Here is a 54,704-nt window from a genome sequence, read left to right on the forward strand (position 1 = left end):
CGCGTTCCTTGCCGCGGCAGTCGACGACGCGAGGCCGACCAGACGTGCGGATGCGAGCCGCCCGGCCCGAAGCGGAGACCCGGTCGACCTGACCGTCCCAGAGATCCGCCGCCTGATCGGCGCACTGTTCAGCCCGCCGATCACAGCCCTGAACGCACTCCCGCACTGGTCGAACTGGCGCAGAAGCCACCAAGCTTCGGCACGTCGCAGCCACTACCGGCAGCGGCTCTCCGCCCCCTCCAGCGCGTAGATCGCGAAGTCACACTGGAGTACTAGTTGACTCTGTCCTCAGAACTCGGGCTCGCACCGATGCCCGGCATTCTCACCCTGTACGTCTTCACCTCGCCCGGCCGGATCGGAGCGGGCGAAAACCGCTTCACGTCAAGGCGGCCCTGAGAACAGCGGGCGCCTCGACCAGGGAGGGGCCGTACCAGGTCAGATGCCGGCCGCTGACGAGGGCGGCCGGTGTGTCGGGGAAGAACGCGGGGCCGTCCTCGGCGGTGAAGCGGTACGGTTCGTCGGGCAGGACGACGAGGTCGGCGCCGGCCGCCAGCAAACAGGGCAAGGGGATCTTCGGGTAGCGCTCGGAGTGGTCGGCGTAGAGGTTGCGGACGCCGAGCCTGCGCAGCAGGTCACCGGCGAAGGTGTCGCGTCCCAGGATCATCCAGGGTTTACGCCAGATGGGGATGACCGCCCGCCGTACGGGGACGACCGGCGGAACGGCCCGCCACGCGCCTTCGGCGGCGGCGAGCCAGTCCGGCTCCGGCAGGCCGCAGGCCAGCGTGAGCATCCGGCGCAGCGAGGCGAAGGCGTCGTCCAGCGTGCGGATCCGCGTCACCCAGATCGGCACTCCGGCCGAGCGCAGCGCCGCCAGGTCGGCCGGGCGGTTCTCCTCCTCGTTGGCCAGTACCAGATCCGGCTCAAGAGCGGCGATCGCGGCCAGGTCGGGGTTCTTGGTGCCGCCGATCCGTGGCACAGCCAGATCCGCCGGGTGGGTGCACCAGTCGGTCGCGCCGGCCAGTAAACGTGGCGCGGTTGCGGCGAGCGACTCCGTCAGCGACGGCACCAGCGACACCACGCGGCGTACGGCACCGCGCGGTGCGACGACCGGAGTACCGAGATCGTCGAGCGTCATCGGGGTCCTTCCTTCGCGGAATGGGACTGAAGGGGGAGGCGTCGAACGGTTTCGGACCCCCCGTCGCCCGGAACCCAGTTTCGGACCTCCGCTGCCCGGAACCCAGGAGAGGGCCGGCGACGACTTCGACCAGCTCGTTGTCAAGGTCGACGACCCTCAGGCGACCGCCGCCTCGATTCAGGCCGCGCTGCGATGACCACCACACAGCGCCTGCGCCGGGCCGCCCTGTGGACACCACCCGCCTTGGTCACTGTCGCGGTCGCCAAGCTCCCCGGGAGTGGGCCGCGACCGTCCTCGGGGCGGCCTCGGGTCCCTGCGAGAAGATCGTCCGGCTGCTGCGCATCGGCCTCACCCTGCTGCTGGCCTGGCAGCCCTGGCTGGTCCTGGCCGCCGTCCCGCTCCACTCGGCGGTCAACCTGCTGGCCGTACGGCTGATGCGCATCTCCCTGCCGCTGACGGAGGCCCTGGTGGCCGTCGTGGGAGTCGCAGCCTTCGCGCTCGGCCTGGCCTGCCAGTGAACAGGGCGGTGTCCCGGGAACGATGACGCCCGGGTCTCGCCGTTGAGACCCGGGCGTCACTGTTCTTCACGGGCTGTTCAGAGGTGCCGTTTGAACAGCCGAGCCCTTTCAGGCCGGGCCGCTGCCGGTCAGCCCATGTGCGGGTAGCGGTGGTCGGTCGGCGGCACGACTATCAAGCAGCCATATAGGTATGAGCTGCGAGAACGCAGCCGGGCTCAGCGGGCTTGTAAGTCGTTTGGCCGTGCGGGGACAGTTTGCGACCGGTCCAGGACTGCTTGGTGTCATACTCTCAACGCCGTCAGGGAGGAATATCTCCCCTGTATGGTTCGGCTTCTCATCGAGTCCGCGATTATCGCGGAGCCATACAGCTGTTCGGATGGCGCGCCCGGCCAGGGCCAGGGCGTCGCACAGCCTGGGAGGGGGCACAGAGCGCATTTGCGTCTTCAGAACTCGTCCTACGCCGGCACGTGCCCCTGCCCGCCGGGACAACCATCAGGGGGACAGATGGCCAAAACTCCTGCTTGAGCTTGATCGGCGAAGGCGAGAAGGTCGCCAAGGGGCAATCGGAAGTGATCATCGACGACGACACCCAGGCGAAGATCATGGCGATCTTCGGCGATCCAGAGCGGAACAAGGGCGGCGGGGGCGGCAGCGCGGCCCGCAAGTACCTGCTGTCGGGTGGACTATTGGTGTGCGGCATGCCCGGCTGCGGTAAGCCGCTACAGTCCCAGCCGTCCAACTCTGGGGCGCGCGGTTTTCGACACCGCCACCGGCCCGTCCGGGTTACCTGCCACCCGCCATCCCGGCACGCCTCAACTCAATCGCGCGCCAGGTCGTAACCAAGATCGTGGGGGTACCCCGGTTCAGGGTGCTGTTTTGTCCAGTCGCATCGCATTGATCACAGGCATCAACCGTGCCGGACCGAGAATTGACTGCGTTTCTCTCAATCCCGGCGCCAACTCAAAGCGGGTAACGCAATTCTCGGCACTGGCAGGCGTCGTCGGCGGGAATCTCCCGAGAGGCGCCGGGGTGGGCATCCCCTCGTGCTACCAGCGGATGCAGCCGAGGTGTAACCGGGAGATCTCGTCACTGCGTGGCCGGGAAGACAGCCAGCTTGCCCCATACTGCGTCGGCGAAGACACGGGGGTCGGTGCCGATCAGCGCGGCGACGCTGTGCGTCGAACCATGCAATTCACACAATGTGAAGTCATGCAAAGCTTAAGACTTGAAGAAGTCTTCAATTATTGGCATCATATTTTTCCTAGGTCCTCATGGAGCGGAGGACGTGCGTGGAAGACTTCACGGGCGGTGTTCGGCGCAGGGCGCGCGAGGCGGTGCGTGCCGCCCGCGACTCGGGTGACTCATATGCGGCGCAGGTCCACGCGGCCGATCTGGAAGAGATGCTGCGCCTGGCCGACGAGCACGGCATAGCGGTGGATCCCGAGGGAGAGGACTGAGCGATGCCGGTTCCGCTGTATCAGGCGAAGGCGGAGTTCTTCCGAACGTTGGGCCACCCGGTGCGGATCCAGGTGCTGGAGTTACTGCAGGCCGGGCCATGTTCGGTGCGTGACATGCTCGCCGCCATTGAGGTGGAATCGTCGAACATGTCGCAGCAGCTGGCGGTGCTGCGCAGGGCGGGTATCGTGACCGCCACTCGCGAGGGCGCCACGGTGGTCTATGCACTGAGCAGTGGGGATGTGGCCGAGCTGCTGCGGGCGGCGCGCCGAATCCTGACCGACATGATCACAGGCCAGGAGGAGCTGCTGGCCGAGCTGCGCGGAGCGGACGCCGAGGAGCCACGTTCGGGGTGAGGCCTGCCGGAGCTGCGGAGGGCGGATGCGAGGCTGGGAGTCGCTGTGACGAGTTTGTGGCGAAAGATCAGGCAGACGGGCCGGGTCGCCGAGGCTGTTCCGGAGCACGTCGCCGGAGAGGTGCCGGTCGAGGAGTTGCGCGGCTCGGTGCAGATCCGGCATGTGGATGCGGGCTCGTGCAACGGGTGCGAGGTGGAGATCGCCTCGGCGTTCGGTCCCGTCTATGACGCGGAGAGGTACGGCGCGCGGCTGGTGGCCTCTCCCCGGCACGCGGACGCGCTGGTGGTTACGGGGCCGGTGACGCGCAACATGGAGGTGGCGCTGCGCCGTACCTATGAGGCGGTTCCCGAGCCGCGCCTGGTGATCGCGCTGGGCGACTGCGCCCGCAATTGCGGGGCTTTCGCGGGGGCGTACGGTGTGGCAGGCGCCGTTGGCGACGTGGTCCCTGTGGACGTGGAGGTGCCGGGCTGCCCGCCCGAGCCGGAGGCGATCATCTCGGCGCTGCGCGGGCTGACCGGCCGATGAACCTCGCCGGCTCCCTGTTCGTCCTTGCGCTGAGCCTTTGCACGGTGGCGGCGGTGGTCGCTCTGACGGTACCCGCAGGCGCTCGGTCCCTGGTCGCGAATGTGGGCACGGCTGGCGCGGGCGCGGCGGCCATCGGCTCAGGCGCGGCGGTGCTGGCGGGCGGGCGCTGGTCAGCGTGGCTGCCGGACGTGCTGCCGCTGGCAGGGGTACGGCTGGCGCTGGACCCCCTGGGCGGCCTGTTCGTCGCGGTCACCGGAGGCGTGGCGGTGTGCGCGGCGATCTATGGGATCGGTTATGGGCGGGGACATGGCTTGGGCGGCAGAGTTGTGCAGTCCGCGCTGCCCCTGTTCGTCGCCGCGCTGCTGCTGGTGCCCGCGGCGGCGAGTGTCAGCACCTTCCTGGTGGCGTGGGAGCTGATGGCGCTTACGTCGCTGGTGCTGGTGCTGGCCGAGCACCGCGAGCGGGCCAAGGTCGGCGAGGCCGGGCTGTGGTACACGGTCATGACCCACCTCGGCTTCGCGGTCATCCTGGCCGGGCTGGCGCTCTTCGCGGCGGGTGCGGGCAGCGAGGCCTTCGAGCAGTTGCGGACAGCGGACCTGTCCGGCGCGACGCAGAACGTGGTGTTTCTGGCGACGCTGATGGGGTTTGCTTCCAAGGCGGGCATCGTCCCCCTGCACGTGTGGCTGCCCAGGGCGCATCCCGAGGCACCCAGCCATGTGTCCGCGTTGATGAGCTCGGCGATGGTGAACCTGGGTGTGTACGGCGTCGCCCGGGTCGGCCTGGACCTGCTGGGCGGTGGGCCGGAGTGGTGGTGGCTGGTCGTGCTCGGCGCGGGCGCGCTGTCGGCCGTTTACGGCATCCTGCAGGCTGTGGTCACCTCGGATCTCAAACGCCTGCTCGGCTACTCCACCACCGAGAACATGGGCTTGGTGCTGATCGGAGTCGGTGCGGCTGGGTTCTTCACGGCCTCGGGCGCGCCCGTGCTCGCGGGGCTGGCGTTGACGGCGGCCCTGCTGCACGTGCTCAACCACGCGGGGTTCAAGACGCTGCTGTTCCTGGCGGCCGGGGCGGTGCTGCGCTCGACCGGGACCAGGGATCTTGACGCGCTGGGCGGGCTGCGTGGCCGCATGCCGTATACCACCGTGCTGTTCGCGATCGGCGCGCTGTGCGCGTCGGCGCTCCCGCCGGGCAACGCGTTCGTCAGCGAGTGGCTGCTGCTGCAGAGCCTGATTCACGTGCTGCCCGCCTCGGGTGTGGCGGGGGCGGTGACGATGCCGCTAGCGGTGGCGGTGATCGCGCTGTCGGCTGGGCTGGCTGTCGCCGCGTTCGTCAAGGCGTTCGGCGTGGGCTTCCTGGCCCGGCCGCGCAGCGTGGAGGCGGAGTCGGCGACCGAGAGTCCTGCCTCGATGCTGGGCGGGATGGGCGTCGCCGCCGCCGGATGCGTCCTGCTGGCCCTCGCGCCCGCGGTCGTGTTGCCGGGGCTCGGGGCTGTGGTGGCCGACGTGCTCCACGGCACGGACGCGGTGTCCGGTCAGGTGACGCTGCGCCTGACCGGGGTTATGGGGATGATTTCGCCGCTGCTGATCGCGTGTTCGCTGGTGGTCGCCGTGCTCGCCGTGCTCGCCGCGGTCCGGCTGGTCGCCCATGGCCAGGCCAGGCGGGCGGCCAGGCTGTGGGACTGCGGAGCGGGGCCTATGTCAGCGCGGATGGAGTACACCGCCACGTCTTTCGCCGAACCGCTGCAGCGGGTCTTCGATGACGTGCTGGCGCCTGAGAGCGATGTCGATGTCACCCCGGTGAAGGAGTCGGCCTACCTGGTGGAGCGGGTGGAGTTCCACGCACGGGTGCCCGACCGGGTCGAACGCAGGTTGTACGACCCTGTGCTGGCCGCGGTCGCCGAGATTGGCCGTCAGGCCAGGCGGCTGGCCAACGGCAGCGTGCACCGCTATCTCGCCTACGGCTTCTACGCCCTCACAGGCGTCCTGATCGTGCTGGCGGTGATCCGATGACTGCCGTGATCCAGCTGGTCCTCGTGGTGGTAGGGGCGCCGCTGCTGGTAGGGGTGATGCGGCAGGTCCGGGCCCGCCTGGAGGGCCGGGCGGGAGCAGGGGTGCTGCAGCCGTGGCGAGACCTGCGCAAGCTGGTGCGCAAGCAGCCGATCACCCCACACGGAACGGGTTGGGTGTTCCGCGCCGCGCCGCTGGTGCTCGCCGCGACGGCGCTGGTGGTGGCGGCGGCTGTGCCGCTGGTGAGCACAACCTCCCCGTTGGAGGGCGTGGCGGATCTGTTCGCGGTGGTCGCGCTGCTGGCGCTGGGGTCGGTGGCCCTGGCTCTTGGCGGGCTGGACACCGGGACCGCGTTCGGCGGGATGGGCGCCAGCCGCGAGGTGACCGTGCTGGCGCTGGTCGAGCCGACCATCCTGGTGTCGGTCTTCGCGCTGTCGGTGCGGGCCGGTTCCACGAACCTGGGGGCGATCGTCACCTTCACCACGGAAGATCCACTGGCGGTGATCTCCCCGGTCAGCCTGCTGGCCGCGGCCGCGCTGGCGATCGTGACGATCGCCGAGACCGGTCGCATCCCAGTGGACAATCCCGCCACGCATCTGGAGCTGACGATGATCCATGAGGCGATGGTGTTGGAGTACGCGGGTCCGGATCTCGCGCTGATCGAGTGGGCTTCGGCCGCTCGGCTGTCGGTCCTGCTGGGCCTGCTGGCCAGCCTGTTCGCGCCGTGGGGCATCGCCACTGCGGGCGCGGGACTTGCGCCCCTGCTGCTGGGGGTGGTGGTGCTGCTGGTGAAGGTGGGACTGCTGGGTGTCTTGCTGGCAGCTGGTGAGGTGTTCATGGCCAAGCTGCGGCTGTTCCGCGTGCCGGAGCTGCTGGCCGGGTCCTTCCTGATGGCGCTACTGGCCGTGGCCGCTTCCTTCTTCCTGGCGTGAGGTGACATGAACGAGTCGCTGTACGTGCCGCTGCTGGACCTGGCCTGCGGGGCGTTTCTGCTGGCGGGTGTGCTGGTGTTGTGGCGGCGTGACCTGTCGGCCATCGTGTGGCTGTTCGCCGTCCAAGGGCTCTCCCTCGCCGCGGTGATTGTGCTGCTTGGCTTGCATCAGGGTCATGTCGAGCTGGTTGTGGTAGGAGTGGGCATCGGGGCGCTGCGTGCCGGACTGCTGCCCTACCTGATGCGCAGGGCGCTGGTCGCGAGCGGCGAGAGCCGCGAGACCCAGCCGCTGGTCAACGTGGCCACCTCGCTGCTGGTCGCGGCGGTGCTGGCGATGCTCGCCTACGCGATCGCCCAGCCTCTGGTACGGCTGGCGCCCACGCCCGCCACGCAGGCCGTGCCCGTCGCCTTGACCGTGCTGCTGGTCGGCTTCTTCGTCCTGGTCACCAGGCGGCGGGCGCTGTCGCAGGTGGTGGGGTTCCTGCTGATGGACAATGCGATCACCGCCACCGCGTTTCTCACCACCAGCGGCGTGCCGCTCGTGGTCGAGCTCGGCGTCTCGCTGGACGTACTGCTTGCCGTACTCGTGCTGCAGGTTCTGACCACGCGGATGCGGGCGGCGTTCGGCGGCACCGATCTGGATGAGTTGCGGGAGCTGCACGACTGATGGTGATCCTTCCTGTTCTGCTGCCCGTCCTGGCCGCCTGTGGCTATGCCGTACTCGGCTGGGGCAAGGTCACCGCGTGGCTGGGCGCGATAGCCGCCGCCGGCGTGCTCGGCGCCTCGACGGCGCTGGCCGTCACCACCCTCGACGGTCCTCGGATGGCGATATGGGGCCTGCTGCGGGCCGACGCGCTGAGCGCGTTCATGTTGATCGTGATCGGCGCGGTGGCGCTGCTGGCCATGCTCGCCAGCCCCGCCTACCTGACCGCCGGACACGCCGGGCCACGAGCGACCCGCCGCTATGGCGTACTCACCCAAGGCTTCGTGGCCGCGATGGCGCTGGCCGTGCTCGCTTCCAACATCGGCGTCATGTGGGTGGCCATCGAGGCCACCACCATCCTGACCGCCTTCCTCGTGGGGTTCCGCAAAACCAAACAGGCCACCGAAGCTGCCTGGAAATACGTCGTCATCTGCTCGGTCGGCATCGCGCTGGCCTTGCTCGGCATCGTGCTCGTGCACTACGCGGCCCTGCACGCGGGCGTGCCGTCGGCCGCGGGGCTGGACTGGGCAGCGCTCTCCCGGCACGCCGCTTCCCTCGACCCCGAAGTGATGCGGATCGCGGCCGTCCTGCTCGTGCTGGGGTTCGGCACCAAGGCGGGGCTGGCTCCCATGCACGCCTGGCTGCCCGACGCGCACAGCCAGGCTCCCGCCCCGGTGTCGGCGCTGATGTCCGGCGTGCTGCTGTCAGTGGCCTTCTACGCGATCCTCCGGGTGAAGCTGATCGCCGACGCGGCGCTGGGATCCACCTCGATGCGGGTCCTGCTGGTGGTCGCCGCACTGGCCTCACTCGCTGTCGCCGCCGCCTTGCTACTGGCCCAGCGTGACTACAAGCGGCTGCTGGCCTACTCCAGCATCGAGCACATGGGGCTGGTCGCCCTGGGGGCGGCGATCGGCAGTCGGCTCGCGCTGGCCGCCGTACTGCTGCACATCCTCGGCCACGGGCTGGGCAAGTCCGTGCTCTTCCTGTCCTCCGGGCACCTCCACCAGGCCACCGGCAGCAGCCGGATCGACGCCGTCCGCGGCCTGGCCTCGCGCGCGCCGCTGCTGGCCGGGATCTTCGCGCTCGGACTGCTCGCCCTGCTCGGCATACCGCCCTTCAGCCTGTTCGCCAGCGAGATCGGCATCGTCCGCGCCGCTTTCACCGCGGACCTGGGCTGGGCGATCGCACTGGCCCTCGTTCTCATGCTGGTCATCGTCGCCGCCGTCGGCCGGCACGGCCGGCGCATGCTGCTCGGTCCGCCCTCGGGCGCACAAGTTGCCCTGCCACGCACGAGTGGGGTCGTTCTGGTCATCGGGCTTGCGGCCTGCGCGGTCCTCGGGGTCGCTGTGGGCCCGCTCAACTCTCTGCTGCAGGCCGCCGCTGTCATCGCCGGAGCCATCCCATGACCCATCGCACCATCTCCAACGTCAGCCCCAGCGAGCTGCCGGAGCAGGCAGCAGCGCTCCTCGCCGATGGCTACCGTCTCGCCCTGGTTTCGGCCCAGGATGAAGCCAAAGGATTCGGCGTCGCCTACCTGTTCACCGCCGCAAGCCCCGATCGTCGCACTGAACTGCGCCTGCGCCTGCCGCCCGAAGAACCAGCGGTCCCCAGTCTGGCGAGCCTGTCCTTTCCCGCGGGCCGGTTCGAACGTGAAATGCGTGATCTGTATGGGATCACGCCATTCGATCATCCTTTGCCGCGGCGGCTGGTCCGCCATCACCACTGGCCGCGTGGCTGGTATCCGATGCGGGCCAACGCGGGCCCGCCGCCTTCCTTCGGCGACCCCGAAGGCCCCTACCCGTTCGTCACCGTCGAAGGAGCAGGCGTCTACGAGATCCCCGTCGGCCCCGTACACGCCGGGCTCATCGAACCCGGTCACTTCCGCTTCTCGGTGGTCGGCGAGACCATCATCAAGCTCAAAGCCCGCCTCTGGTTCGTGCACAAGGGCATCGAGAAACTCTTCGAAGGCCGCCACCCCGCCGACGGGCTGCAGCTGGCCGAACGCGTCAGCGGCGACACCACCGTCGGACACGCCCTGGCCTACTGCCTGGCCATCGAGGAGGCCACAGGCACCCCTGTCGCGCCAGATGTCCAGCGCGGCCGGGCCATGCTGCTGGAACTCGAGCGCCTCTACAACCACATCACCGACCTGGGTGCGCTGTGCAATGATGTCGCCCACGGCATCCTCCACTCCCATGCCGGGCGCGTCCGCGAGCAACTCCTGCGCATCAACACCCAGGTCACCGGCCACCGGCTGCTCCGTGGCGGCGTCATACCCGGCGGCGTGGCACTCAGAGGCCTGCCCGATCCTGACGTCCTGGCCGACATCGGTGCCGATGTCGCGGAAATCGTCGAGCTCGCCCTCGGCCACACTGTCGTCGCCGACCGATTCACCGGCAGTGCGATCCTCACCGGGCAGGCCGCCCGCGACCTCGGCACGCTTGGCTACGTCGCCCGCGCCAGCGGACTGGACCTCGATGCCCGCCGCGACCACCCCTTCACCGATCTCGGCCCGTTCCCCGTCGCCACGCGGACCAGCGGGGATGTGCTAGCCCGCTTCCAGATCCGCGCCGAGGAGATCGCCACCTCCATCGCCCTGATCGCCCGCCTTGTCAACGATCTCTCCCCGGGCGATGTGAACCGCCCCGTATCCGGAGGGGTGTCCTCCGGGGTCGGCATCATCGAAGGCTGGCGCGGCACCATCGCCCATCGTGTCCAGCTCGCGGACGATGGGACCCTGGCCAGGGTCAAGATCGTCGACCCGTCGTTCTTCAATTGGCCCGCGCTGCCGGTCGCCCTCGACGGAGCGATCGTGCCCGACTTCCCGCTGGTCAACAAGAGCTTCAACCTCTCCTACGCGGGCAATGACCTGTGAACGGGTGGGCCATTCACGGGTCGGGCGTCACCCTCGCGGCTAATGCGGCGGCGAGGGTTGCGGGCGTTGCCGCATCGATGGCGGGCGGCTGTTTTACGCCTGCCGCAACGGGCTGGTCTTGCCCATGAGCTGCTCAGTCCGGACAGCGCGTAGGCGCGCTTCTTCTCACCCACTTGTGTGGTCACTACGGTCCGGAGTTACGCTGGATTTCTCCCAGAACCTTGGGAGGGGGCATCGTCATGACGCAGCAGTATCTAGCCGGTGAGTTGTCGCTCCTTCTCGGCCAGTTGCAGATCGTCACCACGAATAAAGAGTCGGAGCGCGACGTGGCCCGCCTGCGCTTTGAGGCCGAAACCGTGCCGATCGCTTCACTGCCGTCGGTGGTGGTCCGGGCGTTGACGTTGACCGACACGCTGTGCTGGGAGTCGTTGTCACGCGCCGACGTCGTCACGTTTTCCCGCCAGGCCAAGATCTGTGCCGACCTGTTCGACTTCGGCGTCTGCGCAGGCCTGCTCGAAGATGCCTGGCCCGCGTGGCACCCTTGATCGCGGCCGATCGTCGCGAAAAGTCGAGGGCGCGGGCTTCGCCGTACGCCCGCCATCCCAAACCGCGAGCCCGCATTCGTCATTCAGCGGAGGTCGAGCGATGACAGCAGAGCACGAGGCGAAGCCCTCCGAGGCGCAGATCGCCGTTCACTGGCGGGAAGAGGGCTACTACTACCCGTCCGCGAGGTTCATCGGCCAGGCCAACGCCTCCGATCCTGCCATCTTCGAGCGGTTCGGCGAGGATCACTTCCCTGAATGCTTCAAGGAGTACGCCGACCTGCTCGACTGGGACGCCTACTGGCACACCACGCTGGACACCAGTAACCCGCCGTTTTGGAAGTGGTTCGTCGGTGGCCGCCTGAACGCCTGCCATAACTGCGTCGACCGGCACCTGGCGACCAGCCCCAACAAGGCGGCCCTGATCTGGGTGCCGGAGCCGGAGACCGAGCAGAGCCAGGCGATCACCTACCGGGATCTGCACCGGCGGGTCAACGAGTTCGCCGCGTTGCTACGCGACTTCTGCGGCCTGAAGACCGGTGATCGGGTCACCTTCCACCTGCCGATGGTCCCTGAGCTGCCGGTGGCGATGCTGGCCTGCGCCCGGCTCGGCGTCATCCACTCGGAGGTGTTCGGCGGGTTCAGCGGCGCGGCGTGCGGCGACCGGATTGCCGACTCGCAAAGCCGTGTTCTGGTGACCATGGATGGCTACTACCGCAATGGTGAACTGGTCGACCACAAGACCAGGGGCGACGAGGCGGTGGCCACCGCCGCCAAGCTCGGTGCCGAGGTCGACAAGGTGCTCGTCTGGCGGCGTCATCCCGGCCAGTACGCCTCGCAGAGCGCGATGGTCGACGGGCGTGACTTCTTCGTCGACGAGGTGCTGAAAGACTACCGAGGGCGGCTGGTAGAGCCGGTCTCTATGCCCGCCGAGGCGCCGCTGTTCTTGATGTACACCAGCGGCACCACCGCCCGCCCGAAAGGCTGCCAGCACAGCACCGGCGGCTACCTCTCCTACGTCACCGGCACTTCGAAGTACTACCAGGACATCCACCCCGACGACACCTATTGGTGCATGGCCGACATCGGCTGGATCACCGGTCACTCCTACATTGTCTACGGACCGCTCTCCTTGGGCACCACCAGCGTGATCTACGAGGGCGTCCCCACCTACCCGGATCCGGGACGACCATGGCGGATCGCCGAACGGCTCGGAGTGAACATCTTCCACACCGCGCCGACCGCGATCCGCATGCTGCGCAAGCTCGGGCCGGACGAACCCCATAAGTACGGTTACCGCTTCAAGCACATGACCACCGTCGGCGAGCCGATCGAACCGGAGGTGTGGCGCTGGTACTACGACGTTGTGGGCAAGGGCGAAGCGGTCATCGTCGACACCTGGTGGCAGACCGAGAACGGCGGCTTCCTGGGCAGCACCCTGCCCGCCCTGCAACCGATGAAGCCCGGCAGCTGCGGCCCCGGCGTCCTGGGCATCTACCCGGTCATCTACGACGAGGACCGCAACGTCGTGCCGGCAGGCAGCGGGAAGGCCGGCAACATCTGCATCCGCAACCCCTGGCCCGGCATCTTCCAGACCATCTGGGGACAACCGGAACGGTTCGTGGAGCTGTACTACAGCAAGTACTGTGCCAACCCCGACAGCACCGACTGGCGCGACTGGCCCTACCTGGCCGGCGACGGAGCCATGCTCGCCGCCGACGGTTACTTCCGCATCCTCGGCCGCGTCGACGACGTCATCAACGTGGCAGGGCACCGGCTGGGCACCAAGGAGCTCGAATCGGCCAGCATCACCGTCGACGAAGTCGCCGAAGCCGCGGCCGTTCCGGTCATGGACGAGCTACGCGGCCGGGCTGTGGAGATATACATCTCGCTCAAACCCGGCGTGACTGCGGGCAAGGACATCGAAGACAAAGTCGTAGCCGCGATCGAGACCCAGATCGGGAAGATCGCCCGGCCGAAGAATGTGTGGATCGTCGCCGACATGCCCAAGACCCGCTCCGGGAAGATCATGCGCAGGGTTATCGCCTCGATCTCCAACTTCGCCGACGTCGGCGATGTCACCACCCTGTCCAACCCGGAGATCGTCGACGACATCCGTCACCGGGTGCAGGCCGAGAAGCTGGCCCGTGGTGAGGCGCCCCGCGAGCTCACCCCTCAAGAGGAGACGGAGATCAAGGCGTTCGGCGCCGCCGAGTGAAGCTCATCGGTGGAGTACCCACATGGCCTCCTCGAATGTCTCAATGACGACAGTGCGGGAGCTCTCGATGCAGGAGATGATCCCCTCACGGGGGCCGCCATTCGTTGCCACCAGAACGCCTCTTCCTTTGATATGCCTCGAGAGAGGAGGGCGCGAATCAGGTAGGCCTCGTGCCTGGAACCACTAACTACGGACAGAGCGTCGTGAGGGCGTCGGCATGGTTGCTAGGATTCGCAATTATTTAGAAATGCTGCGTTCGGCGTCGCTGCCATGACCGTGGTTGGGTAGCGATCGAGGCGGGCCGACAACGTCCCGCTGGGACTGTCCACGATGGGGGAGGCTGCTGCGGTGCGCCAGCCGCTCTACCAACTGAAAGCCGAGTTCTTCAAGACGCTTGGGCATCCGGCTCGGATCCGGGTGCTGGAGCTGCTCAGCGAGCGCGAGTACTCGGTCGCCGAACTGCTTTCCCAGGTGGACATCGAGCCTGCCCACATGTCCCAGCAGCTGGCGGTGCTACGACGGTCCAACCTGGTGTCCTCCCGTAAGGAAGGCGCCACCGTGTACTACGCCGTCACCAACCCGCAGATCGCCGAGCTCCTGGCAGTGGCCCGGGCGATCCTCACCGGTGTCTTGTCGGGACAGGCCGAACTACTGGAGGACCTGCGCGCCTATACCCCGAAGGGGGCGTGAAGGCGCTCACAAGACGGCGGGCGGTTCGTGGCCTCGGTAGCCCACGGCTGCCCGTCCACCACAAGGAAGTCCACGTGCGCCGGCCGCTGGCCATGGCCGTAGCGCAACGGGTGCGCCGGCCGCACGACATCGCCGCCAACGCCGCGACCCACGTGGCAACGATTCATGCCGTCAATGCGAGCGTGGTGGTCTTTCCTGGGCTGTCACTGACCGGATACGAGCTGATCTGCCGGGACTCCGGTGTCCCGGAACACGCCACGGCGATCGCTCTTCTCGGCATGGACGTCTACGTGGCCAGCGCGCTGTTCTCCTTCGCCGCCAGCCGTCGAGGGGGCAAGCGAATGTGCGCCATCGCCTGGGATGAGGGCCGGGCCTTCGCTTTGGCCGTTCTCGCGTGACCGTAAGCTGCTGATCTACACCTTCTGATATATTATTAATTGCCAAGTTTCGCAAATGGGAAGGTGTACGGCTGGCATGAGTGAGCGGGCGCGGGTTTTGTTGTGTCTAGGGTGCCGCCGTCATCATCGTCCGACGGCGGTACGCCGTGGCAAGTGCCCGGCTTGCGGAGACAACCGGCTGATGGGCTACGTCCACACTGGCTTCGTGGTCACGGGGCGGCACAAGCGCCCAGCCGATGAGACGGCATTCGCGTGACGTTCCAATGGTTCCGGGAGATGCATGCCGGTGCTGAGATCCTCCGGTTCACTGGACATGTGGGCCTCGACGCGCCTGATCTGATCGCAGCGACGAACGGCGTGGACGCGCCCTATCGCGATCTTCCGCTTGTGCTCGACCTGACTGATCTGCAGGGCTGGGGTCGAGGCCGCTCTGCAATTGTCGCCGCCGTCCAGCGCCTGGCGGTCCATCGAGAGGTGACGATACGCGCCCCACACGACAGGCTGACCCTGTGGGCTCTGGAGGAAGCCGGTCTTGGTGCCCTGATAGACGCGAAGCCAGTCACGTCTCCCCGGCGGGATGAAACGTAGGAAGCTCCTGCGGGCACCGGTTACCCGCATCCTCGAAGAGGCTACTGACCAGTTCGCGGCCCCTCTCCTCCTCATCCAGGCCGACGATGATGCGTGATCCGGCGGGCAAGACCTGGTCCACGCTGTCCTCCTCGTTGAGGCTCACCTCCATGGTGCGCCGTCGGATCGGCTACGGGGAGGTACTTGGACGGCGAGATTCACACCGCGACCGTGGTCGGCGCGGAGCTCGCCGTCTGGTCGGGTGAGTCACCGGCCAGCAGATGGCGCGCGCGCGCGATAGCAGCGGGCGTATCGGAGAAGGTCAGACCGCCGCGGCGCAGGTGTTCGGCCACGCCGAGGGCAGCCAACACCTGGAAGTGGTCCTGCTTGATACCGGACAGCAAGACGGTGATGCCACGCTGCTCCAGACGGGTGATCGCATCGCCCAGCACTTGTGCACCGGTGGCGTCGATGGTCGTGACACGCGACATCCGCAGGATCACCACCCGCACGTCAGCGACCTTCGACAGTTCAAGCAGGAAGCGGTGCGCCGCGGCGAAGAACATCGGACCGTCGAACCGATAGGCGACGATGTGTTCGGCCAGTAGTTGCTGCTCCTCTTGACTGTGATCGCCAGTCTCCAGCGGCACCTGCTCCACCTTGACGGTGCGGGCCACAGCACGCAGGGCCAGCACGATGGCCACACCGATGCCCACGGCCACCGCGGTGACCAGATCCAGGGCCACCGTCACCACAAAGGTGAGCGCCATCACGAGGGCGTCGCCGCGGGTGGAGCGGGCAATGGCGCGCAACGACCCGACCTCGACCATCCGCACCGTGGTGGCCAGCAGCACTCCGGCCAGCGCGGCCAGCGGGATCCGCCCGACCAGCCCAGAGGCGGCGAACACGATGATCGCCAGCACGATGGCGTGGGTCAGAGCAGCCAACCGGGAGCGCGCCCCAGAACGCACATTGACCGCAGTGCGGGCGATGGCCGCGGTCGCGGGGACGCCGCCGAACAAGGGAGCGGCCAGATTGGCGATGCCCTGCCCGAACAGCTCGCGGTCCGGGTCGTGCTTCTCTCCGACGCTCATCGCGTCGGCGACCGAAGCGCACAACAGGCTCTCCAGCGCGGCCAGCGCGGCCACCGCCAGCGCAGAAGGCAGTAGCCCAGCCAGCGCGCCGAGATCGACGAAGCCCAGCGAGGGCGCAGGGAGCGCAGCGGGAAGCGCCCCGATCCGCGCCACATCCAGGCCGGCCATCTCTGCGACGACCGTTGCCATCACCACACCGATCAGCGAGAACGGCACTCCAGGACGCCAGCGCGCACCCACCAGCATCAGGGCGGCCACCACCAACGCCATGATCAGAGGGGCAGGCGCAGGAGCAGTCACGTAGCGAACCACTGCGTCGGCTGCCACCTGCCAGACGTGCTCGCCCTCCACTACCGCGATGCCCAGCGCTGCCGGAACCTGCTGCAGCGCGATCACCACCGCGATGCCCGAGGTGAAGCCCTCGATCACCGACGTGGGCATGAACTGAGCGAAGCGGCCGACCCGCACAACGGCCAGCGCGATCAGCGCCAAACCGGCCAGCAACCCCACCATCAGAACGCCACGCGCGCCGTACTGATGAACGATCGGCACCAGCACCACGGTCATCGCACCGGTCGGACCAGAGACCTGCAGATTGCTACCACCGAAGATGGCCGCCAGGGCGCCCGCCACGATCGCGGTGACCAAACCGGCCTGGGCACCCAGACCCGAACTGACCCCGAAGGCCAGCGCGAGCGGTAGGGCCACTATGGCAACCGTCAGCCCGGCGAGCAGATCACGACGCGGATCACGCCGCACCGGGGTCCAGTCCAAGGTGCTGGGAAGGAGACCGAAGAGCCGTGCACGGATACCCGCCGTACTCATCGCACGGTCTCCGCACGCAACTCGGCCAGCAGTTCGCCCTGCCCGACCAGCATCGCACTCAGAATCCGCCGCGAGGCGGACAGGAGGTCGGCCACATCCGGGGTGGACAGCGTGTACACGACAGTCACCCCTTCACGGGTGGCGACGACGAGTCCGGCCCTGCGTAATACAGCCAGTTGCTGGGACAGGCTGGAGGCCTCGATGTCGATCGCGGCGAGCAGGTCCCGCACGTGCATCGGGCCATCCTGGAGCAGCTCCAGCACCCGGATGCGGACAGGGTGGCCGAGCGTGCGGAAGAACTCGGCCTTGGCCTGATACAGCGGCACCGGCACGATCACGCCGTTCCTTCGATGGGGCGCTGGATGTCGATGCCGTGCTGCTCGGCGATGCGCAGCAAATTCTCCAGCCGCCTGGTCAGCACCTCCACGCCGTGGTCGTCCATCGCCGCACGCTCCCGGCGCAACTCGACAACAACCTCATCGACACGCGCTCGAAGCTCCTCCGCGAACTTACTCAACTCAGGACTCCCCGACATCAGACGTACTCTCAGCCATCCAACTGGTGAACTATCTCATAATGTAGCAAATTGCATAATTCTTCAAATTATGATGATGTGAGGAGTGTTTGGTAGCCTGCCGGCCGATGTCCAGGTCGGGCTGTCACCAGTGACTGGTCAAGCGGTCCACGGCACCCCCGACATCATGAGCGGCATGTGACAGTTGGCCATGCACCGTCAGGTTGCGCAATCAGCATGCGGTGGCGACGAGGGCCCGTATGGCCCTGGTGAGGGAGTGCAGATATGGGGCGGGGTCGGTCTAAGGCCAAGCAGACCAAGGTGGCTCGCGAACTGAAGTACACCAGCCACAATCTCGATCTCGATCGTCTCCGAGCCGAACTCAGCTCCGAGGACAGCGCTGTGCACGACGACGCAGACGTCAGCCCCGCGACCGGACACGGCGAGATGTAAATAACTGTGGGTGCCGATTAATCATCCGGCCAGGTCAAGCCGCATGCCGTACTCCTTGAGGGCACCACCGAGTCGATCATGCCGCCGGACGTCGAGTGGCGTAATCCGGGCGGGGTCGATGCTCGGATCGGGAAGCGGTCGAAGCGGGGCGGCCTGCCGAGTCGATGCCGCGGCTGTGACCGGTAGCAGGCGGAACAAGTGACGCCCGGGTCTCGAATTCGAGACCCGGGCGTCGTTGCTTTTTCGCGGGCTATTCAGAAGTGTCGTTCGAATAGCCGAGCTTTCCGAGATCGGGCTGCTGCCAACCCGCCTGCGGGAGGTCAGCCCATGTGCGGGTAGCGGTGGTCGGTCGGCGGGACGAACGTCTCCTTGATCGTGCGGGCGTTCACCCAGCGGATCAGGTTGAAGATCGAACCGGCCTTGTCGTTGGTGCCCGACGAGCGGGCGCCGCCGAAGGGCTGCTGGCCGACGACCGCGCCGGTGGGCTTGTCGTTGATGTAGAAGTTGCCCGCCGCGAAGCGCAGCCGCTCGGAGGCCGACGCGATCGCGTAGCGGTCCTGGGCCATGATCGAGCCGGTCAGGGCGTACTGGGAGACGCTCTCCATCTGGTCCAGCACCGCGTCGAAGTTCGCGTCGTCGTAGACATGCACGCCGAGGATCGGGCCGAAGTACTCCTTGGCGAAGATCTCGTCGGTCGGGTCGGCGGACTCCAGGATGGTCGGCTTCACGAAGAACCCGGCGGAGTCGTCGTAGGAGCCGGTCAGCACGTTGATCGAGTCGAGCTCGCGGGCCCGGTCGATCGCCGCCTTGTGCTTGGCGAACGCCCGCCCGTCGATGACCGCGCCCATGAAGGTGGACAGGTCGGCGGCCACGTCGCCGATGGTCAGCGACTCGGCGGTGCCGATGAGCTCGTCACGGATCTGCGACCAGATCGAGCGCGGGACGTAGGCGCGGGACGCCGCGGAACACTTCTGCCCCTGGTACTCGAACGCGCCCCGGACCAGCGCGGTGGTCAGCGCCGCGGGGTCGGCCGAGGGGTGGGCCAGCACGAAGTCCTTGCCACCGGTCTCGCCGACCAGGCGCGGGTAGCTCCGGTAGGAGCCGATGTTCGCGCCCACCGTGGACCACAGGTGCTGGAAGGTCGCGGTGGAGCCGGTGAAGTGGATGCCGGCCAGCTCCGGGTGGGTCATGGCGACCTCGGAGACGGCGGCGCCGTTGCCGGTCACCATGTTGATGACGCCCGGAGGGAGCCCGGCCGCCTCCAGCAGGCGCATGGTGAAGTGCGCGGCGAACTGCTGGGTGGGGGAGGGCTTCCAGACGACGACGTTGCCCATCAGGGCCGCCGACGAGGGCAGGTTTCCGGCGATGGCGGTGAAGTTGAACGGCGTGATCGCCAGGACGAAGCCCTCCAGCGGGCGGTACTCCATCCGGTTCCACACGCCCGGCGACGACACCGGCTGGTCGCTGTAGAGCTGGCGCGCGTAGGCCACGTTGAAGCGCAGGAAGTCGATCAGCTCGCAGGCCGAGTCGATCTCGGCCTGCTGCGCCGACTTGGACTGGCCCAGGATCGTGGCGCCGTTCAGCGTCTGCCGCCACGGGCCCGCCAGCAGGTCGGCCGCCTTGAGGAAGATCGCGGCCCGCTCGTCGAACGACAGGGCGCGCCACGCGGGCGCGGCCTTCAGCGCGGCGTCGATCGCGGCACGCACGTCGTCGGCGGTGGCGTCAGCCGTACGGCCGAGCACGGAGGCGTGGTTGTGCGGCTGGACCACGTCGATGGAGGCGCCGCCGGCCATGCGCTGCTCGCCGCCGATCGTCATGGTCAGGTCGAGCTGGGCTCCGGCGAGCTCCTTGACGCGCTTCTCGAGCGTGGTGCGCTCGGCGCTGCCGGGCGCGTAGCCGAATACCGGCTCGTTGACCGGGGTGGGGACGTTGGAGATGGCATCCATCACTTGCCTCCAAGGGCACGAAGAAAGAAGGCGATGTTGGCCGGGCGCTCGGCGAGGCGCCGCATGAAGTAGCCGTACCAGTCGTCGCCGTAGGGGATGTAGACACGCATGGTGTGACCGGCGCCGACCAGGGCCTGCTGCTTGTCGGTGCGGATCCCGTAGAGCATCTGGTACTCGTAGTCGCCCCGGGAGCGGCCGAAGCGGTCGGCGAGGGTCTCGGTGATGGAGATCAGCCGGTCGTCATGCGTCGCCACCATGGGGTAACCCTTACCCGCCATGAGGATCCGCAGGCAACGGACGTAGGCCTTGTCGACCTCGCTCTTGTTCTGGTGGGCCACCGAGGCGGGTTCGGCGTAGGCGCCCTTGACCAGGCGGACCCGCGAGCCCTCGTGTGACAGGTCGCGGCAGTCGGCCTCGGTGCGGAACAGGTAGGCCTGGAGGGCGACGCCGGTGGACGGGAAGTCGTGGCGCAGTGCCCCCAGGATGCCCAGCGTGGAGTCGACCGTGGTGTGGTCCTCCATGTCGAGGGTCACGTTCGCCCCGGCCGCGCGGGCGGCCTCGCAGATCTTCTGGGCGTTCTCCAGGGCGATCTTGTCGCCGTCCGCGCCGAGCGCCTGGCCGACCGCGGAGAGTTTCACCGACACCTCGGCGTGCTCGCCGAGCTCCAGCCCGCGCAGCGCGTCGAGCAGGACGACATAGGCCTGGGCCGTCTGGGCGGCGGCCACGCCGTCCCTGGTCTCCTCGCCCAGATGGTCGATGGTGACGGCGAGGCCGGTGGCGGTCAGCCGCCGGACGGCGTCGACCGCCTCCTGGGTGGTCTCGCCCGCGACGAAGCGGTCGACGACCTTGCGCGTCAGCGGGACGCCAGAGACCGCGCGCCGGACCAGCGGCACCCGGGATCCGGCGAGAAGTAGGGAACCGAGCATGCTTTCAGACTAAAACTCCAGCTCACGCAACCCTCATATGCATCTGCCACGACCGTCGGGATCGGCGTTCATACAGATGTACAACAATGGTGGGGTGTTGCAGGAGACAGTCGACGAGATCGCCGCCGTGCTCGGCGCCTCCGCCACGCTGGAGGACCGCTCGTTCCAGCTCCTGGCCTACGCCGCGCAGAGCGGCGACATCGACGTGGTGCGCCAGGAGTCCATCCTCCGCCGCCGCGCGACGCAGGAGGTGCGGGCCTACTTCGAGGGGTACGGCATCGCCGGAGCGCGCGGCCCGGTCCGCATCCCCGCGGACGCCGAGCTGGGCGTCCTCGCCCGGGTGTGCGTGCCGCTGCGGCACCATGAGGTGACCTACGGCTACCTGTGGCTGCTGGACGACGGCACGCTCAGCGACGACGCGCTCGCCTCGGTGTCCGGGCTGGTCGCCAGGGCCGCGGCGACGCTCGCCCAGGAGGCCCGCCGCCGCCAGGACCTGGGCAGGAACCTGCGGGAGCTGTTCTCCTCCGACGCCGAGGAGCGCTCCTGGGCGCTGTCCCGGCTGGATGTGCGCGGCCCGGTGACGGCCATCGCCGTGCGGAGCTCGCTGGACCGGGTGGCCGCGCTCTGGACGCTCCCGCGCGGCGTGCTCGCCGACTCGGGGCTGATCGCCCAGGGCGAGTCACTGGTCGCGCTGCTCGCCCCCGCGGGCCAGGCCTGGGAGCTGGCCTGCCGGATCCAGGCCATGTACGGCACGGCCGCCGGAGTCGGCAACGCCCGGGCCGACGCCGCGCAGGCCTGGGGAAGCTGGCGGGAGGCCGTACACGCGCTCAGGGTGGCCGACCGCGTGCCCGCGCTCGCCCCTGTGGCGGCCTGGTCCGACCTCGGCGTCTATCGGATGCTCGCCCGCCTGTCCTCGGCCGACCTGCGGGAGCTGGCGGGGGAGACGGCCGCGCTGGCCAGGGAGCCGGAGCTGGCGAGGACCGTGGAGAACTATCTCGACCGCGCCGGTCACGTCCAGCAGGTCGCGGCCGCGCTCGGCGTGCACCGCCAGACGCTCTACTACCGGCTGGGCAAGGCGGAGCGGCTCACCGGCCGCGACCTCGCCGACGGTGAGGACCGGCTGGTGATCCACCTCGGCCTCAAGGCGGCCCGCCTGCTCTGAGCGCCTGTGTGCGAGCATTCCGGCTTGAACGACGCCGCTGCGGTACGGCAGGCACTGGCCGGGCTCGTCCTCTCCGGCGCGGCGGGTCGTGAAACGACACCCCCCGAGAGGTGAGGGGTGGTGTGTTCAGGCCGGCAGGGGCGCGAACGCCGCCAGGAGAAGATCGGTCAGGCACTGCACCGCTCGCTGGTCGCCGTCGAGGCGCAGGTCGCCCGACCGGACGGTGTCTTCCAGGGTGCGCCGGCCGGTGCACAGGGCCCGAAGGGTGCCGATGCCGGTGGTGAGCGTCGCGTCGGGCCGTCCGATGGTCCCGAGGCCGATCCGGAGGGAGCCGTCGGCGACCTCCGCGACGTAGGTGTCGGCGTCGATGCGGAGCTCGTAGGCGCCGCGTAGCTCGTCGGCCCGTGCCGGGTCGAAACCCGCCTTGACGCTGAGCAGCAGCGAGTCGAGGCCGAACTCGCCGCCGGAGGGAAGCGGAGCCCTGCTGCCCCAGCGCCCGAGCTGGAGCAGCATGGGCTCCAGCTCGCGGCCCCATTCGGTCAGCTCGTAGAGGCGGACACGCGCCGGTGCCCCCAGATCCCGCCGGTGGACGACGCCGTGCTCGATCAGGTCGCGCAGTCGCTGGCTCAGGACGTTCGGGCTCACGCCGGGCAGGCCGCCGAGCAGGTCGTTGAAGCGCTTGGGGCCGAGCAGGAGGTCACGCACCACCAGCAGAGCCCATCGTTCGCCGATGACGTCGAGGCCGCGGGCCACGCCGCACGGATCTCCGTAGCTACGCCTGTCGCTCATGGCGCCAGGCTACCTCACTGATCTTTTTTTAGGAGTGTCGCTTGTTTTTTAGGAGTTAAGTTCCTAGATTGCACTCATGGGTTCCTTGAACGACGAAGCGGCGAGCCTGCCGCAGGGCGACCTGAGGTTGCTGGACACTTCCACGGTCCGGCGCCTGCTCGCCACGTCCGTGGCGCACCTGGCCTATAACGGGCGCGACGGAACACCGCGGGTGATACCGGTCAACTTCCACTGGACCGGTGACGAGCTGGTCATAGGCGCGTTCGCCGGCACCTACAAGGTCCGGGACCTGCGTGCCCGTCCCGACGTCGCGATCTGCGTCGACACCACCGGCGGTCCCCCGCAGGTGCTCATGCTTCGCGGGGAGGTCTCGCTGGCCGAGGTCGAGGGGGTCCTCCCGGAATACGCGATCACGCAGCGTTTGATGATGGGCGACGAAGCGGCCGCCGCATACCTCCAGGCAATCGACAAGCCCGGCCTGCGGATGGTCCGGATCGGCCTGCGCCCGGCCTGGGTCGGATTCCTCGACTTCCGGGAACGGTTCCCGGCGCGGACGCCGGAACCCGTCCTGGCCGCCTTCGGCGCCACCCGGTAGTTCAGCCGATTTCTTGAAAGCGATGGTGAACAGATGAACGCTCAGACCGACCCGCTGACGGCTCTTCCCCCGGTGGTCTCACCCGAGGAGTGGCAGGCCGCCCGGGACGGGCTTCTGGCGAAGGAGAAGGAGCTGACCCGCGCGCTGGACGCGCTGGCCGCCGAACGCCGCCGGTTGCCGATGGTCCGCTTTGACAAGGAGTACGTCTTCGAGGGCCCGGACGGCAGGGCGGGCCTGCTGGACCTGTTCGAGTACCGCCGCCAGCTTGTCGTCTACCACTTCATGTGGACGGGCGGCCACCACTGCAAGGGCTGTTCGAGTTTCGCCGACAACATCGGCCACCTCGCTCATCTGCGCGCACGCGACACCTCGCTGGCCCTGGTCTCCGACGGCTCGCTTGCCGAGATCGAGGCGTTCAAGCGGCGCATGGGCTGGACCGTGCCCTGGTACTCCTCGCGGCCCGGCGGCTCCAACGATGTCAACGACTTCAACGCGGACTGCGGAACGGGCGGCGGATTCGGCCTGAGCGTCTTCCTGCGCGATCGTGACAGCGTCTTTCGCACCTACTACACGAGCGGGCGCGGCGTCGACAGGCTCCGGATCGATTTCAACCTGCTCGACCTGACTCCCCTCGGCAGGCAGGAAACCTGGGAGGACTCTCCCGACGGGTGGCCGCAGACCGCACCGTATGAGTGGTGGCGCCTCCACGACGAATACGAGCACGGCGACCAAGGCGAGTAAGCGGCACGCTACCAGGACCCCGCGGCGCACTCAGGACCCTGCGGTGCGCTGCCCGGACCGGCCGCGGTCCGCCCGGACGGGGTGCACCGGCGGAACGGCGGGTGTCATCGGGCACGGAAAGGGCACGGAAAGGGCACGGAAAGGGCGCGGAAAGGCCGGACCCCGGGCGAGGGTCCGGCCCGTGAGCGGTCAGTGCTGCATGGCGAGCGCGTTCTCGTAGACCTGGAGGAGCTCATGGCTGATCCGCTCCCAGGAGTAGCGGGACCGGGCGCGGTCGGCGGCGGCGAAACCGAGCGCGGTTCGCCGGGTGGGGTCGCCGAGCAGCTCACGGGCGAGGCGGGAGGTTTGCGCGGGGCGGTCCGCCGGCACCAGCAGGCCGGTCACCCCGTCCACGACGGAGTCCAGGTGGGCACCCACGGCCGAGGCGATGACGGGCACGCCACACGCCATGGCCTCCAGCACGACGACGCCGGTCGGGGCCTCATGCGGCAGCGACACGACCAGGTCGGCGCTGCGCATCAGCTTGGCCACCGAGGCGTGCGGAACCTCCCCGAGCAGGGTGATCCGGTCCGCCACGCCGATCTCCTTGGCCAGCAGCATGATGCGGTGCGCGTCGGCGTCGTGCTCCAGCTGCCCGGAGGCGGGGCCGCCGGCGATGAACAGCTCGGCGTCGGGAATGCCCTCCAGCGCGCGGATCGCGGTGTACACCCCCTTGTCCGGAGTCAGTGCTCCGACATGCAGCAGCCGGGGCCGGGTGCCGCGGGCCGTGGCCGGGCCTTGGCGCCGGAAGCGCTCGACGTCGACACCACAGGGAACGATGGAGATGTTACGGCGCGGCACGCCCAGCCGGATCAACGTCGACTCCTCGTCTCCGCACCCGGCGATCACCGCGCTGGCCCGGCGGCCGATCGCGCGCTGCAACCGAACCCTCTTGGCGTCGAGGATGTGCTCGCTGCCGAAGCTCTGGGTGAACGGCACGCCGAGACCCCTGGCGCCGGCGATCACAGCCAAGCCGTCGGTCCAGGAGTGGGCGTGGATGACGTCCGGGCGTTCCTGCCCCCAGCGGCGCATGAGCTGGTCGCCGAGGTCGGACAGGTAGGGCAGCACGCTGTCCTCGGGAAGGTTCTGGGCGGGACCGGCGGGCAGGTTCTCCAGCGTGACACCCGGGGAGACGCGGATCCGCGCCTTGCCGGCGTCGGAGTTCCGGCGCGTGTAGATCGTGACCTTGTGCTCCCGTCCCAGCTCCCGGGCGATGGCCAGAAGCTGGGCCCGGTGGGCGGCGATGTCGGAGTCGCTCTGGGAAGCGGAAGGAGCGTCGGAGGAGACGAATGCAATGTTCACGGCACACCTCTGGGAGGAGATAGGCATGAGAAGCCCGGGGTTCCTTCAGGGGTGCCTGCGTCTTAGGCACGCGTCTGTATGAATACGACCATACCCAATCCCCGTTCCGAGGCAAACCTCCGGATTCGCCGCCCCGCTCTCGGTTTCTTCACGCGGGCAGCCCGGTACGGGGCGCCGGGACGCACCGGCCAGATCCCATGTCCGCCCGGTCGCCGTGGAGGCCCGGGCCGGTCGTACGGCCGCCGGCCGAGATCCATCTGCGCGCCGCCGGGTCACGCGAGGCGCAGGGCGAGTATCACGATCTCATCCCACACACGCCCGCCGGAGAACACGTGCCGGTCCTCCTCCACGCTCTTGACCACCGCGGCCGACGGCTGCCCCACGCAGCGCGCCAGCACGTCGGCCAGGCGGCTCTCGCCGTAGGCCTCGCCCTGCTCGTTACGCGACGCCACCAGCCCGTCGGAATAGAAGACCAGCGTCTGGCCCGTGGTCAGCGTGAGCTCCTCGGAGAACATCTCGGCCTCGGGGGCGATGCCGAGCGGCACGCCGCCACCCGCGGTGAACCGTACCGCCCCATCTGGCTGCAGGAGCGCCGCGGGATGGTGCCCCGCGCTGGCCAGCCCGACCCTGCGCCCCCGGATGAACCCCGCCACGGCCATCACGAACATGCCGCTGTTCTGGGCGGTCAGCGCCTGGTTCAGCTTGCGCAGGGCCTCGCCGGGGTCGGACTCCCAGACGCTCAGCACGCGCAGCCCGTTGCGGACCATGGCACTGACCGACGCCGCCTCCTCGCCCTTGCCCGCGGCCCCGCCGAGGGCGAAGCCCCACCCGTTCTGCGTGGGGAAGACGTCGTAGAACTCGGCGCCGACCGAACTGGAGCCCGCGTGATAGATCGCCGCCGCGTCGAATCCCGGGATGTCCGGCAGGCTCCGGGGCACCACGCTGGTACGCAGCGCGTCGGCGGCCTGGGAGCGCGTCTGGAAGCTGCGCCGGGCGCGCAGGGCGAGCCCCAGGTGGACGCCGATCTCCTCCATCAGGCCCAGATCGGCCAGAGAGAACGGCTCGCGGTCGCGAAGCCGCACGAGGGTGAGAGCGCCCAGCGCGCCCGCGTCGCCCTGAATCGGCACGATCAGCACCGAGGCGGCGCCCATGACCCGCAGCAGCGGAGGTCCGCCGGGGAGCGAGCCGAGCAGCGTCTCCTCCTCCAGCATCTCGTGGACCACACCCGAGCCGCCGGTCAGCACATGGGCGACGGCCGGCGCGGTCAGCGGGTTCAGCCCTTCGACCAGGCGGACCAGCTCGGTCACCGGCTTGTCGCTCGGGCCGAGCACACAGGCCCGGGCGGGCACGCCGTCGCGAACCACATCGGCGATCACCCAGTCGGCCCACTCGGCGGCCAGCAGCCGCGCGGCCCGGGTGACGGTCACCGGCTGGCGCAGGCTCTCCTCATCGAGCAGCAGGCGGGTCATCCGGGACAGCAGCTCCTGGCGGCGCGCGGCGGTGAGCAGGAGAGAGTCGTCCGACCGGTTCACCGGCCCCGGGGGCGCCCCGGCGACCTGCGCCTCCAGAGGAAGGATCACGACCGCGGTCATCTCCTGCGGCTCACCCGGCATGGTCAGCCGCGTGATGGCCACCTGCACCGTGTGCGCGCGGCCCTGATGGGCCAGCCGGGTCTGGAGCGTCGCGGTCTGGCCTCCCTGCTGCACCGCCGTCAGGTGCGAGCGGAACGCCGCCCGCCGTGAGATGTCGACGAACAGGGGGAAGGAGCGGCCGATCAGGTAACCGGCCGGGCTGCCCAGCATCTGGGAGGTCTCCGCGCTGATGCGCCGGACCACTCCCGAGGCGTCCAGCACGACCACGGGGACCGGGAAGGCGCGGAACACCTGCCGCAGCAGTTTGAGCTCCCGCTGCGACCCGTTCTCCCGCTCACCGGACCGCTTGGGCGCCTTGCGCAGCTCGCCCAGGGAGGCCTCCAGCAGCTCGCGAGCGGTGTCGAGCTCCGCGAGCGCCGCGTCGAGTGTGGACCGGGGGTCGGCGGGGTAGGCGGACCTCGCCTCGCGCAAAGAGAAGATCCTGGCCGTGAGCGCGTTCAGCGCCTGCTCCAGGGCCGCAAGGCCAGTGGCGTCGGTCAATGCTCGTCCTCGTCAGTGGCCGGAATAAGGCTGCTCCCGTTGTCGACGGTACGCCACCCGGTGAATCGAATCGATGCACGGTCGGATATTGGTTAAGTTAGCGAAATCGGGAAGGGGTCTCGCGACATGGAGATGGTCACTCCTGTTCTCGCCCGAGATCTCGCGGCGCTCGGCAGGGTCAGCGAGGAGACATCGAGTGAGAGCGTGCTGCGCGGGCTCACCGCCACGCTCGCCGGTGACATCCCCGGTTGCGCGGGCGGTTCCGCCGAGCTCTGGCGCGAGGAGCGGATGGTCGCCTCAGCCTCGCACAGCGAGCTGATCCTGCTCGTCGACAGCGAGGGCGACATGGGGGAGGGGCCCTGCACCGAGGCCCGCGCCACCGGCCGCCACGTGATCGTCCAGGACGTGCTGCGCGACTCCCGCTGGCCGGCCTACGACGGCATGGCGGTCCGCTGCGGGGTCCGCTCGGTCCTGGCCATACCGATCGACGTCGAGCGCGCCGTCCTGGTCCTCGGCCTGTACGGCGTGCGGCCCGGCGCCTTCGCCGCCCGGAACGTCCCCCCGCTGGCCGACATGCTGGCGGAGCAGGTGACCGTGGCGCTGGCCAACATGTGGGACTACGACGAGGTCAGGACCGACGCCGCCCAGATGCACGAGGCGCTGGCCGGTCGAGCGGTCATCGACCAGGCGAAGGGCATCATCATGCAGTCGAGCGGATGCTCGGCCGAGGCTGCCTTCGACGAGCTGTGCCGGATCTCCCAGCACCACCAGGTGAAGGTGGCCGACCTGGCCCGGTTGCTGGTCGACGAGCACCAGCGCAACCGGCACGGCGGGACCGGCTGAGAGGCGGCACTCGTCAGCCTCTCAGCCGGCCGTACCACGGCCGCCGTCAGCCCCTCGGCAGGCCCGTATCACGGCCGTCGCCAGGGCCTCGGCCGGCCGTACCAGGACGGAGACCCGGGAGCGCGACCTAGCCGAACGCGGCGAGCGCGTCGTCGATCGTGTCGTAGAGGGGCAGCCGCTGAGCCAGACCGGTGATCCACATCACCTTGGTCTTGGCGTACTCCACCCCGATGAGAGCGAACTTGCCGCCGGCGTTGGTGCTGAGCTGCCAGTGGTGGACGATGAGCCCGAGCGCGCGGGAGTCCATGAAGGTCACCCCGCCCAGATCCAGTGCCATGTCGGGGCCGTGCTCGTCCGCCTCGGCGGCCAGATAGTCAGCGAACTGGTCTCTGGTCGTCGCGTCCAGCAGGCCCGTCACCCGGATCACGTTGATCCCGTCGACCAGCATCGACGTCAGAGTCAGGGCTGCTGCTCTCTCGCCGTTCTCCGACACCGTCACTCAGGCCCTCCTCGATATTCGATTAGCAACCTTACTGTTACCTGTCAGTGAGTAATACTCCCGGAAACGGGGTAATAGTAGAACCGAGGTCCAGCAGAGGGCCTCGCCTCGAAAAGTGGTCGAGGCGATGCCGTCTGCCCGGATGCTGTCCCGAGCTGCCGGTGTCGCCGACAGTCATACCAGGGAGCAGCGATGTCTGTTCAGGCCCTCGAAATCACCGACATGACCGCCGAGGACCTCCTCGCGGAAATGGCTCTGCCCGAGGTCTCCGAATACCGCGCCGAGCGTCTGCGGGAGCGCATCGTCGAGATGCACCGGCCGCTCGCCTTGGAGATCGCCCGTCGCTACCGCTACCGGGGTGAGCCGCTGGAGGACCTCCTCCAAGCCGCGTACGTCGGACTGATGAAGGCCATCAACGGATTCGACCCGGCGCTCGGTCACGCCTTCCGCGGCTACGCCGTGGTCACCATGACCGGCGAGGTCAAGCGCCACTTCCGTGATCGCACCTGGGCCATCCGGGTGCCCCGTGTCTACCAGGAGCGCAGGGCCGAGCTGAACCGGCTGGTGGCCGATCTCAGCCAGGAGTTCGGCCGCGCGCCGACGGTCGCCGAACTCGCCGCGAAGATGAACATCTCCGAAGAGGACGTCCTGCTCACCCTCGACGCCTCGGCCGCCTACAGCGCCCTCTCGCTCGACGCCCCGCTCGGCGCCGACGACGACGCGGCCGCGCTGGGCGATCTCATCCCCGACGAGGACGACGTGCTGGGGACGCTCGTGGACCGCGAGGCGGTCAAGCCGATGATCGACAAGCTGCCGCCGAGAGAGAAGAACATCCTGCTCCTGCGTTTCTTCGGCAACCTGACCCAGGCCGAGATCGCGGCGGAGTTCGGCATCTCCCAGATGCATGTCTCCCGTATCCTGCGAAAGGTATTGGACCAGCTACGGGCGGAGCTGGTGGCCGAATGCTGAATACGCTGAATACACGGCCTCTTACCGGGCATCCCGGCCGACGACGGCATGACACGGCGCAGGCGCGTTCGATGATCCCCGGGTGATGACAGCGATGGCGTGGCGGGACAGGGAAGGCGGAGTTCGCGTGAACGAGGACGGTGCTCATCCGGCTCGTCTCATGACGGGCTACGTCCGTCTTCGGCCCCCGGACGCCGGAGCCGCCGTGGCCGAGCGGGCCTTTCACCTTCCCGATCTTCCTGACGTACGCGACTTCGCCGCCGCCGAGGCGCTGCGAAGGGGGATGTCGCAGGAGAGCCTGGCCGACTTCCTGGTGGCGGTGAACGAGGTGGCCACCAACGCCGTCACGCACGGCCATGCCACGGCCAGGGCCGTCCTGCGGATCTGGACCGCCGACCGCACCCTCGTCGTGGAGATCCACGACGAGGGCCGGTGGAACCCCCGGGAAACGCCCGGCATGGTGCCGCCCGCGTCCCACGCCACGAGCGGAATGGGCCTGTGGGTGGCCAGAATGGTCAGCTCCGGCCTCGAATTCGAGACGGGGGCCGCGGGAACCTTTATCACAATGTCTTTCAAGGTATAAATAAGTCTTTTCGGGCATGCGCTGCGAACCATGACTTATGGGTATAAATCGGTTCGTGACTGAACCTCCCCGCATTCTGGTCGTCGGCGGTGGCTATGTCGGCATGAACACCGCCCTGCGGCTCCAGCGCAAACTCCGCCGCGGCGAGGCCCGCGTCACCGTCGTGGACGTCGACTCATACATGACCTACCAGCCGTTCCTTCCAGAAGCGGCGGCGGGAAACGTCGAACCCCGCCACATGGTCGTCCCCCTGCGCCGAGTCCTGAAGAAGTGCGTGATTCTCAACGGCTGGGTGGTCGGCGTCGACCCCGTCGCCCGCACCGTCGACCTCCACCCCCAGCGCGGCCCCGCCCGCCTTCTGGAGTACGACTTCCTCGTCCTCGCGCCCGGTTCCATCTCACGGACCCTGCCCATCCCCGGACTGGCCGAGTGCGGCATCGGTTTCAAAAGCCTCGAAGAAGCCATCCACCTGCGCAACCACGTGCTCGCCCAGCTCGACCTGGCCGAGTCGACCACCGACAGGTCGGTCCGGACCAAGGCGTTGACCTTCGTGTTCGTCGGCGCGGGCTTCGCGGGCGTCGAGGCGCTGGCCGAGCTGGAGGACATGGCCCGCGACGCCTGCCGCTACTACCGGACGGTCGAGCCCGACGACATGCGCTGGCTTCTGGTGGAGGCCACCGACCGCATCCTGCCCGAGGTCGGCCCGGAGATGGGCCGCTGGACGATGGAACAGCTCTGCGGGCGGGGGATCGACGTGCGGATCAACACCCGGCTGAACTCCGCCAAGGAAGGTCACATCGTGCTCGACGACGGCACCGAGTTCGAGGCCGACACGCTGGTGTGGACCGCAGGGGTCAAGCCGAACCCGCTGGTGCGCGCCAGCGGGTTCCCGCTGGACGACAGGGGCCGGGTGAGGGCGACCGCCGAGCTGAACGTCGAGGGCTTCGGCAACGTCTTCACCGCGGGAGACTGCGCCGCCGTACCGGACCTCACGAGGCCGGGGGAGACGTGCGCGCCCAACGCCCAGAACGCCGTACGGCAGGCCCGTACGCTGGCGGACAACCTGGTGGCCACGCTGAGGGGCGGCAAACGTGTGCCGTACCGGCATGCCTACGCCGGATCGGTCGCCAGCCTGGGGCTGCACCAGGGCGTCGCACAGATCTACGGCCACAAGGTGCACGGCCTGCCGGCCTGGGTGATGCACCGGACCTACCACCTGTCGCGGCTGCCGACCCTGAACAAGAAGGTGCGCATAATGGTCGACTGGACCCTCGCGATCCCCTTCCGCAGGGAGATCGTCTCGCTTGGCGCGCTGCGCCATCCCCGCCAGGAGTTCGAACTCGCCGCCCGAGCCGATCTGCAGTGACCGGTGAGGCCAGCGAGAGGCCTGCGAGAGCCTGCGTCGGCTGGTGAGGCGTCCGAGAAGCCCGCGCTGGCCGGCGAGATGTGCAAGAAGCCCGCGGTGACCGGTGAGAGCCACTCAGGAAGGGGCGCCGCCCATATGGGCGGCGCCCCTTCTCCCGGTGAGCCTAGGTTCGCACGAGCTCCGGCTCCGTTCACACGGACTCCGGTTCGGTTCGCACCGGCTTCGGCTCTGCAGGAGCTTCGGCTCGGTTCGCGCGAGCTCCGGCTCCGCGGGAGCTTCAGTTCGGTTTGGTTTGGTTCGCGCGAGCTCTGGCTCCGCGGGAGCGCTCAGCGCCTGGCTCGGCGCCAGCCTCCGCTTCGCACGCCCGCCGTTCCGACTCCGGCCTGGTGCAGTGCGAGCAGGAGAAGCCCGAGAAGCAGGAAGGTCGTTCCGCTGATGCCGCCGATCTGGGTGTTGATCAGGTCGAGCAGCAGGCCGAGACCGAACACGATCGCGGCAGCGATTGCGAGCATCGTTCACCTCGTTCCGGTAGACAGGTCCAAGAGCTGCTCCAACATCGCCCGGTAGTCTCGCAATGCGGTACGGAGCTGCTCGGTGTCGTCGTGGCCGATGTTCTTCCAACGGCTCTGGAGCTCCGTGGTCCTGGCCTCCAGCGCGTTGCGCAGTGAGCTCGTGACTTCCTCGACAAGGGCGTCGGCGCGCTCCACCGAGTCACGGGGGTCGTCCACGAAACCGACCTGGACCTCCTGCCAGCGCCGCCGTACCTCGCCGGGATCCTGATCGAACAGGAATCCGCCATCGGCGGGTGCGGCCGTGGCGCGCGCGGGACCACTCCGGTTGTCGCCTGGCGCGCCGTCCAGGCCACTGTGCAGGCCGTCCGCCGTGGTGCTCAGGTCGTTGTGCCGTTCGCCGGGTGCGACGCTCAGGTTGTCGTACGGCGAGTCCTCTGCGGCGCCCAGGTTGTCGTGCGGGCCGTCCGTTGCGGCGCCCAGGTTGTCGTGCGGGCCGTCCGTTGCGGCGCCCAGGTGGTTGTGTCGCTCGTGGGGTGTGGCGCCCAGATGCCCGGGGCGATCCGGGGGAACGTCACCGTAACGCGGTTCCTCGAACGCGGGAGTCACCTCGTCGGCGCGCTGCGGCGGAACGTTCACATCGTCGTTCTTGTGAACAAGGCGGTCTTCGTTTCGATCGGGCCGGTCATTCACGTTGGCTCACCGTCCTTGGGGATCGCGGCTGGTCCACCCGTCTTCGCTGGTCGTCTCCACATGGGCCAGACCACCGTGCCGCGGGGAGCGGCCACCGTTGGCCGTGTTCCCCGAAGCCGAGAGCAGTTCCTCGAACAGGACGCGATAGTGCACCATGGCCTGCCGGAGCTCCTCGGTGGAGGCCTCGGTGCGAGCGGCCCGGCTGCTGATCTCGTGAGCCTGCCGGTAGTGGTCGAGGGTGCGGCCGTGCGCGACCGACAGGTCGGAGAGCCGCTGCTCGAAATTCTCGGTCGGATACCCCCGGTCGGCCATCACGGAAGTCACCAGGTGGTCGGCCTCGGTGACCGCGAATCCGGGGGCGTCCACGAAGCGTTCCTGGACCTCCGTCCATTTCCTGGCGTAGGTGTCGCGAGCCCCGGAGTCGAGCGGGCGGATGTCGAGGGAGTCGACGCGCTGTTCACGGGCGATGAGCTCCTGCTCAGCCTCCTGACGGCTGTCGCGTTCCCGCAGGGTGCGTTCGTACTCGGGGCCGAATCGAGCGCGAAGTCGGTGTCGGCGCCGCTGCCGCAGTACGGCGTAGCCGACTGCGATGATCGCCACCACCGCGACCACGACGACGGCCACCCAGATCACGGTGGACATGTCTGCCTCCGGTTGTGTAAGCGGTTGCCCCCGTGCGCTGCCCCAGGGTCAAGCCTCGAAACCGGCTGTCTGTGTTCGTGGTTCGCCGCCGAGAAGCCATGATCTGGCGTTTCGCTCTCCCATCCCCAGCCTCGTCCGGCCCCAGCGCCTTCGATCCCCACCCCCAGCCGGCCCCGTCCGGCTTCCAGGGCCTTCGGCCCCAGCCTCAGCCCCGTCCGGTCTCTGATGCCTTACAGCCCTCGGCTTTTCAGCCTTGTCCGGACTCCAGCGCCCTGCGGGCCTCGGTCACGACCGTCTCGATGAACGAACCCCCGGCGGGAGCGGGGATCTCCCGGAACCCGTACCCGGGCTCGTAGTCGATGTCCAACCCCCCGGCCACCAGCCGGTCGGCCCAGCGCAGCGCCGTGTTGAGCTTCTCCGCCGGGATCGCCCGGCCCTGGGCGACGGACGACAGGTTGCGCAGGTTCGTCGCCGGACCCGACTGATTGTGGGCGCGGTCCAGCTTCCACGGGATCGCCCGGGAGTGGTCGAGCATCGGCTTGGAGAGTCCCGCGGCCCGCTTGGCCTGCAAAATCCCGGATTCACTCACCCCGAAACGGGAGGCCAGCTCCGCGTTGGACAGTCCCTGCCCGGCAAGTCGTCGCAGCTCATCATGGTCGATCAACGCCTTGCGTCCCACGCGCACCTCATCCCTCGTACGGTCACATCTGCCCGATGGGCATCGCGACGTGCACATGTCCATCCGATCTGCGCTAAGGTTATGACGTCCCGCTCGAGAGGGCGGAAGACAAACCGGGACGTAGCGCAGCTTGGTAGCGCACTTGACTGGGGGTCAAGGGGTCGCAGGTTCAAATCCTGTCGTCCCGACCAGGTTTTAGCTGGTCGGCAAGGGTGTCACCCGCAAGGGAGACACCCTTTTCGCATGATGGGTGACTAACTGAGTGACTATCACTCTCCTCATGTGAAGATCAGATCCATCGCCTCTGCGCCGCCGAGAAGCACCGGGCGAATCTGCTCGCGGTAGACCGCTTCCGTGACCGCCGTCCCACTGTGACCGACGAGCCGCGCGATGTCCTCCAGGGACACGCCGGAGTCGGACAGCAGCGAGACGAAGCTGTGCCGCATCTCGCGGGGAGTCCAGTCCTAGGCGGTCAGCCCGGCGTCTTTCACGATCTTCCGGAAGGCCCGCCGCACGTTGTGCGAATCCAGGGGAGTGCCGACCAGGGAATCGAAGACACCGGTCGCCGTAGATTGGCATGCGTCGGTGCACTCGGCTCGCACAGTGCGAACCCAGCGCGCGGCATAACAGTTCGCCCGGGGCGTCCGCGGCGGCGTCTTCAGCACCGTGATGCCCGCGGCAGCGAAGATCTCGCCGAAGACGGCGGTGAACTTGGCGTCACGATCACGGATGAGAAAGTGGAACGACCCAACCCGCTCGCCAAGGTCGATCAGCAGATTACGCGCCTGCTAAGCCGTCAATGCGCCAGTCGGATGGGACATCACGCCCAGGATGCGCACGCGCCGAGCGCCGGCCTCCATCACGAACAACACGTACAGGCGCTTCAAGAAGATCGTCTCGACATGGAAGAAATCACAAGCCAGAAGACCCTTCGCCTGCAAGCGCAGGAAGGCCCGCCAGGAAATATCAGCGTTGCGGGGCACCGGGCCCAACCGGCGGGACCACAGAATCGGCCGCACGGTCGCTTCGCTGACCTGGAAGCCGAGCCGAACCAGCTCTCCGTGCACCCGTCGATAGCCCCACCTCGGGTTCTCCCGCCCTATACGAGCGCGCAGCGGTACCGGCAACATCCCGGCCGGCGCCGCCGGCACTGCCTGATCAGCCCAGTCCGGCTTCGGCCGAGCGATCTGACGCCTTAACACCGCCACTTCGTGACGAAGCATCATGATCTCAACGTCCTTGGACGCGCGGCTGCGGCTCAGCAATATGAGCCAACCGAACACTCGAACCGCGATCAGGTAGAGAAGACGAACGGACACAAGCCGTGATCTTGTCTGCCGTATCGAGCTCGGTCAAACCGCAGTTCAAAGCAGCTGCAACGGCGTTTTGAAGCGGTACAAGGCACTCGCGTTGCTGGCCGTCCCGGATGTCGCCTGTCAGGCCGCCGCGGACCTGCAGCAGGTCACCATCACCGCCTTCCGCGTCCGCCCCGACCATGCCATCGTCACCAGCTTCCCCGGTCTGGGCGAGCTGACCGGGGCACGGCTGTTCGCCGAGATTGGCGATGACCGAACCCGGTTCGCCGATGCCCACGCGCTCCAGGCCTACGCCGGAGCCGCCCCCATCACCCGCGCCAGCGGACGCAGCCGAGCCGTCGTCCATCGCCGCGTGAAGAACCGGCGCCTGGCGGCCGCGGGCTGTATCTGGGCCTTCGCCAGTATCACGGTCTCCCCGGCGCCCGAGCCCACTATGACCGGCGAAAACAACACGGCGACCGGCACTCCTCGGCACTGCGTAACCTCTACAACCGCTTCCTCGGCTGCCTGTTCCACTGCCTGCAAACCCGCCGGCCCTACAACGAGTACATCGCCTTCCCCGGCACAGAATCTGAAGACTCACAGCCCCCAGCCCATCGTGGCAGCCGCCGACGCACAACGCTTCTAGGTCCTGTCTCGTAGATTTCCTCTCGTCAGACGAGGGTACGGCGGCATCCGGCGATCGAGACCGTCGTCGGTGCACTTCAGCGCTTGATCCATGTCAGGATCACCTCGTCGAGCACGACGGAAGCGGTCGGCTGATCAGGCATGTTGTACTGTCCCGCGGTGATGGCGACCGCGAGGTCCAGCGCGGGCGCCACGTAGATCCGCTGGCCACCGTTGCCGAACCCGCCCATCCACGTGTCGCCTATGTACCACTGGTAGCCGTAGTCGAAGCCCTCGTCGATGCGCACGTGCGAGCGCAGCGCCGTCGCCAACCAGGACGCGGGCACGATGCCGCGGCCTCCGTCGAGCACGAGCCGCCCGATCGCGAGGAGGCCGCGAGGGGTCAGCCGCAGTCCAGAGGCCGCCAGAGCCATCCCGTCTTCGCCGGTCGACCACTCGAAGCGCGCGATCCCCAGCGGCTCGAACAGCCTGGCACGCGCGTAGTCCTCCAACGCCAGCCCCGTGCCCTTCTCGATGAGGCACGCCACCAGCGCCGAGGCGCCTCCGCAGTAGGACCATCGGATGCCGGGCTTGTCCACGATCGGCTGTTGCAGGATGTAGCGGAAGCGGTCGGGGGCGAGCTCCATCGCGATCTCGCTGTTGGCCGCGCTCGTATAAGGGACGTTTTCGTTCCACTCCAGCCCGAGTGTCATGGTGAGCGCGTGCTTGACCGTCAGTGCGGCGCGCTGGGGGTCCTCGGCAAGGTCTGGATATTCGGGGAAGTGCCGTAGCAGCGGCTCGTGCGGCTCCGGAACCTGGCCGTCGGCCAGGGCGATGCCGTACAGGAGGCCGACGACGCTCTTGGTGACCGAGCGGATGTCATGGAGCGTGTCGGGTGTGAAGCGCACGTGGCCGAGGGGTTCGTTCAGTTTGAAGTCCTCGCCCTCGCCATAGTGCTCGAGAATCACTTGGCCGCGGCGGACGGCGATCACGGCGTGGAGATCGGGCACCTGGTTTTGCTTGATGGCGCGGGCGAGGCGGTCGGCGAGTGTGTGGCTGCTCATGATCCAGTTCTATGCCCTACCACTGTGTCGGGGCCAACTTGGTCGGAAGAACACCCATTGATCACAATGCGCTGGTCGGTCGGCCCATCGATGGCGCTGCCGGTAATGAGCGGGCAATGGCGATGCCACCGCCCTGCAGATGCCGATTAATCATCCGGCCAGATCAGGCGGCGCGTCGGTACTCCTTTAGCACGCCACCGAGTCGATCATGTCGGCGGATGTCGAGCGGTGCGGTTCGAGCTGGCCCGGTGTCGGGATCGGGAAGTGATCGAAGCGGAGCTGCCTGCCGGAGAGCACGGTGCGGCCGGTGTTCGTTGTAGAAGGTCTCGAACTCGCGCAGCGCGTGGAGGAGGTGACGCTCGTTCCAGATCAAGGTCCGGTCCAGCAGCTCGAGTCGGCAGGTCTGGATCCAGCGCTCCATGATGGAGTTCATTCGCGGTATCCGGAACACCAAGATTTCGATCTCCTTGTCACGATCAGTGCGGGGTAGCAGTCGCAGGAACGAGAAGGCGGTTCTCATCGTGAGGTAGGTCAAGAGCAGCAACACGACCGGCCATCATGCCGTGCGGGCGCGCGGCGGGAGCACAAGAGAACACATCACCCCCACGACCTGGACGGATGAATGTTCGGCACTCGCACGGCCCGCGTTCCGGTCAGCTGTTCTTCGTCAGACGTGGTGCTGTTTTCCACACGAGCGCGGTGACAAGCGGCATGAGGAGCATCGGTAGCAGCAGTATCGGCCCGGTCGTGACCGAAAAGGCGCCGAGTTGCCCGGCGAGGATGGTCGGGATGAGCAGGAGCGTGTTGTTGACCGCGTGCACGAGGACGGCGACTTCCAGTCCTCCCGTGGCCTGGACCATCACCGCGAAACAGACTCCGGCGAGGGTGTAGTAGGCCAGCGTCCAGCCATCGGCGGAGCCGTGGATCGCGGCGAACTGCAGCGCGGTGATCGCGGTGGCCACGATCATGGCGATCGCCGGACGGCGGAAGCGGGCGCCGATGGCGCGGAAGATCAGACCGCGGAAGAGGTACTCCTCGCCCGCTGACTGCAAGGGCACGGTGATCAACGCCACAACCGAGAGCGAGATCGTGGTCATGGTCAGTTCGATCGCGCCCGCCGGCATGAGAAACTGCAGCACCACCATATGAATGACACACAGCGGGACAATGAACACCGCGGCCCGCCCGAGAACTCGCCATCGGAAGCCCCCCTCGATCGAGGACAGCCGGCGCGGGCGCTCGCCATAGATCGCCAATTGCAACATTCCCGAGATCGGGATCAGGGCGGCAAGCAGAAGGTTCCCTGCGATCCAGAACCCGATCGTGAACGAGGGGTTCTCAGGGTCGAACGGTGTCACGCCCAGGAGACGATCCGCGGCGATCCCGACCGGAATCGCCGCGACGAACAGCACGGCGAGCATCACCCCGAGCCCGGCAAGTACGGCCAGGATCGTGCGCCACGGCTGCGGGCGGTCACGCAGACCATGCACGTACGACGATGCATCCGGACTCACCCCGTGCTGTAGGGCACCGTGGTCGGTCGCTGTCGTGTTGCTCACTGTCTCCTCCAGGGTCTTCGCCCTCTTCGCGTCGGTTGCGCGAGATGCCTTGCCCCATCCGAAACTACGACGTAGCGTCGGAGTCAAGTCCATGGACATGAGACAAGCGAAAGACGATGCGCTCACACCAACTCGCGGAACTGGCCGGCGTGACCGTGCGGACCCTGCGGCATTACCACCAGATCGGCGTCCTCCCCGAGCCACCCAGATCGCCCAACGGATACCGCAGGTACACCGTCGACGACCTGGTCCGTCTGCTACGCATTCGGCACCTTGCAGGGCTCGGTGTCAGCCTCACCGAGGTCCCCGGCGTTCTCGATGACGACTCACACGAAACGGTCACGACGGTCCTGGACCGGATCGAGGCCGACATCGATGCGAAGATGGCGCAGCTGAGCGCGCAGCGCGATCTCGTTCGCTCGCTCCGCACCGAAGGAGGTGCGCCTGACGCTCCCGCAGGCCTGGGTGGCGACCTGTCGAAGCTTCACAGAGAACTCGGCCTTCCGGCCGAGGCGGCGAGATTCGACCTCGATGTCGCCACTCTGATCGCACGGCTGTCCGGACCAGATGTTCACGCGGCACGCGAGGCAATCGCCAACCTCAGTGAGCACGCAACTCCCGCGTTCTTCGATGCCATCAAACGACTCGCCCGGATGCCACCCGACGCGCCAGGCGAGCAACGACAGAGAACCGCCGACGGTCTGCGCGCAAACCTGCCGACAGCCCTGCCGAACAAGTGCGAATCAGCGGATACGACGATCACCAAGATGCTCCAGGAACTCCAGCAACTGCACCTCAACAGCGCACAACTCGACACGCTTGCCCGTCTCCGGATGCCAAGAAGCTGACGCCAGGCAGCTCGCCCGTTCCGTCAGCTCGCTCATCCGTTGGCCCTGCGGTCGGCGATACCGCGTTCCGTCACGTTACGCGTGCTCGCGCAGAAGCGGCCGACGCCCTTCTCGATCCACTCTTGCCCGGTCCACTCCGGCGCTGCTCGATCATCAGCGCCTCGACCTCGGCGACGATCGTCTCCGTGCTCAGTGCCGAGTCACGCCGTACCCAGGTCTCATCGCGCAGCAGCTCAAAGTCACGGACATCGACGAGTACCCGCGGGACGGAAATATCGGACCACGCGCGGGTTGGTGGTGATCAGGCCAGGACGCTTGACACCAGCGCCCTTCGGTGCCCCGTCGGTAACCTCGATGTCATGGTGTTCGACTCCACTCGTTTCGATCTCCAGCCATATGTCGGTTTCGACATGGATCGTTACGTTCGGCGGACGTATTGCAGTTGGGAGGACGCCGGCTGGCGGTCCTTGCTTGTTCAGCGGTTCGAGCATGTCCCCGTTGCCGAGGACATGGAATTGCCAGGCGCAGCGGATCTGCACCTGGTGCTGCCGGTCGCGGGACGGGCGGTGATGGAGGCGCGAAGTGGTGGCCGGTGGAGTCGCTACCCGTGGGCACCGGGACGGCTTGAGCTGGGGATCCCTGATCAGCCCGTCCTTCGCCGTTATCGCGGGGACGGGTCGATGCGGAGCGTGCAGGTTCACATCCCGCGTGGCACCGTCGATTCGGTCGCGGTGCAACTGGGTGGTCGCGCGGTGGACTATGAGGCCATGGCCGCGTCCTTGACTGCGGGAGACCCGCTGATCGAGGAGGCTGTCCGAGCGGTCGATTGCCTGAGCGATGCCGATGATCTGTATGCCGAGTCCGCGGCCGCCTTCCTTGCCGTGCACCTGCTCACCCGCCATTCGCGACGGGCGGCTCTTCGGACGCTGACGCGGGAGGACGCACGCGTCCGTGCGGCCGTCGCGATGATGCGCGAGCGGCTGGCCGATTCGGTCACCTTGGCTGACATCGCCGGTGAGGTACACCTCAGCGTCTACCACCTCGTCAGGGTCTTCAAGGAGGCGACCGGGGTGACACCGTACCGGTTCCTCACCCGGCTACGGATCGAGGAGGCGAAACGGCTACTGCGCGACACCGACCTGGCCATCGCCCAGATTGCGCCGCGGTGTGGCTTCGCCAGCCCCGGCGCTCTGTCGGCTGCCTTCATGCGGCACGCCGGAGCGCGCCCCTCGGTCTATCGCAATTCTTGACCGTTGCACCGCAATCTCGAGCATTGGGTCAGTGACAATCTGTCCCTAGGTTTTGTTCCATGATCGATATCTCTTCGGGCGATGCGACGGTGCCTGAAATCGAGCCCTTCGCTATTCACGTCCCCGATCACGACCTGGCTGATCTGCGTACTCGCCTCGACCGGGTCCGGCTTCCCGAACCCGAGACCGTGCCGGACTCGACGCAAGGAATCGAGTTGCGGCAACTGGCGACGTTGCTCGATGCGTGGCGACAGCACGACTGGCGCGCGAGGGAAGCCCAGTGGAACGCGATTCCGCATTACCGGGTACGGCTTGACGGCTTGGGTATCGCGTTCTGGCATGTTCGCTCACCGGAACCGACAGCGCTGCCGCTACTGATGACACATGGTTGGCCCGGCTCGGTGCTTGAGTTCGAGAACGTGCTCGGGCCGCTCAGCGATCCGGTCGCTCACGGCGGTTCCGCGGGCGATGCCTTCCATGTGGTCGTACCAGCGCTGCCGGGGTTCGGGTTCAGTGACCGTCCACGTGAGCGGGGCTGGCACCCGGGCCGCACCGCGCGGGCGTGGGCCGAGTTGATGACCGTGCTCGGCTACCAGCGGTTCGGGGCGCACGGCGGGGATTGGGGTGCTTATGTGAGCACCGAACTGGCGCGTCTTGCTCCTGAGCGCGTCGCAGGCCTGCACCTGACGATGCCGTTGGCATCTCCCCTACCGGAGGACCGGATCGCACCGGCCCCGGCGGAACAGCGCTTGCTGGACCGGCGTGACCTGCATCTGACGGACGGCTACGGCTTTGGGATGCTGATGAGCACGCGCCCGCAGACGCTCGGCTACTCTCTGCTCGACTCACCTGCCGGCCTGGCCGCATGGCTCGGTGAGAAGTTCACCGCCTACGCCGACACCCGGCCCGAGGTCGGTGGTGGTGTGAGCGTGTCGAAGCAAGTCGACAACATTGCGCTGTACTGGCTGACCGGCACCGGCGCCTCCACTGCTCGGTGGTACTGGGAGGCGATGAGGTGGGTACCGCGCAGCGCGGAAGACGAGAACGCCCAACCGGTGACCACCCCCACCGCCTGCTCGTTGTTCCCGGCCGATCCCTGGCCGACCGCACGTCGCTGGGCGCAACGGCGCTATCAGGACCTCCGCACGTGGCACGAACTGGACCGCGGCGGACACTTCCCTGGCCTGGAGCAGCCAGATCTTCTGGTGTCCGAGATCAGAGACGCGTTTCGCCATGTGCGAGATCAGCCGACCATCCCCTGAACTCCCAATGATCTCGGGAGTTCGCTCGAACAGCGAGGTGACACGGCTGCGGGAACAGAACTAACGGGGCACAACTCCGCAAAACGGGCGGCTTCGAGCGCGTCGGTGCCCGTGCCGAGCGGGTCAGGGTCGGCTACTCCGCCCTGGCGGTGAGAGCGCACCGATGGTGGTGATGAGTTGGCTACGTGGTGGGGCCTCGGGCCGCGCACGGCCGTGGTCGGCCGGGTGCTGCTGGGGCTGGTTCCGGTGGGGCCCAACAGTTCCTGTGCGTCTTGCGGTCCTGTGCCTGCTGGGGACCGTTCGCCCGCGGGATCTGGTCGGCAAGACCCGCCGCCAGTTGGCCGCGGAGTTGATCGGGGAGCGCTGGACAAGAAGCGCAAGGCCGCCGACAGGCAACTCGTGAGGTGTTGCATCCCGCAGAACTGCCCGAAAGTTCTGCCGGTGCGTCGCAGCTCCACCGCACACCTGGGCCCTGCTCGTGATCAACCAACCCAAGGCGACAGCCGAACAGTGTGAGGAATCCCGGAATGCAGTCGTACGACGTTACGGCCGAATCCACGGCGCCGTCAGCGACAGTATGGGCATTACTGCTCAACCCGCAGAGTTGGCCCGCATGGTCGCGTATCGACGCGCTGGAAACCGGCCAGTCGCGTGGCCTCTCACCCGATGGACGAGACGGCGTCGGCGCGATCCGTGCCTTCCGCACGGGGAAGGTCGTTGCCAAGGAGCGGATCACCGCTCTGGAGCCCGGACGTCGGTTCGCGTACGAGGGTGTGGATAACCCGCAGATGACCGACTATCACGCCGCTGTGGAACTACACGAACTGCCCGGCGGCGGAACACGAATTCGCTGGCACGGCATGTATTCGGCGCGCCGAGGGATGCGCTGGGTCTTCCAATGGTATCTCCGCCGCTTCATGCAGGCCATGGCGACCGGACTAGCGGAACACGCCGCCGGTCTGGACGGGGCCCCGGCCCGCCAGGGCTACTAGCGTGCGTCTGCGGTGTCCGCAAGCCGCCCTCTCTGATGGCGAAGACGGCTGCAAATACGCGGCCACCGTCGCCACTCCCTTGCGGGCCGCGCAAGTGCTTTGAGGCCAGAATCGAACCTAACGGCAGGAAGCCACCGATCGCGCGGTTCGGCAGAATCCGCTCAGACGGCAACGGGCCGCGCTCACCTCCGACCGTGTCCTGATTCCGGATGCTGATCTACGGCCAACGTCACCTGCGTTCGCCCTGGACGAGTACATCGACCATTGCAACGCGCATCGGCCGCATCAGGCTCGTGGGCAACGGCCACCCGATCAGGATGAGCATGTCGCAGTGTCGATGAAAGGCCGGATCGAACGCCACGAGATACTCGGAGGAGTAATCAATGAGTACCGCCGAGCCGCATAGCGCCATCGGAGAAGCCCCGGCTCAAACTATGCGCGCGAGTTTTGACGCCCTACGGCCGCCGTCGGCCCACACCGGCGCGATGGTGGAGAACTTCTCCCGCAATCGAGCCGGCAGCGGGTGTGCCCCGTCCCGGTCCTGGACCGACGCGGCGGTGACGATCACACACAGCAGCAGCCCGAGCGTGTCGACCGCGATATGCCGCTTCTGTTCCTTGATCTTAGGTCGGAGCCTCAACGAAACCGGCTCGAAGCAGGGTTCCAGGGCGAGTTTCGGTCGAACTTCTCCGACGTTCCTTGCATCAGAATGGTCATGAACTCACGCACCGAGCACAAGAGCAGCCCGATGGCCCGCCGACTCCGTGCCTGGGCGGGGACTGTCGCCATCTCGACATCACTGGTGCCGATCCTCGCCATGGGCACCGCCACAGCGGACAGTACGGCGGCTCCAGCCACGGCCGCCGCCTTCGAAGAGACCGGCCAGGCGACGAACCGCTTCGACGGGATCGACTGGGCGGCCGTGGTGGAGCGGGCGCTGCACTGCCCCAAGCCACGGCCGAACGACACCTGGTATGTCGTGCGCGCCCGCGTCGCCGCTGTAGGCGACCTCACGCGTGACGGACAGCCCGAGACCGTGGTCGTTTCGTCCTGCCCGAGCCCTACGTCGGGCAATCCCGTAATTTCCTTCGTTTACGACGGCGCCTCCAAACGCTCAGCCCCCCGCCTGATCGGCGCGTTGGGCAAGAACCGCTACTTCAAGTCCCAGAACGTCACCATCCGGCACGGACAGGTACACCTACGCGGCCAGGTGGTCAGCGACCGGGCTCCCAACTGCTGCCCCGATCTGATCGTCCGCCAGACCTACAAGTGGAACGGCACGAAGTTCCTCAGGACGTCTGAGAAACTGACCCGCACCTCATGAGCTGGGGTGAGCGTCCTGGGCGAGGATCAGGAGGAGGCGTGCCGCCGGCTGACGGGAAAGGACGGCGACCGGTTCGCCGGCCTTCCGTGGCAGCCGAACGACCGGCTGTGAACAGCACGCCATGAGTGCTGACAAGTCCCGCTCCCGCGTGGGGAGTGTGCCGGCTGAGGTGACGAGCTTCGCCGGGCGGCGGCATGAGCTGTCCCAGGTCCGGCAAATGCTGTCCCAGAGCAGGCTGGTGACGTTGACGGGCGCTGGTGGGATCGGGAAGTCCCGCCTGGCCCTGCGCGCGGCGCATCCGGAGTTTCGAACTGTGCACGCCATCGGAGCGGCACCTGTGGGCGCAGGCATCCGTCTTCCGGGGCGGTCTTCCGGGGCGGCTCGACTGGAAGCGGCCGAGGAGGTCCGCATCGGCGAAGGGTTCGAGTACGGACAGGTACCCGAAACCCTCGCCGCCCTCCTGGACAAATCCATCCCGACCCGTGACGACCGGCTTGGCCACGTGCGTTACCGCATGCCGGACTCGAACTGGTCGCCTCCCTGTGGAGTCACCATCCCGGTATGGGCGGCCTGGAAGAGGAACGCCGCTGCCGTTTGGCAGCCACCCGACGTGGCCATGCCCGGCCGCGGCGAGTGATCACATCCTGGCCACGACTTCGGCGCACATGATGACGGCGGGGTCCGGGGAGTGGGCCGGGTGCCGGCCGGACCGTTTCTAGGCGACCCACGCGTTGGTCATCGTCTGCACGGCGGAGCCGTCGAGGTCGGCGAGCTTCGTCCCGGCGAAGGCGCGCGCGGCGTCGGAGGTGAGCAGCCGGAAGGCGGGCCGCTCGGCCGCGAGCAACTCGACCATCTGCGCCGCCACGTCCTGCGGCGTCTGCGCGCTGGCGAAGGCGCCGCGGGTGCGGTCCAGATAGGCGGACAGGGCCGGCGCGTACGGCCCGGCCTGCTCCAGCGGGTTGCCGGCGAGACGCACGTTGCTGACGAACTCGCTGGCCACCGCGCCCGGTTCGACCACGCTGACGGACACGCCGGCCGTGGCCGCGACCGGCGCGAGGGACTCCATGAAGCCCTCGACCGCGAACTTGGCGGCGCAGTAGGCCTCGTTGAAGGGCTGGCCGATCACGCCGCCCACACTGGACACGGTGATCACGCGGCCCTTGCTCGCCCGTAGCAGGGGCAGGGCGGCCTTCGTGACGTGCAGCACGCCGAAGAAGTTGACCTCCATGACGGCGCGCACGTCCTCGACGCTCTCCTGCTCCAGGGTGCCGAGGTGGCCCGCGCCGGCGTTGTTGACCAGCGCGTCCAACCGGTCGAGGCCGGCCAGGCACGCCTCGACCGAGGCCGGGTCGGTCACGTCCAGGGCCCGGACGTCGACGGCGACTCCGGCCTCCTGCGCCGCCGCCAGCAGCGCACCCGCCTTGGCGGTGTCGCGCATGGTGGCGATCACGTGCCAGCCGCTGCGCGCGGCGGCGACGGCGGTGGCCAGGCCGATGCCGGAGGAGGTGCCGGTGATCAGGACGGTCTTGGTGCTCACTTCGGTGACCCTAACATGCTTATGAGACATAATTAATATTGAACATAACTATGAGTCGAGAAATTTCACTTTGTCAAGTACCTCGATACGCTGGACCCATGTCCAACTCACCGGATGAGCTCACCAGGGAGATCGTCAGCCTCTTCGCGGCCGTCAACCGCCGCTACACCCGGGAATCCGAGGCCGCCGCGGCGGCCCACGACCTGACCCCGCTCCAGGCCAAGGCACTGCTCGCCGCCGAGGATCCGGTCCCTACGCGCCGCATCGCCGACCGGTTGCACGCGGAGCCGTCCAACGTGACCGTGATCATCGACCGGCTGGAGTCCCGCGGCCTGGTCGAGCGCAGCCTCGACCCCGGCGACCGCCGCGTCAAGCGCGTCGCCGCCACCACGGCCGGCCGCACCGTCGCCGCCGACCTCCGCACCCGCATGCCCTTCGCCGCCGAACCCCTGGCCCGGCTCACCGCGCAGCAGCGCGAGACTCTGCGCGAGCTGCTGCAACTGATCCTGGAGGCATGACGACAGCCGGTTGCGCCCCGTTACTCGAAGGTCGGCGCGTAGTCGGTCTGGACATACGGCTTGACGAGCCACTCGGCGATGCGGGCAAGGCCGCTCTGGCTGTGCGGCGCCGCCATGTGATCGCGCACCGCCTCCATGGAGGCGTAGCGCTGAACCAGGTTGAAGCGGTTGCTGGCGGCCCGATCGCGGAGGAGGTCGTACTGGAGGACTCCTTCCGTACCGGCACGATCATCAACGTCAGCTCCATCGCCGGCCGCAAGACCTTCCCGAACCACGCCGCCTACGTGGGCACCAAGTTCGCCGTCCACGCCATGTCGGAGAACCTGCGCGAGGAGGTCGCCTCCCGCGGCGTCCGCGTGGTCACCATCGCCCCCGGCGCCGTGGAGACCGAACTGCTCTCCCACACCATCGACGAGCAGATCAAGCGCGACTACGAGGTATGGAAGAAGTCCGCCGGCGGCGCCCTGGACCCGCAGGTCGTGGCCGAGGCCATCGCCTACCACCAGCCGCAGAACGTCACCATCCGCGAGATCGTCCTCGCCGCCACCGGCCAGGAAGCCTGAGGCCACGGGGCTGACTGCCGCTGCTGTGTGATCGGCCGTGCCCCAGGACCGGCCGGACAAGTCCCGGCCTGGTCGGAAGCTCGTCGGCAGGTGAAAACGGCTGGGTGAAACCGCGTCAGTGCCGCCGATCTCCGTCTGATCTGAGGCCCCGCAAGCGGATGCCGGAGCGGGCATCCTCCTGGCTGGGGCGGCGCGGAAGGGCCCGGGAGTACCGGCACTTACCGCGCACGCAAAAGCGGCTCTGAAGGTCGCTGATCCGCGCCGCAGGGCCGGTCGGCGAGGACGCCGAGCCGCACGGCCGCGTCGGGTCGAGGCGGCCCGACGCCTCGCGGAAGACGGCAGATGAAAGTGACCAGGGGTTATCCCGCGCTTCCTCCGCCGGTGCAGGGGTTTTCGAGTGCGGGCAGCATGACGGCATTCACGAAGGACAGCAGGTATTCCTCGTCGACCCGTTGTCCTTCCATCAACGGGCGCGCCAGGGCGGCAGCGAGCAGCAGGTGGTGGCAGAAGGCTCGTGCCGGGTTTTCGTGGGAGATCTCCCCGCGGTCGGCGGCGCGCGACAGGATGCGCTCCACGACCTCCCCGGCGGGATCTGCGAGTTGAGCCTGCATGATCCTCGCGAGTTCGGGATCTCCCAGGACGACGTGGGCCATGCCTGCCATCAGCTGCTGGTCCGCCGGGGCGATGTTGCCCAGGCGGTGGGCGAGTTCTCGGAGATCACCTCGCAGGGACCCGGTGTCGACGTCCCGTTCGAGTGACTGCTCCGCTGGACGTGACCGCGCATCTGTCTGCAGGTCACCGAGGCCGGTAGCCCTTCCTTTTACGGTTGGCCGGCGCGGCCCGGCGACCGGAGCCATTCTGCGCGGGTTTTTGTGCCTGCCGCTGTGCCGGTTTCTCCGCAGGGGAGGCGGGGGTACGGCCCCGCGAGCTGTTCACCGTCCGGCCGCGGACGATGCCGATGAAATCTTCCACCAGGTCAGTGGTCGCGTCCGTGGGCCAGGTCAGCGCAACCTGAGACTGCGGCGCGTCCGGCACCGGCCGGTAAGTGAGATCCCTGCGGTGGTGGAGGCGTGCCAGGGACTGCGGAACCAGGAGAATCCCAGCGCCGGCCGCTACCATCTCGACCGCGTCCGCCGTTGTGGCCGGGCGGGTGAACGCGGGCAGCCCGGGCCGGACCGTCCACTCGATGGTGTCGTCCAGAGGATGGAACACCTCGTCGTCGATAAGGTCGGCGATGGTCACCTCGTCGGCGGCGGCCACCGCGTGGTCCTTAGGCACCACGACCACCGTGGTCTCCACGTAGAGAGGAATCACGCTGAGCCCGTCCCGGTCGACCGGCAGCCTGACGAATCCGGCGTCGGCGCCGCCGTTCCGCAGGAGTTCCACCACCTCGGCGGCGGGAACCGCGACCAGGGTAATCGGCACGCCGGGCATTCTCTCGGTCCAGACGTTGACCCATTTCGCGGGTGTCACCCCGGGCACGTACGCCAGCCGAAACACTCTGCCGGTCTCTCCATCAGTCACTTCCTCAGGGTACCGATGTCAAGGGAACCTGTTCCGGTTGACTATTCTTGACGCCATGACCTCGCCCAAACCGAAGACCATCCAGACAATGAAGCCCGCGACCGCGGCCAAGAAACTGGGTGTCCTCCTCTCGGCCACTCCCGCCGAGTTCCAGGCGGGTGTCGTCTCCAGGGACGAGCTGAACGAGTTGCAGTCGACGCCACCCGCCTGGCTCGTTGACCTGCGCCGCAACGGCCCGCACTCCAAGCAGGTCATCGCCGCGAAGCTCGGGATCTCCATTTCCGGCCTGATCAGAGGTGGGATCACCGGACCGCTCACCACCGCTGAGATCGATGCGCTGAAAGCGGAGAACCCGGCGTGGCTGGAGCGCGAGAGGTCCATCCAGGCCGAGGTCCGCAAAGAAGCACTCCGCCTCAAGCAACGCTAGCCAGCTGAGATCCTGCACGTCTCCGACCCCGGACACGTCTCCAGGCTGCCGCCACCGCCTCGCTCCATCCGCCAAATCAACCAACCAATTCAGGCGGCGTGGCCGGTTCATGATTAGGTAGATGGCATGGCGCATGAAGTGAGTGAATCGGCGGCGAAGGGAAGCCGTGGCGAGGCGGTCACGACTCCTCCTGAACTCCTTGCGGCGCCGGGATATGTGGCACGGCGGCTGTACCAGTCCTATGTCGCCTTGTGGACGCGCGTGGTCGATCCGGTGCTGACCGGTCCGCAGTTCGCGGTGCTCACCGCCGTGGACAACTTCCCTGGCGTGGACCAGGGCTCGCTCGCGTCGGCGGTGGCGCTTGACCGGTCCACCATGGCCGACGTTGTGCGCCGCCTGGAGGTGAACGGGCTGATCGTCCGGCATACCTCGTTGCACGATGGCCGCCGCAAGCTGCTGCACCTGACCGAGGCAGGCGCACAGCGCCTGCATGAGGTGAACCGGCGCGCCCGGGAGTTGGATGAGCGGCTGCTGCAGGGCTACTCGCAGGGGGAACGCGAACGCGTTCTGCAGGAGATGACCGCGTTGGCGGCTCGGTGGGAGAGCCTCATCGACGAGTGACGTCGGCCGGGTTTCGGGGGGCACATCCTCGCTCACCTCTTGCGTTTTCCGGATCGTCCGTGTTCGGATTAGTTTTGCCGGGCGCAGCCCCGTCCTTCCGCCGCGATGGCGGAATGGCTGTGATCAGCATGCCCGCGAACAGCCGTACACGCATTCCGTGATGACGTTCCAAGGGTTTGGAGGAGCATTGGCGGCGAGCCAGGTGAGTCAGTCGTACCACGTCACGATCGTCGGAGGTGGCCTCGGCGGAGTGACCGCCGCGCTGGCACTGCGGCAGCGGGGCCTGCGGGTCACGGTCCTCGAGCAGGCAGCCGAGCTCGGCGAGGTCGGCGCGGGCATCCAGACCGCGCCGAACGCCAGCCGCGTCCTGCTCGGTCTCGGGTTGCGTTCCGCCCTCGAAAAGATCCGCACCGAGCCGCTGGACCAGGTGCGCCGCCGCTGGCAGGACGGCAGCGTGATCGGCCTGACCCCGCTCGGTGACTTCTGCAAGCGCGAGTACAACGCCCCCTACTGGCACTACCACCGCGCCGACCTGCACAAGGCGTTGCTGGACGCCTGTCTGGACGAGCACCGGCCAGGACCCGTGGTGGAGGTGCGGACGGGCTGCAAGATCGTAGCCGTCGACCAGACCGTACCCGCAAGGCCCGTCGCGGTCACCACCGACGGCGAACGGTACGAGACGGACGTCCTCATCGGCGCGGACGGCATCAGGTCGAGCGTTCGCGACGCGCTCGGCCTGTCCGACACCCTGCTGTTCTCCGGCGAGATGGCCTACCGCGTACTCATTCCAGGAGACAAGATCGCCGCTGACCCGGCGACCCGCTGGCTGGTCGACCGATTCCAGAGCACCATCTGGTACGGCCCCGACCGGCACCTGGTCCACTACATGATCCGTGGCGGGGAATGGCTCAACGTCGTCGCGATCGTGCCCTGCACGCCCGAGGTGAAGGAGCGGTGGACCGTTCCCGCCACGGTGGACGAGCTGGTCGACGCCCTTCCCGGTTGGGACGACAGGGTCGCGCTGATGCTCTCCAAGGCCGAGGGTGACATCTCGGCGTGGGCGATGTACCACCGCCGCCGTGATCCGGTGTGGGTGGACGGCAACGTGGCCCTGCTCGGCGACGCCTGCCACGCCATGCTGCCCTACCAGGCGCAGGGCGCCTCGCAGGCGATGGAGGACGCGGCCGTGCTCGCCGAGGAGCTCGGCGCCGTGCCGGTCGAGGGCGTCAGGGCAGCCCTCATGCGGTACGTGGCCCGCCGCGCCAAGCACGCGGGGATGGTCCAGGACGCCGCCTGGCGCAACATGGCCTTCTATCACCTGCCCGACGGGCCCGAGCAGCGGGCCCGTGACGAGAAGCTCAAGCGGTTCAACGGTGAGTCCGACGTCTCCTACGAGTGGCTGTGGAGCGGCACCCCGCTGAACGACCCCGACGAAGAGACCTTCTCCTACCAGTTCCACAACTGACAGGCACCCGCCCCCCGACGGGCCGGGATACCCCCCATCACCTCATACCAGGGTGGAAACTCCATGAAAACAGGAGACCAGATCGTCCAGGATCTGCCGTGGAAGTGGCGTGTCCAAGGCAAGATCTTCATCATCGGCGGCCTCGGCTACATGTTCGACGCCTGGGACGTCGCGCTCAACGGCTTCCTCTCCCCGCTGCTCGGCCAGGAGTTCGGCCTGACGGTCGGCGAGAGGGGCCTGGTGGCGACCGCCAACCTCATCGGCATGGCGGTCGGCGCCGTCATGTGGGGCACGATCGCCGATCGCATGGGCCGCAAGCGAGCCTTCAGCCTGACCCTGCTCATCTTCGCGCTCTTCTCCGTCTTCGGCGCCCTGGCCCCGAACTACGAGATCTTCCTCGTGCTGCGATTCCTGGCGGGGGTGGGCCTGGGCGGCTGCATCCCCGTCGACTACGCGCTCGTGGGCGAGTTCTCGCCGAGTCGGCTGCGCGGCAAGATCCTGGCCGCCATGGACGTCTGGTGGCCGATCGGCGCGACGCTGTGCGGCGTGGTCGCCCTCCTCCTGGAGCCGGTCCAGGGCAACTGGCGCTGGATGCTCACCGTGATGATCCTTCCCGCGCTGCTGTTGTTCTGGATACGGCGCGGCGTTCCCGAATCGCCGATCTACCTGGCCAAGAACGGGCGTGAGCAGGAGGCGCGCGAGATCATCGACGACCTGGTCGCAAGGACGGGCGCGCCCGTCGAGCCGTACGTGATCCAGGCCCCCGCCGACGAGAGCGCGGGCCCGCGGGGCCTGCGGGCGGTGCTCGACCAGCTCCGGCAGGTCTGGAGCTTCAGCCCGCGGGTGACCTCCGTAGCCTGGCTGTTGTTCATCACCGTGATGACGGTGTACTACGTGGCGCTGAGCTGGATGCCCACGATCCTCAAGGCGGGCGGCTACACCGACTACGCGGCCTTCGCCAAGACCACCCTGATGACGGCGGTGGGCATCGTCGGCGTCCTGGTCTCGGCGTGGCTGGTCGAGGCCGTCGGCCGCAAGTGGGTGATCGGCGTGTCCGCGCCGGTGGCCTCGGCCGCGCTGGTGGGCTTTGCGCTGTTCCTCGACCTCAAGACCGCCGCGCTGGTGTGGCTGGGCGTCTTCGGCTTCTTCATTCAGGTCGCCATCCCGGTGCTGTACGCCTACGTCGCCGAGCTGTACCCGACTCCCATCAGGGCGAGCGGCTTCGGCTGGGCCTCGTCGGCCAGCCGGGTGACCTCCGGCTTCATCCCCCTGATCTTCGGCGGGCTGCTCTGGCCGCTGCTGGGCCTCACACTGACGTTCGCCGTTCTCGGCGCCGTGATGCTGGCCGTCGTCCTGTGGATGGCCGTCGCCGCGCCGGAGACCAAGGGCAGAGAGCTCGACCACATCACCGAATCCACCGACGACGTGGCCCGTGTGAGGATCTGATGAAGCCCGCGCCGTTCACCTACCACCGCGCCAGGGACGTCCAAGGAGCGGTCGCCCTGCTGGCCGAGCTGGGCGAGGACGCCAAGTACATCGCCGGCGGCCAGAGCCTGGTCGCGATGATGAACTTCCGCCTCGCCAGGCCGTCCCACCTGGTCGACCTCACCGGCCTGCGCGGCGAGCTGTCCTTCGTCAGGAGCGAGGACGGCGTGCTGCGCATCGGGGCGCTGACCACCCACCACCAGGTGGAGAAGGCGCCGCTCGGCCAGGACTTCGCCGTGCTGCGCGAGGCGATGACCTGGATCGGGCACCTGCCGATCCGCACGCGCGGAACGGTCGGCGGCAGCCTCGCCCACAGCGACGCGACCGCCGAGTGGTGCCTGCTCGCGGTCCTGCTGGGCGCCGAGGTCGTGGTCCAGGGGGCGGGAGGGGTACGGCGCGTGCCCGCCGAGGAGCTGTTCCTCGGCTTCTTCACCACGGCGCTCGAGCCGGAGGAAATGATCGTCGAGGTGGTCTTTCCCCGCCCCGCGCCGCGTGCCGCGCTGACCGAGTTCGCCGAACGGCGGGGCGACTTCGCCATCGTGGCCGCAGCAGTCGACCTGGACGCCGGCCGCGTCGTGCTCGGCGGCGTGGCTCCCGTGCCGCTGCGGGTCCCCGAGGCGGAGGAGGTGCTGGCGCGCGGCGGGACCTTCGCCGAGTGCGCCGAGGCCGCCGCGGCGGCCGTCGACCCGCCTGCCGACGGCAACGGCAGCGCCGACTACCGCAGGGCCCTCACCAGGACCCTGCTCGTCCAGGCCTGTGAGGAGGCGATGACACGATGAGCTGGGTCGGGCAGTCGGCCGCCAGGCGGGAGGACCCGCGGCTGCTGACGGGAAGCGGGAGGTTCGTCGACGACATCCACCTTCCCCGCATGCTCCATGCGCAGTTCGTCCGCAGCACGATCGCCAACGGGAGCGTGACCGGCGTCGACCTGTCGGCGACGCTGGCCGTGCCTGGGGTGGTCGCCGCGTTCACGGCCGACGATCTGGATCTCGGGGACATCACCGCCGTGCTCGACCGGCCGCTCTCGGAGTTCGTTCCGACCGCGATGCCCGTGCTCGCCAGGGACCGGGTCCGCTACGTGGGCGAGCCGATCGCCATCGTGCTCGCCGAGGACCCGTACGCCGTGGAGGACGGCCTGGAGGCCGCCAAGGTGACCTACGAGGTGGCCGCGCCCGTGCTCTCCGACGAGCAGGCGCTGGCTCCGGGCGCGCCGCTCGTCCACGACGCGGCGGCGGCCAACACCCTGGTCGACGTGTCGATGTTCGCGACCGCGGGCATCGACGAGGTCTTCGCCGCCGCGCACCGCGTGGTGCGCGTGCGATCCAGGACGGGTCGCCAGAACGCGCTGCCGCTGGAGACCAGGGGCGTCGTCGCGGCCTGGGACGCGCGTGAGGAACAGCTTCTCGTGCACACCTGCACCCAGGTCCCCCACCAGGTCCGCACGGTGATGGCCGAGTGCCTCGGCCTCGACGAGCGGGCCGTACGGGTGGTGGTTCCCGACATGGGCGGCGGTTTCGGGCAGAAGTGCGTCGTCGGCCGCGAGGAGATCGCCGCAGGGGCCGCGGCCCTGCGGCTGCGTCGCCCCGTGAAGTGGATCGAGGATCGCAGGGACGCGCTCACCGCCTCGTTCCTGGCCCGCGAGCAGCGCTACGACGTCCGGGCCGCGTTCGACGAGGACGGCAGGATCCTGGCTCTCGACGCCGACGTGGTGTGCGACATGGGAGCCTATTCCTGCTACCCGTTCACGGCCGGCATCGAGCCGCTCATGGCGTCGGCCGAAATGCCCGGCGTCTACCGGGTGCCCGCCTACCGGGTGCGCGGCAGGGCCGTCACCACCAACAAGGCGCCGTCCGCGCCGTACAGGGGCGTCAGCAGGCCGCAGTTCGTCATGGTCATGGAACGCGTCTTCGAGCGGGCCGCCCGCGAGCTGGACCTGGACCCTGTCGAGATCAGGCGGCGGAACCTGATCACCGACTTCCCCTACACCGGGATCAACGACGTCACCTACGACCCCGGCTCCTACCTGGAGTCGCTGAACCTCTGCGAGCGCACGCTCAAGCAGGAGGGCTGGTACGAACGCAAGGAGCAGGCGGCGGCCGAAGGGCGCCTGCTCGGCATCGGCT

The 54,704-nt window shown here is 68.1% G+C and carries 62 protein-coding genes, 1 tRNA gene and 1 pseudogene (1 of these 64 running past the window's edge); 40 read left to right on the plus strand and 24 right to left on the minus strand.

What is annotated here, in order from left to right:
* Positions 1–250, plus strand: a pseudogene (locus ACFY2X_RS41415) (hypothetical protein); the annotation flags it as partial.
* A 126-nt stretch (positions 251–376) separates the two neighbouring features.
* Here the strand turns inward: ACFY2X_RS41415 and ACFY2X_RS41420 are convergent.
* Positions 377–1,135, minus strand: coding sequence for a helical backbone metal receptor (locus ACFY2X_RS41420; protein WP_389948997.1), 759 nt, complete (start codon positions 1,133–1,135; stop codon positions 377–379).
* 227 nt (positions 1,136–1,362) lie between these two features.
* Here ACFY2X_RS41420 and ACFY2X_RS41425 point away from each other — a divergent pair, with 227 nt between their 5' ends.
* The 15 genes from ACFY2X_RS41425 (at position 1,363) to ACFY2X_RS41495 (ending at position 14,940) form a co-directional block, all read left to right on the plus strand.
* On the plus strand, positions 1,363–1,653 hold the full coding sequence (locus tag ACFY2X_RS41425) for a hypothetical protein (RefSeq protein ID WP_389949000.1): 291 nt from the start codon (positions 1,363–1,365) through the stop codon (positions 1,651–1,653).
* A gap of 521 nt (positions 1,654–2,174) precedes the next feature.
* Positions 2,175–2,492 carry a hypothetical protein gene (locus ACFY2X_RS41430; protein ID WP_389949003.1) on the plus strand — a complete coding sequence of 106 codons (318 nt, stop codon included), beginning with the start codon at positions 2,175–2,177 and terminating at the stop codon, positions 2,490–2,492.
* A 450-nt stretch (positions 2,493–2,942) separates the two neighbouring features.
* Positions 2,943–3,110 (plus strand): hypothetical protein, encoded by a 168-nt coding sequence (locus ACFY2X_RS41435; protein WP_389949006.1) that lies wholly within the window; start codon positions 2,943–2,945, stop codon positions 3,108–3,110.
* 3 nt (positions 3,111–3,113) lie between these two features.
* Complete coding sequence (locus ACFY2X_RS41440; RefSeq protein ID WP_389949008.1) at positions 3,114–3,464, plus strand: ArsR/SmtB family transcription factor; 351 nt, start codon at positions 3,114–3,116, stop codon at positions 3,462–3,464.
* Between the two features lie 45 nt (positions 3,465–3,509).
* Positions 3,510–3,989, plus strand: coding sequence for an NADH-quinone oxidoreductase subunit B family protein (locus ACFY2X_RS41445; protein ID WP_389949011.1), 480 nt, complete (start codon positions 3,510–3,512; stop codon positions 3,987–3,989).
* 53 nt (positions 3,990–4,042) lie between these two features.
* Positions 4,043–5,998 (plus strand): proton-conducting transporter membrane subunit, encoded by a 1,956-nt coding sequence (locus tag ACFY2X_RS41450; RefSeq protein WP_389949014.1) that lies wholly within the window; start codon positions 4,043–4,045, stop codon positions 5,996–5,998.
* Complete coding sequence (locus ACFY2X_RS41455) at positions 5,995–6,927, plus strand: respiratory chain complex I subunit 1 family protein (RefSeq protein ID WP_389949017.1); 933 nt, start codon at positions 5,995–5,997, stop codon at positions 6,925–6,927. The genes ACFY2X_RS41450 and ACFY2X_RS41455 overlap by 4 nt, the downstream gene beginning before the upstream one ends.
* A 6-nt stretch (positions 6,928–6,933) precedes the next feature.
* Entirely contained in the window at positions 6,934–7,593 is a 660-nt protein-coding gene (locus ACFY2X_RS41460; RefSeq protein WP_389949020.1) for a hypothetical protein, read from the plus strand.
* Positions 7,593–9,035 (plus strand): proton-conducting transporter membrane subunit, encoded by a 1,443-nt coding sequence (locus tag ACFY2X_RS41465; RefSeq protein WP_389949023.1) that lies wholly within the window; start codon positions 7,593–7,595, stop codon positions 9,033–9,035. The genes ACFY2X_RS41460 and ACFY2X_RS41465 overlap by 1 nt, the downstream gene beginning before the upstream one ends.
* Entirely contained in the window at positions 9,032–10,504 is a 1,473-nt protein-coding gene (locus tag ACFY2X_RS41470) for an NADH-quinone oxidoreductase subunit C (protein WP_389949026.1), read from the plus strand. The genes ACFY2X_RS41465 and ACFY2X_RS41470 overlap by 4 nt, the downstream gene beginning before the upstream one ends.
* A 239-nt stretch (positions 10,505–10,743) precedes the next feature.
* Complete coding sequence (locus ACFY2X_RS41475; protein WP_389949029.1) at positions 10,744–11,049, plus strand: hypothetical protein; 306 nt, start codon at positions 10,744–10,746, stop codon at positions 11,047–11,049.
* 100 nt (positions 11,050–11,149) lie between these two features.
* Positions 11,150–13,264 carry an acetate--CoA ligase gene (gene acs, locus ACFY2X_RS41480; RefSeq protein WP_389949032.1) on the plus strand — a complete coding sequence of 705 codons (2,115 nt, stop codon included), beginning with the start codon at positions 11,150–11,152 and terminating at the stop codon, positions 13,262–13,264.
* A 330-nt stretch (positions 13,265–13,594) separates the two neighbouring features.
* Complete coding sequence (locus tag ACFY2X_RS41485) at positions 13,595–13,954, plus strand: ArsR/SmtB family transcription factor (protein WP_389949034.1); 360 nt, start codon at positions 13,595–13,597, stop codon at positions 13,952–13,954.
* A gap of 74 nt (positions 13,955–14,028) precedes the next feature.
* Positions 14,029–14,352 (plus strand): hypothetical protein, encoded by a 324-nt coding sequence (locus ACFY2X_RS41490; RefSeq protein ID WP_389949036.1) that lies wholly within the window; start codon positions 14,029–14,031, stop codon positions 14,350–14,352.
* Positions 14,353–14,604: 252 nt separating this feature from the next.
* On the plus strand, positions 14,605–14,940 hold the full coding sequence (locus ACFY2X_RS41495) for a hypothetical protein (protein WP_389949039.1): 336 nt from the start codon (positions 14,605–14,607) through the stop codon (positions 14,938–14,940).
* A gap of 197 nt (positions 14,941–15,137) precedes the next feature.
* Here the strand turns inward: ACFY2X_RS41495 and ACFY2X_RS41500 are convergent, their stop codons facing one another.
* From ACFY2X_RS41500 to ACFY2X_RS41510, 3 genes are read right to left on the minus strand one after another with little or no spacing between them, the layout of a single operon-like run.
* Positions 15,138–16,838, minus strand: coding sequence for a SulP family inorganic anion transporter (locus ACFY2X_RS41500; protein ID WP_389949041.1), 1,701 nt, complete (start codon positions 16,836–16,838; stop codon positions 15,138–15,140).
* Positions 16,835–17,170: an ArsR/SmtB family transcription factor gene (locus tag ACFY2X_RS41505; RefSeq protein ID WP_389949224.1), complete on the minus strand. Its 336-nt coding sequence runs from the start codon at positions 17,168–17,170 to the stop codon at positions 16,835–16,837. Before ACFY2X_RS41505 ends, ACFY2X_RS41500 begins: the two co-directional genes overlap by 4 nt.
* Before the next feature lie 2 nt (positions 17,171–17,172).
* Positions 17,173–17,355 carry a hypothetical protein gene (locus ACFY2X_RS41510; RefSeq protein ID WP_389949044.1) on the minus strand — a complete coding sequence of 61 codons (183 nt, stop codon included), beginning with the start codon at positions 17,353–17,355 and terminating at the stop codon, positions 17,173–17,175.
* A gap of 282 nt (positions 17,356–17,637) precedes the next feature.
* Here ACFY2X_RS41510 and ACFY2X_RS41515 point away from each other — a divergent pair, with 282 nt between their 5' ends.
* The gene (locus ACFY2X_RS41515) at positions 17,638–17,805 is read left to right on the plus strand and encodes a DUF3073 domain-containing protein (protein WP_389949047.1); all 168 of its coding nucleotides are present in this window, start codon (positions 17,638–17,640) and stop codon (positions 17,803–17,805) included.
* A gap of 320 nt (positions 17,806–18,125) precedes the next feature.
* Here the strand turns inward: ACFY2X_RS41515 and pruA are convergent, their stop codons facing one another.
* Together pruA and ACFY2X_RS41525 are read right to left on the minus strand one after the other, a co-directional pair.
* Entirely contained in the window at positions 18,126–19,751 is a 1,626-nt protein-coding gene (pruA, locus tag ACFY2X_RS41520) for an L-glutamate gamma-semialdehyde dehydrogenase (RefSeq protein WP_389949050.1), read from the minus strand.
* Positions 19,751–20,677: a proline dehydrogenase family protein gene (locus ACFY2X_RS41525; RefSeq protein ID WP_389949052.1), complete on the minus strand. Its 927-nt coding sequence runs from the start codon at positions 20,675–20,677 to the stop codon at positions 19,751–19,753. The genes pruA and ACFY2X_RS41525 overlap by 1 nt, the downstream gene beginning before the upstream one ends.
* Before the next feature lie 94 nt (positions 20,678–20,771).
* Between ACFY2X_RS41525 and ACFY2X_RS41530 the strand changes: the two genes are divergently transcribed.
* A complete protein-coding gene (locus ACFY2X_RS41530) occupies positions 20,772–21,839 on the plus strand; it encodes a PucR family transcriptional regulator (RefSeq protein ID WP_389949055.1) in 1,068 nt (355 codons plus the stop codon).
* Between the two features lie 126 nt (positions 21,840–21,965).
* On the opposite strand, the gene ACFY2X_RS41535 is transcribed toward ACFY2X_RS41530, so the two are convergent.
* Complete coding sequence (locus ACFY2X_RS41535; RefSeq protein ID WP_389949058.1) at positions 21,966–22,628, minus strand: winged helix-turn-helix transcriptional regulator; 663 nt, start codon at positions 22,626–22,628, stop codon at positions 21,966–21,968.
* A gap of 76 nt (positions 22,629–22,704) precedes the next feature.
* Between ACFY2X_RS41535 and ACFY2X_RS41540 the strand changes: the two genes are divergently transcribed.
* Both ACFY2X_RS41540 and ACFY2X_RS41545 read left to right on the plus strand, forming a co-directional pair.
* Positions 22,705–23,223, plus strand: coding sequence for a pyridoxamine 5'-phosphate oxidase family protein (locus ACFY2X_RS41540; protein WP_389949059.1), 519 nt, complete (start codon positions 22,705–22,707; stop codon positions 23,221–23,223).
* A 33-nt stretch (positions 23,224–23,256) separates the two neighbouring features.
* On the plus strand, positions 23,257–23,964 hold the full coding sequence (locus ACFY2X_RS41545) for a DUF899 domain-containing protein (RefSeq protein WP_389949062.1): 708 nt from the start codon (positions 23,257–23,259) through the stop codon (positions 23,962–23,964).
* Positions 23,965–24,153: 189 nt separating this feature from the next.
* On the opposite strand, the gene ACFY2X_RS41550 is transcribed toward ACFY2X_RS41545, so the two are convergent.
* Positions 24,154–25,305, minus strand: coding sequence for a glycosyltransferase (locus ACFY2X_RS41550; protein WP_389949064.1), 1,152 nt, complete (start codon positions 25,303–25,305; stop codon positions 24,154–24,156).
* Positions 25,306–25,577: 272 nt separating this feature from the next.
* The gene (locus ACFY2X_RS41555) at positions 25,578–27,437 is read right to left on the minus strand and encodes a SpoIIE family protein phosphatase (RefSeq protein WP_389949067.1); all 1,860 of its coding nucleotides are present in this window, start codon (positions 27,435–27,437) and stop codon (positions 25,578–25,580) included.
* A gap of 132 nt (positions 27,438–27,569) precedes the next feature.
* Here ACFY2X_RS41555 and ACFY2X_RS41560 point away from each other — a divergent pair, with 132 nt between their 5' ends.
* Positions 27,570–28,280, plus strand: coding sequence for an ANTAR domain-containing response regulator (locus tag ACFY2X_RS41560; protein ID WP_389949069.1), 711 nt, complete (start codon positions 27,570–27,572; stop codon positions 28,278–28,280).
* 127 nt (positions 28,281–28,407) lie between these two features.
* Here ACFY2X_RS41560 and ACFY2X_RS41565 read toward each other — a convergent pair whose 3' ends face one another.
* Positions 28,408–28,779 (minus strand): STAS domain-containing protein, encoded by a 372-nt coding sequence (locus ACFY2X_RS41565; protein WP_389949071.1) that lies wholly within the window; start codon positions 28,777–28,779, stop codon positions 28,408–28,410.
* Between the two features lie 192 nt (positions 28,780–28,971).
* Between ACFY2X_RS41565 and ACFY2X_RS41570 the strand changes: the two genes are divergently transcribed.
* The 3 genes from ACFY2X_RS41570 to ACFY2X_RS41580 all read left to right on the plus strand — a co-directional run bounded on the left by ACFY2X_RS41570 (position 28,972) and on the right by ACFY2X_RS41580 (position 31,697).
* On the plus strand, positions 28,972–29,748 hold the full coding sequence (locus ACFY2X_RS41570; protein WP_389949074.1) for a SigB/SigF/SigG family RNA polymerase sigma factor: 777 nt from the start codon (positions 28,972–28,974) through the stop codon (positions 29,746–29,748).
* 127 nt (positions 29,749–29,875) lie between these two features.
* Positions 29,876–30,331 (plus strand): ATP-binding protein, encoded by a 456-nt coding sequence (locus tag ACFY2X_RS41575; protein ID WP_389949077.1) that lies wholly within the window; start codon positions 29,876–29,878, stop codon positions 30,329–30,331.
* 103 nt (positions 30,332–30,434) lie between these two features.
* A complete protein-coding gene (locus tag ACFY2X_RS41580) occupies positions 30,435–31,697 on the plus strand; it encodes an NAD(P)/FAD-dependent oxidoreductase (protein ID WP_389949227.1) in 1,263 nt (420 codons plus the stop codon).
* A 326-nt stretch (positions 31,698–32,023) separates the two neighbouring features.
* Here the strand turns inward: ACFY2X_RS41580 and ACFY2X_RS41585 are convergent, their stop codons facing one another.
* The 4 genes from ACFY2X_RS41585 to ACFY2X_RS41600 form a co-directional block, all read right to left on the minus strand.
* Positions 32,024–32,209 (minus strand): hypothetical protein, encoded by a 186-nt coding sequence (locus tag ACFY2X_RS41585; RefSeq protein ID WP_389949079.1) that lies wholly within the window; start codon positions 32,207–32,209, stop codon positions 32,024–32,026.
* Between the two features lie 3 nt (positions 32,210–32,212).
* The gene (locus ACFY2X_RS41590) at positions 32,213–32,845 is read right to left on the minus strand and encodes a hypothetical protein (protein ID WP_389949082.1); all 633 of its coding nucleotides are present in this window, start codon (positions 32,843–32,845) and stop codon (positions 32,213–32,215) included.
* 60 nt (positions 32,846–32,905) lie between these two features.
* On the minus strand, positions 32,906–33,541 hold the full coding sequence (locus ACFY2X_RS41595; protein WP_389949084.1) for a hypothetical protein: 636 nt from the start codon (positions 33,539–33,541) through the stop codon (positions 32,906–32,908).
* Between the two features lie 247 nt (positions 33,542–33,788).
* Positions 33,789–34,220, minus strand: a complete 432-nt coding sequence (locus ACFY2X_RS41600; RefSeq protein ID WP_389949087.1) for a hypothetical protein — start codon at positions 34,218–34,220, stop codon at positions 33,789–33,791.
* Between the two features lie 114 nt (positions 34,221–34,334).
* Here ACFY2X_RS41600 and ACFY2X_RS41605 point away from each other — a divergent pair.
* Positions 34,335–34,411: transfer RNA gene (locus tag ACFY2X_RS41605), tRNA-Pro, on the plus strand.
* Positions 34,412–34,498: 87 nt separating this feature from the next.
* On the opposite strand, the gene ACFY2X_RS41610 is transcribed toward ACFY2X_RS41605, so the two are convergent.
* Together ACFY2X_RS41610 and ACFY2X_RS41615 are read right to left on the minus strand one after the other, a co-directional pair.
* Positions 34,499–34,666, minus strand: a complete 168-nt coding sequence (locus ACFY2X_RS41610) for a hypothetical protein (RefSeq protein ID WP_389949090.1) — start codon at positions 34,664–34,666, stop codon at positions 34,499–34,501.
* 342 nt (positions 34,667–35,008) lie between these two features.
* Positions 35,009–35,539: a hypothetical protein gene (locus ACFY2X_RS41615; protein WP_389949092.1), complete on the minus strand. Its 531-nt coding sequence runs from the start codon at positions 35,537–35,539 to the stop codon at positions 35,009–35,011.
* A gap of 67 nt (positions 35,540–35,606) precedes the next feature.
* Between ACFY2X_RS41615 and ACFY2X_RS41620 the strand changes: the two genes are divergently transcribed.
* A complete protein-coding gene (locus ACFY2X_RS41620) occupies positions 35,607–36,164 on the plus strand; it encodes a transposase (protein WP_389949095.1) in 558 nt (185 codons plus the stop codon).
* 76 nt (positions 36,165–36,240) lie between these two features.
* Here ACFY2X_RS41620 and ACFY2X_RS41625 read toward each other — a convergent pair whose 3' ends face one another.
* From ACFY2X_RS41625 to ACFY2X_RS41635, 3 genes are all read right to left on the minus strand, one after another.
* Positions 36,241–37,206, minus strand: coding sequence for a serine hydrolase domain-containing protein (locus ACFY2X_RS41625; protein WP_389949097.1), 966 nt, complete (start codon positions 37,204–37,206; stop codon positions 36,241–36,243).
* Positions 37,207–37,369: 163 nt separating this feature from the next.
* Positions 37,370–37,753 (minus strand): integrase core domain-containing protein, encoded by a 384-nt coding sequence (locus tag ACFY2X_RS41630; protein ID WP_389949100.1) that lies wholly within the window; start codon positions 37,751–37,753, stop codon positions 37,370–37,372.
* Between the two features lie 106 nt (positions 37,754–37,859).
* On the minus strand, positions 37,860–38,864 hold the full coding sequence (locus ACFY2X_RS41635) for a CPBP family intramembrane glutamic endopeptidase (RefSeq protein WP_389949103.1): 1,005 nt from the start codon (positions 38,862–38,864) through the stop codon (positions 37,860–37,862).
* 17 nt (positions 38,865–38,881) lie between these two features.
* Between ACFY2X_RS41635 and ACFY2X_RS41640 the strand changes: the two genes are divergently transcribed.
* The 4 genes from ACFY2X_RS41640 to ACFY2X_RS41655 all read left to right on the plus strand — a co-directional run bounded on the left by ACFY2X_RS41640 (position 38,882) and on the right by ACFY2X_RS41655 (position 43,117).
* On the plus strand, positions 38,882–39,613 hold the full coding sequence (locus tag ACFY2X_RS41640) for a MerR family transcriptional regulator (RefSeq protein WP_389949106.1): 732 nt from the start codon (positions 38,882–38,884) through the stop codon (positions 39,611–39,613).
* Between the two features lie 359 nt (positions 39,614–39,972).
* Positions 39,973–40,863 (plus strand): helix-turn-helix domain-containing protein, encoded by an 891-nt coding sequence (locus ACFY2X_RS41645; RefSeq protein ID WP_389949109.1) that lies wholly within the window; start codon positions 39,973–39,975, stop codon positions 40,861–40,863.
* A 59-nt stretch (positions 40,864–40,922) separates the two neighbouring features.
* The gene (locus tag ACFY2X_RS41650; RefSeq protein ID WP_389949112.1) at positions 40,923–42,125 is read left to right on the plus strand and encodes an epoxide hydrolase family protein; all 1,203 of its coding nucleotides are present in this window, start codon (positions 40,923–40,925) and stop codon (positions 42,123–42,125) included.
* A gap of 527 nt (positions 42,126–42,652) precedes the next feature.
* Complete coding sequence (locus ACFY2X_RS41655; RefSeq protein WP_389949115.1) at positions 42,653–43,117, plus strand: SRPBCC family protein; 465 nt, start codon at positions 42,653–42,655, stop codon at positions 43,115–43,117.
* A gap of 427 nt (positions 43,118–43,544) precedes the next feature.
* Here ACFY2X_RS41655 and ACFY2X_RS41660 read toward each other — a convergent pair whose 3' ends face one another.
* Positions 43,545–43,757: a transposase gene (locus tag ACFY2X_RS41660; RefSeq protein WP_389949118.1), complete on the minus strand. Its 213-nt coding sequence runs from the start codon at positions 43,755–43,757 to the stop codon at positions 43,545–43,547.
* Between the two features lie 75 nt (positions 43,758–43,832).
* Between ACFY2X_RS41660 and ACFY2X_RS41665 the strand changes: the two genes are divergently transcribed.
* Together ACFY2X_RS41665 and ACFY2X_RS41670 are read left to right on the plus strand one after the other, a co-directional pair.
* Complete coding sequence (locus ACFY2X_RS41665; protein WP_389949121.1) at positions 43,833–44,441, plus strand: hypothetical protein; 609 nt, start codon at positions 43,833–43,835, stop codon at positions 44,439–44,441.
* A gap of 169 nt (positions 44,442–44,610) precedes the next feature.
* Positions 44,611–45,078 (plus strand): hypothetical protein, encoded by a 468-nt coding sequence (locus ACFY2X_RS41670; RefSeq protein WP_389949124.1) that lies wholly within the window; start codon positions 44,611–44,613, stop codon positions 45,076–45,078.
* A 78-nt stretch (positions 45,079–45,156) separates the two neighbouring features.
* Here the strand turns inward: ACFY2X_RS41670 and ACFY2X_RS41675 are convergent, their stop codons facing one another.
* Complete coding sequence (locus tag ACFY2X_RS41675; protein ID WP_389949127.1) at positions 45,157–45,978, minus strand: SDR family oxidoreductase; 822 nt, start codon at positions 45,976–45,978, stop codon at positions 45,157–45,159.
* Between the two features lie 98 nt (positions 45,979–46,076).
* Here ACFY2X_RS41675 and ACFY2X_RS41680 point away from each other — a divergent pair, with 98 nt between their 5' ends.
* Positions 46,077–46,496 carry a MarR family winged helix-turn-helix transcriptional regulator gene (locus tag ACFY2X_RS41680; RefSeq protein WP_389949130.1) on the plus strand — a complete coding sequence of 140 codons (420 nt, stop codon included), beginning with the start codon at positions 46,077–46,079 and terminating at the stop codon, positions 46,494–46,496.
* A 20-nt stretch (positions 46,497–46,516) separates the two neighbouring features.
* Here the strand turns inward: ACFY2X_RS41680 and ACFY2X_RS41685 are convergent, their stop codons facing one another.
* A complete protein-coding gene (locus tag ACFY2X_RS41685; RefSeq protein WP_389949230.1) occupies positions 46,517–46,804 on the minus strand; it encodes a putative quinol monooxygenase in 288 nt (95 codons plus the stop codon).
* Here ACFY2X_RS41685 and ACFY2X_RS41690 point away from each other — a divergent pair.
* On the plus strand, positions 46,742–47,059 hold the full coding sequence (locus ACFY2X_RS41690; RefSeq protein WP_389949233.1) for an SDR family oxidoreductase: 318 nt from the start codon (positions 46,742–46,744) through the stop codon (positions 47,057–47,059). The two genes, ACFY2X_RS41685 and ACFY2X_RS41690, sit on opposite strands and share 63 nt — an antisense overlap.
* Positions 47,060–47,418: 359 nt before the next feature.
* Here ACFY2X_RS41690 and ACFY2X_RS41695 read toward each other — a convergent pair whose 3' ends face one another.
* Positions 47,419–47,916 (minus strand): TetR-like C-terminal domain-containing protein, encoded by a 498-nt coding sequence (locus tag ACFY2X_RS41695; protein ID WP_389949133.1) that lies wholly within the window; start codon positions 47,914–47,916, stop codon positions 47,419–47,421.
* Positions 47,855–48,583, minus strand: coding sequence for a LysR family substrate-binding domain-containing protein (locus ACFY2X_RS41700; protein WP_389949136.1), 729 nt, complete (start codon positions 48,581–48,583; stop codon positions 47,855–47,857). Before ACFY2X_RS41700 ends, ACFY2X_RS41695 begins: the two co-directional genes overlap by 62 nt.
* Positions 48,584–48,638: 55 nt before the next feature.
* Here ACFY2X_RS41700 and ACFY2X_RS41705 point away from each other — a divergent pair, with 55 nt between their 5' ends.
* From ACFY2X_RS41705 to ACFY2X_RS41730, 6 genes are all read left to right on the plus strand, one after another.
* On the plus strand, positions 48,639–49,010 hold the full coding sequence (locus ACFY2X_RS41705; RefSeq protein ID WP_389949139.1) for a DUF5997 family protein: 372 nt from the start codon (positions 48,639–48,641) through the stop codon (positions 49,008–49,010).
* A 126-nt stretch (positions 49,011–49,136) separates the two neighbouring features.
* A complete protein-coding gene (locus tag ACFY2X_RS41710) occupies positions 49,137–49,631 on the plus strand; it encodes a MarR family winged helix-turn-helix transcriptional regulator (RefSeq protein ID WP_389949141.1) in 495 nt (164 codons plus the stop codon).
* Between the two features lie 202 nt (positions 49,632–49,833).
* Positions 49,834–51,096, plus strand: a complete 1,263-nt coding sequence (locus ACFY2X_RS41715; RefSeq protein WP_389949144.1) for an FAD-dependent monooxygenase — start codon at positions 49,834–49,836, stop codon at positions 51,094–51,096.
* A gap of 63 nt (positions 51,097–51,159) precedes the next feature.
* On the plus strand, positions 51,160–52,542 hold the full coding sequence (locus ACFY2X_RS41720; RefSeq protein ID WP_389949147.1) for an MFS transporter: 1,383 nt from the start codon (positions 51,160–51,162) through the stop codon (positions 52,540–52,542).
* Positions 52,542–53,360: an FAD binding domain-containing protein gene (locus ACFY2X_RS41725; RefSeq protein WP_389949150.1), complete on the plus strand. Its 819-nt coding sequence runs from the start codon at positions 52,542–52,544 to the stop codon at positions 53,358–53,360. The genes ACFY2X_RS41720 and ACFY2X_RS41725 overlap by 1 nt, the downstream gene beginning before the upstream one ends.
* Positions 53,357–54,704 carry the 5' portion of a xanthine dehydrogenase family protein molybdopterin-binding subunit gene (locus ACFY2X_RS41730; protein ID WP_389949153.1) on the plus strand. Its footprint extends 992 nt past the window's final position, so 1,348 of the gene's 2,340 nt are visible here — the first part of the coding sequence; it begins with the start codon at positions 53,357–53,359; the stop codon falls past the right edge of the window. The genes ACFY2X_RS41725 and ACFY2X_RS41730 overlap by 4 nt, the downstream gene beginning before the upstream one ends.

This window comes from Streptosporangium sp. NPDC000396 (genome assembly GCF_042898655.1).
In the GTDB taxonomy this organism is placed as follows: domain Bacteria; phylum Actinomycetota; class Actinomycetes; order Streptosporangiales; family Streptosporangiaceae; genus Streptosporangium.

Coding starts and splice junctions, on each gene's coding strand:
- ACFY2X_RS41640 (WP_389949106.1), top strand. CDS start 38,882: ATGCGCTCACACCAACTCGCGGAACTGGCCGGCGTGACCGTGCGGACC.
- ACFY2X_RS41725 (WP_389949150.1), top strand. CDS start 52,542: ATGAAGCCCGCGCCGTTCACCTACCACCGCGCCAGGGACGTCCAAGGA.
- ACFY2X_RS41705 (WP_389949139.1), top strand. CDS start 48,639: ATGACCTCGCCCAAACCGAAGACCATCCAGACAATGAAGCCCGCGACC.
- ACFY2X_RS41420 (WP_389948997.1), bottom strand. CDS start 1,135: ATGACGCTCGACGATCTCGGTACTCCGGTCGTCGCACCGCGCGGTGCC.
- ACFY2X_RS41625 (WP_389949097.1), bottom strand. CDS start 37,206: ATGAGCAGCCACACACTCGCCGACCGCCTCGCCCGCGCCATCAAGCAA.
- ACFY2X_RS41710 (WP_389949141.1), top strand. CDS start 49,137: ATGGCGCATGAAGTGAGTGAATCGGCGGCGAAGGGAAGCCGTGGCGAG.
- ACFY2X_RS41595 (WP_389949084.1), bottom strand. CDS start 33,541: ATGTCCACCGTGATCTGGGTGGCCGTCGTCGTGGTCGCGGTGGTGGCG.
- ACFY2X_RS41545 (WP_389949062.1), top strand. CDS start 23,257: ATGAACGCTCAGACCGACCCGCTGACGGCTCTTCCCCCGGTGGTCTCA.
- ACFY2X_RS41650 (WP_389949112.1), top strand. CDS start 40,923: ATGATCGATATCTCTTCGGGCGATGCGACGGTGCCTGAAATCGAGCCC.
- acs (WP_389949032.1), top strand. CDS start 11,150: ATGACAGCAGAGCACGAGGCGAAGCCCTCCGAGGCGCAGATCGCCGTT.
- ACFY2X_RS41475 (WP_389949029.1), top strand. CDS start 10,744: ATGACGCAGCAGTATCTAGCCGGTGAGTTGTCGCTCCTTCTCGGCCAG.
- ACFY2X_RS41665 (WP_389949121.1), top strand. CDS start 43,833: ATGAACTCACGCACCGAGCACAAGAGCAGCCCGATGGCCCGCCGACTC.
- ACFY2X_RS41535 (WP_389949058.1), bottom strand. CDS start 22,628: ATGAGCGACAGGCGTAGCTACGGAGATCCGTGCGGCGTGGCCCGCGGC.
- ACFY2X_RS41515 (WP_389949047.1), top strand. CDS start 17,638: ATGGGGCGGGGTCGGTCTAAGGCCAAGCAGACCAAGGTGGCTCGCGAA.
- ACFY2X_RS41465 (WP_389949023.1), top strand. CDS start 7,593: ATGGTGATCCTTCCTGTTCTGCTGCCCGTCCTGGCCGCCTGTGGCTAT.
- ACFY2X_RS41695 (WP_389949133.1), bottom strand. CDS start 47,916: ATGGCTCCGGTCGCCGGGCCGCGCCGGCCAACCGTAAAAGGAAGGGCT.
- ACFY2X_RS41540 (WP_389949059.1), top strand. CDS start 22,705: ATGGGTTCCTTGAACGACGAAGCGGCGAGCCTGCCGCAGGGCGACCTG.
- pruA (WP_389949050.1), bottom strand. CDS start 19,751: ATGGATGCCATCTCCAACGTCCCCACCCCGGTCAACGAGCCGGTATTC.
- ACFY2X_RS41525 (WP_389949052.1), bottom strand. CDS start 20,677: ATGCTCGGTTCCCTACTTCTCGCCGGATCCCGGGTGCCGCTGGTCCGG.
- ACFY2X_RS41645 (WP_389949109.1), top strand. CDS start 39,973: ATGGTGTTCGACTCCACTCGTTTCGATCTCCAGCCATATGTCGGTTTC.
- ACFY2X_RS41580 (WP_389949227.1), top strand. CDS start 30,435: ATGAACACCGCCCTGCGGCTCCAGCGCAAACTCCGCCGCGGCGAGGCC.
- ACFY2X_RS41440 (WP_389949008.1), top strand. CDS start 3,114: ATGCCGGTTCCGCTGTATCAGGCGAAGGCGGAGTTCTTCCGAACGTTG.
- ACFY2X_RS41680 (WP_389949130.1), top strand. CDS start 46,077: ATGTCCAACTCACCGGATGAGCTCACCAGGGAGATCGTCAGCCTCTTC.
- ACFY2X_RS41610 (WP_389949090.1), bottom strand. CDS start 34,666: ATGCGGCACAGCTTCGTCTCGCTGCTGTCCGACTCCGGCGTGTCCCTG.
- ACFY2X_RS41720 (WP_389949147.1), top strand. CDS start 51,160: ATGAAAACAGGAGACCAGATCGTCCAGGATCTGCCGTGGAAGTGGCGT.
- ACFY2X_RS41570 (WP_389949074.1), top strand. CDS start 28,972: ATGTCTGTTCAGGCCCTCGAAATCACCGACATGACCGCCGAGGACCTC.
- ACFY2X_RS41585 (WP_389949079.1), bottom strand. CDS start 32,209: ATGCTCGCAATCGCTGCCGCGATCGTGTTCGGTCTCGGCCTGCTGCTC.
- ACFY2X_RS41655 (WP_389949115.1), top strand. CDS start 42,653: ATGCAGTCGTACGACGTTACGGCCGAATCCACGGCGCCGTCAGCGACA.
- ACFY2X_RS41485 (WP_389949034.1), top strand. CDS start 13,595: ATGGGGGAGGCTGCTGCGGTGCGCCAGCCGCTCTACCAACTGAAAGCC.
- ACFY2X_RS41455 (WP_389949017.1), top strand. CDS start 5,995: ATGACTGCCGTGATCCAGCTGGTCCTCGTGGTGGTAGGGGCGCCGCTG.
- ACFY2X_RS41470 (WP_389949026.1), top strand. CDS start 9,032: ATGACCCATCGCACCATCTCCAACGTCAGCCCCAGCGAGCTGCCGGAG.
- ACFY2X_RS41460 (WP_389949020.1), top strand. CDS start 6,934: ATGAACGAGTCGCTGTACGTGCCGCTGCTGGACCTGGCCTGCGGGGCG.
- ACFY2X_RS41500 (WP_389949041.1), bottom strand. CDS start 16,838: ATGAGTACGGCGGGTATCCGTGCACGGCTCTTCGGTCTCCTTCCCAGC.
- ACFY2X_RS41635 (WP_389949103.1), bottom strand. CDS start 38,864: ATGTCCATGGACTTGACTCCGACGCTACGTCGTAGTTTCGGATGGGGC.
- ACFY2X_RS41560 (WP_389949069.1), top strand. CDS start 27,570: ATGGTCACTCCTGTTCTCGCCCGAGATCTCGCGGCGCTCGGCAGGGTC.